Origin of the sequence: Variovorax paradoxus (assembly GCF_009755665.1) — a bacterium.
GTDB lineage: Bacteria > Pseudomonadota > Gammaproteobacteria > Burkholderiales > Burkholderiaceae_C > Variovorax > Variovorax paradoxus_G.
Genome location: NZ_CP046622.1, coordinates 3,883,220 through 3,937,555, shown reverse-complemented (window position 1 = coordinate 3,937,555; position 54,336 = coordinate 3,883,220). Strand labels below are relative to the sequence as shown.

The 54,336-nt window shown below is 65.3% G+C and carries 55 protein-coding genes (2 of these 55 only partly in view); 26 read left to right on the top strand and 29 right to left on the bottom strand.

Annotated elements, in window-relative coordinates:
* Positions 1 to 757, top strand: the 3' portion of a protein-coding gene (gene corA, locus GOQ09_RS18325) for a magnesium/cobalt transporter CorA (protein WP_157614816.1). The gene continues 221 nt to the left of window position 1, outside the view; the window shows 757 of its 978 coding nt (coding positions 222–978); the start codon falls outside the window, past its left edge; it ends in the stop codon at positions 755 to 757.
* Between the two features lie 8 nt (positions 758 to 765).
* On the opposite strand, the gene GOQ09_RS18320 is transcribed toward corA, so the two are convergent.
* From GOQ09_RS18320 to GOQ09_RS18310, 3 genes are all read right to left on the bottom strand, one after another.
* On the bottom strand, positions 766 to 1,611 hold the full coding sequence (locus tag GOQ09_RS18320) for a siderophore-interacting protein (RefSeq protein WP_157614815.1): 846 nt from the start codon (positions 1,609 to 1,611) through the stop codon (positions 766 to 768).
* Between the two features lie 15 nt (positions 1,612 to 1,626).
* Positions 1,627 to 2,196: a PadR family transcriptional regulator gene (locus GOQ09_RS18315; protein ID WP_157614814.1), complete on the bottom strand. Its 570-nt coding sequence runs from the start codon at positions 2,194 to 2,196 to the stop codon at positions 1,627 to 1,629.
* A 187-nt stretch (positions 2,197 to 2,383) separates the two neighbouring features.
* On the bottom strand, positions 2,384 to 3,211 hold the full coding sequence (locus GOQ09_RS18310; protein ID WP_157614813.1) for an HDOD domain-containing protein: 828 nt from the start codon (positions 3,209 to 3,211) through the stop codon (positions 2,384 to 2,386).
* 404 nt (positions 3,212 to 3,615) lie between these two features.
* On the opposite strand from GOQ09_RS18310, the gene GOQ09_RS18305 reads away from it, so the two are divergent.
* The 4 genes from GOQ09_RS18305 to GOQ09_RS18290 all read left to right on the top strand — a co-directional run bounded on the left by GOQ09_RS18305 (position 3,616) and on the right by GOQ09_RS18290 (position 8,274).
* Positions 3,616 to 6,933 carry a bifunctional diguanylate cyclase/phosphodiesterase gene (locus tag GOQ09_RS18305; RefSeq protein ID WP_157614812.1) on the top strand — a complete coding sequence of 1,106 codons (3,318 nt, stop codon included), beginning with the start codon at positions 3,616 to 3,618 and terminating at the stop codon, positions 6,931 to 6,933.
* A gap of 72 nt (positions 6,934 to 7,005) precedes the next feature.
* Positions 7,006 to 7,686, top strand: coding sequence for a glycine-rich domain-containing protein (locus tag GOQ09_RS18300; protein ID WP_242630876.1), 681 nt, complete (start codon positions 7,006 to 7,008; stop codon positions 7,684 to 7,686).
* A 139-nt stretch (positions 7,687 to 7,825) separates the two neighbouring features.
* Positions 7,826 to 8,098 carry a hypothetical protein gene (locus GOQ09_RS18295; protein WP_157614811.1) on the top strand — a complete coding sequence of 91 codons (273 nt, stop codon included), beginning with the start codon at positions 7,826 to 7,828 and terminating at the stop codon, positions 8,096 to 8,098.
* An 8-nt stretch (positions 8,099 to 8,106) separates the two neighbouring features.
* A complete protein-coding gene (locus GOQ09_RS18290) occupies positions 8,107 to 8,274 on the top strand; it encodes a hypothetical protein (protein WP_157614810.1) in 168 nt (55 codons plus the stop codon).
* A gap of 144 nt (positions 8,275 to 8,418) precedes the next feature.
* Here the strand turns inward: GOQ09_RS18290 and GOQ09_RS18285 are convergent, their stop codons facing one another.
* The gene (locus GOQ09_RS18285; protein ID WP_157614809.1) at positions 8,419 to 9,387 is read right to left on the bottom strand and encodes a Bug family tripartite tricarboxylate transporter substrate binding protein; all 969 of its coding nucleotides are present in this window, start codon (positions 9,385 to 9,387) and stop codon (positions 8,419 to 8,421) included.
* Positions 9,384 to 10,577, bottom strand: a complete 1,194-nt coding sequence (locus tag GOQ09_RS18280) for a CaiB/BaiF CoA transferase family protein (protein WP_157616758.1) — start codon at positions 10,575 to 10,577, stop codon at positions 9,384 to 9,386. Before GOQ09_RS18280 ends, GOQ09_RS18285 begins: the two co-directional genes overlap by 4 nt.
* Before the next feature lie 129 nt (positions 10,578 to 10,706).
* Between GOQ09_RS18280 and GOQ09_RS18275 the strand changes: the two genes are divergently transcribed.
* The gene (locus GOQ09_RS18275) at positions 10,707 to 11,483 is read left to right on the top strand and encodes an enoyl-CoA hydratase/isomerase family protein (RefSeq protein WP_157614808.1); all 777 of its coding nucleotides are present in this window, start codon (positions 10,707 to 10,709) and stop codon (positions 11,481 to 11,483) included.
* A gap of 219 nt (positions 11,484 to 11,702) precedes the next feature.
* Positions 11,703 to 12,365 carry a GntR family transcriptional regulator gene (locus tag GOQ09_RS18270; protein WP_157614807.1) on the top strand — a complete coding sequence of 221 codons (663 nt, stop codon included), beginning with the start codon at positions 11,703 to 11,705 and terminating at the stop codon, positions 12,363 to 12,365.
* A gap of 213 nt (positions 12,366 to 12,578) precedes the next feature.
* On the opposite strand, the gene GOQ09_RS18265 is transcribed toward GOQ09_RS18270, so the two are convergent.
* From GOQ09_RS18265 to GOQ09_RS18255, 3 genes are all read right to left on the bottom strand, one after another.
* Complete coding sequence (locus tag GOQ09_RS18265) at positions 12,579 to 13,922, bottom strand: sulfatase family protein (protein ID WP_157614806.1); 1,344 nt, start codon at positions 13,920 to 13,922, stop codon at positions 12,579 to 12,581.
* A 38-nt stretch (positions 13,923 to 13,960) separates the two neighbouring features.
* Entirely contained in the window at positions 13,961 to 14,965 is a 1,005-nt protein-coding gene (locus GOQ09_RS18260; protein ID WP_157614805.1) for a Bug family tripartite tricarboxylate transporter substrate binding protein, read from the bottom strand.
* A gap of 85 nt (positions 14,966 to 15,050) precedes the next feature.
* Positions 15,051 to 16,043 carry a Bug family tripartite tricarboxylate transporter substrate binding protein gene (locus GOQ09_RS18255; RefSeq protein ID WP_157614804.1) on the bottom strand — a complete coding sequence of 331 codons (993 nt, stop codon included), beginning with the start codon at positions 16,041 to 16,043 and terminating at the stop codon, positions 15,051 to 15,053.
* A gap of 118 nt (positions 16,044 to 16,161) precedes the next feature.
* Between GOQ09_RS18255 and GOQ09_RS18250 the strand changes: the two genes are divergently transcribed.
* Complete coding sequence (locus tag GOQ09_RS18250; RefSeq protein WP_157614803.1) at positions 16,162 to 16,695, top strand: MarR family winged helix-turn-helix transcriptional regulator; 534 nt, start codon at positions 16,162 to 16,164, stop codon at positions 16,693 to 16,695.
* Positions 16,692 to 17,912 carry a DUF418 domain-containing protein gene (locus GOQ09_RS18245; protein ID WP_157614802.1) on the top strand — a complete coding sequence of 407 codons (1,221 nt, stop codon included), beginning with the start codon at positions 16,692 to 16,694 and terminating at the stop codon, positions 17,910 to 17,912. The genes GOQ09_RS18250 and GOQ09_RS18245 overlap by 4 nt, the downstream gene beginning before the upstream one ends.
* Before the next feature lies 1 nt (position 17,913).
* Here the strand turns inward: GOQ09_RS18245 and GOQ09_RS18240 are convergent, their stop codons facing one another.
* Genes GOQ09_RS18240 through GOQ09_RS18230 form a run of 3 tightly spaced genes read right to left on the bottom strand, consistent with a single transcriptional unit; the run spans position 17,914 to position 22,303 of the window.
* On the bottom strand, positions 17,914 to 19,011 hold the full coding sequence (locus tag GOQ09_RS18240) for a mechanosensitive ion channel family protein (protein ID WP_157614801.1): 1,098 nt from the start codon (positions 19,009 to 19,011) through the stop codon (positions 17,914 to 17,916).
* Complete coding sequence (locus tag GOQ09_RS18235) at positions 19,008 to 21,242, bottom strand: FUSC family protein (RefSeq protein WP_157614800.1); 2,235 nt, start codon at positions 21,240 to 21,242, stop codon at positions 19,008 to 19,010. Before GOQ09_RS18235 ends, GOQ09_RS18240 begins: the two co-directional genes overlap by 4 nt.
* On the bottom strand, positions 21,242 to 22,303 hold the full coding sequence (locus tag GOQ09_RS18230) for an inositol monophosphatase family protein (protein ID WP_157614799.1): 1,062 nt from the start codon (positions 22,301 to 22,303) through the stop codon (positions 21,242 to 21,244). The genes GOQ09_RS18235 and GOQ09_RS18230 overlap by 1 nt, the downstream gene beginning before the upstream one ends.
* Positions 22,304 to 22,424: 121 nt before the next feature.
* Between GOQ09_RS18230 and GOQ09_RS18225 the strand changes: the two genes are divergently transcribed.
* From GOQ09_RS18225 to GOQ09_RS18215, 3 genes are all read left to right on the top strand, one after another.
* Entirely contained in the window at positions 22,425 to 23,156 is a 732-nt protein-coding gene (locus GOQ09_RS18225) for an RNA methyltransferase (protein WP_157614798.1), read from the top strand.
* A 79-nt stretch (positions 23,157 to 23,235) separates the two neighbouring features.
* A complete protein-coding gene (gene cysE, locus GOQ09_RS18220; RefSeq protein WP_157614797.1) occupies positions 23,236 to 24,006 on the top strand; it encodes a serine O-acetyltransferase in 771 nt (256 codons plus the stop codon).
* 7 nt (positions 24,007 to 24,013) lie between these two features.
* Positions 24,014 to 24,550: a DUF4256 domain-containing protein gene (locus tag GOQ09_RS18215; RefSeq protein WP_157614796.1), complete on the top strand. Its 537-nt coding sequence runs from the start codon at positions 24,014 to 24,016 to the stop codon at positions 24,548 to 24,550.
* Between the two features lie 44 nt (positions 24,551 to 24,594).
* Here the strand turns inward: GOQ09_RS18215 and cadR are convergent, their stop codons facing one another.
* Positions 24,595 to 25,068, bottom strand: a complete 474-nt coding sequence (gene cadR, locus GOQ09_RS18210) for a Cd(II)/Pb(II)-responsive transcriptional regulator (RefSeq protein ID WP_157614795.1) — start codon at positions 25,066 to 25,068, stop codon at positions 24,595 to 24,597.
* Positions 25,069 to 25,140: 72 nt separating this feature from the next.
* Here cadR and GOQ09_RS18205 point away from each other — a divergent pair, with 72 nt between their 5' ends.
* Entirely contained in the window at positions 25,141 to 27,408 is a 2,268-nt protein-coding gene (locus tag GOQ09_RS18205; RefSeq protein WP_157614794.1) for a heavy metal translocating P-type ATPase, read from the top strand.
* A 34-nt stretch (positions 27,409 to 27,442) separates the two neighbouring features.
* Here GOQ09_RS18205 and GOQ09_RS18200 read toward each other — a convergent pair whose 3' ends face one another.
* Complete coding sequence (locus GOQ09_RS18200; protein ID WP_157614793.1) at positions 27,443 to 28,021, bottom strand: carboxymuconolactone decarboxylase family protein; 579 nt, start codon at positions 28,019 to 28,021, stop codon at positions 27,443 to 27,445.
* Positions 28,022 to 28,142: 121 nt separating this feature from the next.
* Here GOQ09_RS18200 and GOQ09_RS18195 point away from each other — a divergent pair, with 121 nt between their 5' ends.
* Entirely contained in the window at positions 28,143 to 28,481 is a 339-nt protein-coding gene (locus GOQ09_RS18195; RefSeq protein ID WP_157614792.1) for a winged helix-turn-helix transcriptional regulator, read from the top strand.
* A 34-nt stretch (positions 28,482 to 28,515) separates the two neighbouring features.
* A complete protein-coding gene (locus GOQ09_RS18190) occupies positions 28,516 to 29,781 on the top strand; it encodes a cation:proton antiporter (RefSeq protein WP_157614791.1) in 1,266 nt (421 codons plus the stop codon).
* A 30-nt stretch (positions 29,782 to 29,811) separates the two neighbouring features.
* Here GOQ09_RS18190 and GOQ09_RS18185 read toward each other — a convergent pair whose 3' ends face one another.
* On the bottom strand, positions 29,812 to 30,489 hold the full coding sequence (locus GOQ09_RS18185) for a heavy metal response regulator transcription factor (RefSeq protein ID WP_157614790.1): 678 nt from the start codon (positions 30,487 to 30,489) through the stop codon (positions 29,812 to 29,814).
* A gap of 308 nt (positions 30,490 to 30,797) precedes the next feature.
* On the opposite strand from GOQ09_RS18185, the gene GOQ09_RS18180 reads away from it, so the two are divergent.
* Complete coding sequence (locus GOQ09_RS18180) at positions 30,798 to 31,550, top strand: SDR family oxidoreductase (protein WP_157614789.1); 753 nt, start codon at positions 30,798 to 30,800, stop codon at positions 31,548 to 31,550.
* Between the two features lie 17 nt (positions 31,551 to 31,567).
* On the opposite strand, the gene mog is transcribed toward GOQ09_RS18180, so the two are convergent.
* Positions 31,568 to 32,158: a molybdopterin adenylyltransferase gene (gene mog / locus GOQ09_RS18175; protein ID WP_157614788.1), complete on the bottom strand. Its 591-nt coding sequence runs from the start codon at positions 32,156 to 32,158 to the stop codon at positions 31,568 to 31,570.
* A gap of 121 nt (positions 32,159 to 32,279) precedes the next feature.
* Positions 32,280 to 32,936 carry a ribosome biogenesis factor YjgA gene (gene yjgA, locus GOQ09_RS18170; protein ID WP_157614787.1) on the bottom strand — a complete coding sequence of 219 codons (657 nt, stop codon included), beginning with the start codon at positions 32,934 to 32,936 and terminating at the stop codon, positions 32,280 to 32,282.
* Between the two features lie 104 nt (positions 32,937 to 33,040).
* On the opposite strand from yjgA, the gene pmbA reads away from it, so the two are divergent.
* Positions 33,041 to 34,411 carry a metalloprotease PmbA gene (pmbA, locus tag GOQ09_RS18165; protein WP_157614786.1) on the top strand — a complete coding sequence of 457 codons (1,371 nt, stop codon included), beginning with the start codon at positions 33,041 to 33,043 and terminating at the stop codon, positions 34,409 to 34,411.
* 22 nt (positions 34,412 to 34,433) lie between these two features.
* Here pmbA and GOQ09_RS18160 read toward each other — a convergent pair whose 3' ends face one another.
* Positions 34,434 to 35,225 carry a fumarylacetoacetate hydrolase family protein gene (locus GOQ09_RS18160; protein ID WP_157614785.1) on the bottom strand — a complete coding sequence of 264 codons (792 nt, stop codon included), beginning with the start codon at positions 35,223 to 35,225 and terminating at the stop codon, positions 34,434 to 34,436.
* 203 nt (positions 35,226 to 35,428) lie between these two features.
* Here GOQ09_RS18160 and GOQ09_RS18155 point away from each other — a divergent pair, with 203 nt between their 5' ends.
* The 8 genes from GOQ09_RS18155 (at position 35,429) to GOQ09_RS18120 (ending at position 43,226) form a co-directional block, all read left to right on the top strand.
* Complete coding sequence (locus GOQ09_RS18155) at positions 35,429 to 36,352, top strand: helix-turn-helix transcriptional regulator (RefSeq protein ID WP_157616757.1); 924 nt, start codon at positions 35,429 to 35,431, stop codon at positions 36,350 to 36,352.
* Entirely contained in the window at positions 36,349 to 37,302 is a 954-nt protein-coding gene (locus GOQ09_RS18150) for a helix-turn-helix domain-containing protein (RefSeq protein WP_157614784.1), read from the top strand. Before GOQ09_RS18155 ends, GOQ09_RS18150 begins: the two co-directional genes overlap by 4 nt.
* A 13-nt stretch (positions 37,303 to 37,315) precedes the next feature.
* Positions 37,316 to 37,846: a nucleoside 2-deoxyribosyltransferase gene (locus GOQ09_RS18145; RefSeq protein WP_157614783.1), complete on the top strand. Its 531-nt coding sequence runs from the start codon at positions 37,316 to 37,318 to the stop codon at positions 37,844 to 37,846.
* A gap of 175 nt (positions 37,847 to 38,021) precedes the next feature.
* Positions 38,022 to 39,299 (top strand): ABC transporter substrate-binding protein, encoded by a 1,278-nt coding sequence (locus GOQ09_RS18140; protein WP_157614782.1) that lies wholly within the window; start codon positions 38,022 to 38,024, stop codon positions 39,297 to 39,299.
* Positions 39,296 to 40,174, top strand: coding sequence for a carbohydrate ABC transporter permease (locus GOQ09_RS18135; protein ID WP_157614781.1), 879 nt, complete (start codon positions 39,296 to 39,298; stop codon positions 40,172 to 40,174). Before GOQ09_RS18140 ends, GOQ09_RS18135 begins: the two co-directional genes overlap by 4 nt.
* Complete coding sequence (locus GOQ09_RS18130) at positions 40,156 to 41,007, top strand: carbohydrate ABC transporter permease (RefSeq protein ID WP_157614780.1); 852 nt, start codon at positions 40,156 to 40,158, stop codon at positions 41,005 to 41,007. The genes GOQ09_RS18135 and GOQ09_RS18130 overlap by 19 nt, the downstream gene beginning before the upstream one ends.
* 32 nt (positions 41,008 to 41,039) lie before the next feature.
* Positions 41,040 to 42,143 (top strand): ABC transporter ATP-binding protein, encoded by a 1,104-nt coding sequence (locus GOQ09_RS18125; protein WP_157614779.1) that lies wholly within the window; start codon positions 41,040 to 41,042, stop codon positions 42,141 to 42,143.
* Positions 42,144 to 42,176: 33 nt separating this feature from the next.
* Positions 42,177 to 43,226 (top strand): NAD(P)-dependent alcohol dehydrogenase, encoded by a 1,050-nt coding sequence (locus GOQ09_RS18120; RefSeq protein ID WP_157614778.1) that lies wholly within the window; start codon positions 42,177 to 42,179, stop codon positions 43,224 to 43,226.
* A 45-nt stretch (positions 43,227 to 43,271) separates the two neighbouring features.
* On the opposite strand, the gene GOQ09_RS18115 is transcribed toward GOQ09_RS18120, so the two are convergent.
* Positions 43,272 to 44,177, bottom strand: coding sequence for a LysR family transcriptional regulator (locus GOQ09_RS18115; protein WP_157614777.1), 906 nt, complete (start codon positions 44,175 to 44,177; stop codon positions 43,272 to 43,274).
* A gap of 102 nt (positions 44,178 to 44,279) precedes the next feature.
* On the opposite strand from GOQ09_RS18115, the gene GOQ09_RS18110 reads away from it, so the two are divergent.
* The gene (locus tag GOQ09_RS18110; RefSeq protein WP_157614776.1) at positions 44,280 to 45,035 is read left to right on the top strand and encodes a sulfite exporter TauE/SafE family protein; all 756 of its coding nucleotides are present in this window, start codon (positions 44,280 to 44,282) and stop codon (positions 45,033 to 45,035) included.
* A 36-nt stretch (positions 45,036 to 45,071) separates the two neighbouring features.
* Here the strand turns inward: GOQ09_RS18110 and GOQ09_RS18105 are convergent, their stop codons facing one another.
* From GOQ09_RS18105 to cobA, 11 genes are all read right to left on the bottom strand, one after another.
* On the bottom strand, positions 45,072 to 45,539 hold the full coding sequence (locus tag GOQ09_RS18105) for an NUDIX domain-containing protein (protein WP_157614775.1): 468 nt from the start codon (positions 45,537 to 45,539) through the stop codon (positions 45,072 to 45,074).
* Positions 45,539 to 45,988: a GatB/YqeY domain-containing protein gene (locus GOQ09_RS18100; protein WP_157614774.1), complete on the bottom strand. Its 450-nt coding sequence runs from the start codon at positions 45,986 to 45,988 to the stop codon at positions 45,539 to 45,541. Before GOQ09_RS18100 ends, GOQ09_RS18105 begins: the two co-directional genes overlap by 1 nt.
* 123 nt (positions 45,989 to 46,111) lie before the next feature.
* Positions 46,112 to 46,324, bottom strand: coding sequence for a 30S ribosomal protein S21 (rpsU, locus tag GOQ09_RS18095; RefSeq protein ID WP_007833691.1), 213 nt, complete (start codon positions 46,322 to 46,324; stop codon positions 46,112 to 46,114).
* Positions 46,325 to 46,433: 109 nt separating this feature from the next.
* A complete protein-coding gene (locus GOQ09_RS18090; protein WP_157614773.1) occupies positions 46,434 to 47,693 on the bottom strand; it encodes an NAD(P)/FAD-dependent oxidoreductase in 1,260 nt (419 codons plus the stop codon).
* Entirely contained in the window at positions 47,683 to 48,462 is a 780-nt protein-coding gene (locus tag GOQ09_RS18085; protein WP_157614772.1) for a YaeF family permuted papain-like enzyme, read from the bottom strand. The genes GOQ09_RS18090 and GOQ09_RS18085 overlap by 11 nt, the downstream gene beginning before the upstream one ends.
* Entirely contained in the window at positions 48,459 to 49,589 is a 1,131-nt protein-coding gene (locus tag GOQ09_RS18080; protein WP_157614771.1) for a sterol desaturase family protein, read from the bottom strand. The genes GOQ09_RS18085 and GOQ09_RS18080 overlap by 4 nt, the downstream gene beginning before the upstream one ends.
* A gap of 109 nt (positions 49,590 to 49,698) precedes the next feature.
* Positions 49,699 to 50,589, bottom strand: coding sequence for an ABC transporter permease (locus GOQ09_RS18075; protein ID WP_157614770.1), 891 nt, complete (start codon positions 50,587 to 50,589; stop codon positions 49,699 to 49,701).
* A 182-nt stretch (positions 50,590 to 50,771) separates the two neighbouring features.
* Entirely contained in the window at positions 50,772 to 51,689 is a 918-nt protein-coding gene (locus GOQ09_RS18070; RefSeq protein ID WP_157614769.1) for an ABC transporter permease, read from the bottom strand.
* Positions 51,690 to 51,693: 4 nt separating this feature from the next.
* Entirely contained in the window at positions 51,694 to 52,962 is a 1,269-nt protein-coding gene (locus tag GOQ09_RS18065; RefSeq protein WP_157614768.1) for an ABC transporter substrate-binding protein, read from the bottom strand.
* Positions 52,963 to 53,014: 52 nt separating this feature from the next.
* Positions 53,015 to 54,040, bottom strand: coding sequence for an ABC transporter ATP-binding protein (locus GOQ09_RS18060; protein WP_157614767.1), 1,026 nt, complete (start codon positions 54,038 to 54,040; stop codon positions 53,015 to 53,017).
* A gap of 167 nt (positions 54,041 to 54,207) precedes the next feature.
* Positions 54,208 to 54,336, bottom strand: the 3' end of a protein-coding gene (gene cobA / locus GOQ09_RS18055; RefSeq protein WP_157614766.1) for a uroporphyrinogen-III C-methyltransferase. Its footprint extends 684 nt past the window's final position; the window shows 129 of its 813 coding nt (coding positions 685–813); the start codon falls outside the window, past its right edge — the gene reads right to left on this strand; the stop codon is at positions 54,208 to 54,210.

The following is a 54,336-nucleotide window of genomic DNA, read 5'->3' as shown; positions in this document are numbered from 1 at the left end:
CGGCGACTCGCTCTTCGTGGTGATGCACCTGGTCGAACCCTCTACCGAAGGCGAGCACACCTTGAACGTGGGCGAGGTCGACGTGTTCGTCGGCAAGAACTACGTGCTTTCGGTGCGCAACCGCAGCCAGCAGGGCTTTCTGGGTGTGCGCGAACGCTGCGAGCGCGAGCCCGACTTGCTGCGCAACGGTGCGGGCTTTGTGCTGTATGCGCTGATGGATGCGGTGGTCGATCGATACTTTCCGGTGATCGACGCGCTCGAGGTGGAGCTTGAATCCATCGAGCAGCAGATCTTTACGCAGGGCGGCGCGGCGCGCGACAAGATCAAGCAGCTTTACGACCTGAAGCGGCGCAGCATGATCCTCAAGCGCGCGGTGGCGCCGCTGACCGAGGCGGCCGGCAAGCTGCACGGCGGGCGAGTGCCGCAGATCTGCGTGAGCTCGCAGGAGTACTTTCGCGACGTGGCCGACCACCTGGTTCGCATCAACGGTTCCATCGACGCCATGCGCGACACCATTGGCACGGCCATTTCGGTGAACCTGTCGATGGTCACCATCGAAGAGAGCGAAGTGACCAAGCGGCTTGCTGCCTGGGCCAGCATTTTTGCGGTGTGCACTGCGTTTGCCGGCATCTGGGGCATGAACTTCGAGCACATGCCGGAGCTGAAACTTCGCTACGGCTATGCGGCCGCGCTGGCGCTGATGGGCGGCACCTGCAGCTATCTTTACTACCGCTTCAGGCGCGCCGGCTGGCTTTGAATAGAAGGCTACTCGTCGTGCGTGTCGTGCGTGGCCACGGCACCGCGGCGCCAGTAGCCTGACGCGCGAACCCACTTCGGATTGGCGCCGCGCTCGCCCACCAGGTGCGCGCGCAGGGCCTTTGCAATGGCCGATTCGCATCCCACCCAGGCGTGAAAGTCACCCGCCGGCAGCTTCATTGCCTTGAGCGCATCGAGCAGCACCGGGCTCAACCCCGGTTCCGCGCCCTTGCGGTGCACCCACTGCAGCGTGAGCTCAGCCTGCGTTTCGAACGGCACCTGGTCCGCCTCGCTGTCGACCTCGGCCATCACCACCACGCGCGCACCGGCCGGCAGCTCGGCCAGGCGCCGTGCGATGGCGGGCAGGGCGGTGTCGTCGCCGATCAGCAGGTGCCAGTCGAAATCGGTCGGCACGATGAACGAGCCGCGCGGCCCGCCCACGCCGATCACGCTGCCGGGCTTGGCCTGTTCGGCCCACTGGGTGGCGGGGCCGGCTTCGTGCAGCGCGAAGTCGAGCTCCAGCGTGTTGGCCTGTGCGTCATACCGGCGCGGCGTGTAGTCGCGCATGGTCGGCCGGCCGCTTGCGGGCCACACCGGGCCGTCGGGCCCCATGGTCGGCAGCGTGAGCTCGCCTGTCGTGGCATCGGGAAAAAAGACCTTCGAGTGGTCGTCGAAGCCCGGGCTCGTGAAGCCCGCGAGGTCGTCGCCCGTGAGCGTGACGCGGATCAGGTGCGGCGTGATGCGCTGCACTGCTTTTACCGTGAGCCGGCGAAAGCGAAGCTCGTGCCGCACGCGGCGCGGCGTGCGGTCGGGCAAGGAGGATGCGGTAGATGTGTCGGTCGAGAAGTCGGTCATTTCAGAAAGAACTTTCTAGATGCGTTCCAGTTGCTGGGCGGCGCTGTCGAGCACCGCGGCGAAATCGTGGGCTTGTTGTTCTGTAAGGGGCGGGCCCGAGAGGCGCATGCGCATGGCGAGCTTCAGGTTTTCGATGGCGCGCGTTACCTGCGGCGGGCGCCCGCCGCGCGGGCCGGCGCCGTCGACGCCGCCGTTCATGCGGGCCATCATCGCGTCGGCCGTGTCGCTGTTGGCGGCCAGAAACTCCTGGCCGCTGGCCGTGATGCTGTAGCGCTTGCGCCCGCCTGTGTCGGCGGTTTCCACGCTCAGGTATCCCATTTCTTCGAGCAGCGTGAGCGTGGGGTACACCACGCCGGGGCTCGGCGCATAGCTGCCGCCCAGGCGGTCTTCAATGGCCTTGATGAGCTCGTAGCCGTGGGCCGGCTTGTCAGCAATGAGCCGCAGCAGCACAAAACGCAGGCCGCCATGGCCGAACACCCGCCCGCCGCCGCGCCCGCCACGGCCACCTGAAAGGCCGTCTTCGTGCTCGCCACGGGGCGTGTGGCAGTGGTGGTGATGGTGTTGGCCGAAGTGGGGGTGTCGCATATCGATGTCCTCTCGAAGTATGTCGAAATTATTTTCGATATATCTAAAAAAGTCAAACGACTGTGCCCGCCGCATCTTCGTGCGGCACCGTTCAAGGCTCGATCAGAGGGGAGGGAAAGAAGGAGGCGCTGGCCGAAGCCAGGCAAAACAGGGCGGCACGCACCGCCCTCAACGGGCTGTCAAACGATCAGGCGATCATCGATTCCAGGTCGGACGCCAGCTCGCGAGGCGCCGGCATCTCCTGCATCACGTCTTCAGAAAGCCCGATGGCATCGGCCGGTTGCGCCGGCCACACGTGCTGCGCGTCACCAATGCGCAGGCCTTCGCGCTCCAGCGCAACGCGCCAGACGGCAAGGTGCAGCACATTGGCCAGCGGGTCGACCTGCTCGGCTTCCATCGGGTTGGCAAAGCAAGAAAGGGCGCTGATGAACTCGGGCGCAAACTCCCAGCGGGCAGCCAGCCGGGCGCCCACTTCGCCGTAGTGAAAGCCGAACTTCTGCCGCTCGACCTCGAGCCGCCCCATCATGTCGAAAGGATGCACGGCGTTGAGCCTGGCCATTTGCTCCTTCATGGCGCCGGCCATGATCAGGTGGCCGATGGCGTGCATGCTGCCCACGGTGAACGCAAGGCTCTGGTCCACGCTGCGGGTCTTGCCGGCAAGGTAGCGGGCCACCGCCGCCACGCGCAGGCTGTGCGACCAGAAAGACGGCAGATGCACCCCGTCGACCTTGCGGAACGTGCCCGTAAGGCCAGAGCTCACCACCAGCGAGCGGATGGACGAGAAACCCAGCAACTGGATCGCGTCCTGAATCGAGAGGATCTTGCGGCGCAGCCCGAAATACGGCGAGTTGGCCATGCGCAGCACCCGGGCCGTCAGCACCTGGTCGAGCTCGATCTTGCGTGCAACCACGGGAATGGAGGCGTCCTCGTTGCGCAAGAGCTCGATCAAGTCGAACACCACCTTGGGCACCGTGGGAAGCAAATGGCTTTCGGCAAACAGTTCGTCCAGGGTCATGGCGATCTCAGGCTGTAGTTTTCGCTGCCAGGAATTGTGCTGCAACTATAGTGTTACATGTTGATGTCTTCAGGCATCGGACCCTTTCCTGCGGCCCGTTTGCAGACTTCCAGCAACACCAGTGCATTTGCGGGGCAATCGTCTTTTGATGGGGCCGACTTTGCCGTCGGCGCTTTCGCTTTGCCATACCGCATTTGGGGGATGTGCTTCGCTGCGGGGCTGCTACATCGGGATGCAAGGCGCTATTTGCTCGTCGCCCCAGCGCCGAACCGCAATACAAATTGCGTGACGCTCTCGGTGCGGATGTATATATTGCGACAAAAGATACAACCCGCTGCGTTCTCTGCGGGCCGCGCTGCGGCCTCCAGAGCCAATTGGCCAGTACAACGACAGGGTCCTATCCAATGTCATTGTCCGTCTGGGTCAGGATTCGCTTGCCGCTGATGATTTTCGTGGCGGGCGCGGCGCTCTCGATCGCCCTCGGTGTCTCCGCCCGCCAGGAGATCGGGCGCAGCGCTCAAGCGCGCTTCGATGCAGCCGCCTTCGATCTCGCACGCAAGGTCGAAGCCCGCTTCGACGACTACATTGCCGTCCTGATCGGACTGCGTGCCCGGTTCAACACCTCCGAGGCCGTCACGCGGAGCGATTTCACGGACTACGTCGCGGGCCTGAACCTGGCACGCGCCTACCCGGGTTTCCAGGCCGTGAACTACGCGCCCCGTGTTGCGGCCGACGAGAAGCAGGCCTTCGAGCAAAGGGTCCGCGGCGATGCCGGGCTCGATGCTGGCGTTGCGTCGAGCTTTGCCATCAAGCCGCCGGGCGAGCGGGAAACATACTATCCGCTGGTCTACGTCGAACCGCACGCCGGAAACGAGAGGCTGCTCGGCAATGACCTGGGCGCGATGCCCAACAGGGGAGACTCGCTCGAGCAGGGGCGCGACACCGGCGGGCTCGTCATGTCCGGCCGCAAGGTCCGCCTCGCGGGCCGCGAGTCCGACATCGGACTGGCAATGCGGCTGCCGGTCTATCGCCCAAGACAACCGCTCGATACGCTCGAACGGCGGCGCAGTGCCTATGTGGGTTCGGTCGGCGCGGGCTTCAGCGTTGCAGGAATGTTGAGCGACGTGGTTGGCGCCGACAGGACGGTCCGGTTGCGGTTGATCACTGCCGGGCCGGGCCAGGGAGCAATCGGAACGCGCCTCGAAACCAGGTCCGTAGCGCCCACCTCATTCGACGAGCAGCAACTGCTGTTCGACAGCGCGGCCTTGGGTAAGCCCGGTGCCGAGCCGGCGCGCAGCCTCGAGCGCATGTTCGGCTTCGAGTTGGGCGGCCACTCCTGGCTTGTGGAAGTCAGTCAAGATGAAAACCAGGTCTTCGGGCCGCTCGACAAGGCCATTCCGTGGTTCATCGTCTTTGCAGGGCTGGCCACCAGCATGCTGCTTGCCGGCATCGTCTTTTCGTTGACCACCTCGCGCAGCCGCGCCCAGGTCCTGGCCAACGAGATGACCATCCACCTGCGCACCAGCGAGCGGCAGTTGGAGGAGGCCCAGCACCTGGCAAGCCTGGGCAGCTGGATGCTCGACCGCGAAACCGGAGCCCTGCAATGCTCCGAAGAGGCTCGGCGCATCCTCGGCTTCGATGCCGGCTCCTTGCTGCCGGACCTGCCCGCTCTGCTCTTGCGTGTTCCGGCCGAAGAACGCGCCCTGGTCGAACAGCAGATCGCAGCGGTTTCCACGTCTGTGGAACGCAGCGAATTCGAGCATCGCCTGTGCCTGCCAGATGGCACCGAACGTTGGCTCCACGTCATTGCACAGTCGATCGAAGACAACGGAAAGACGCTGGTGCGCGGCACCGTGCGCGACGCCACGCGTCCGCGCAAGGACGCGCTGCGCCAGAAGCTCGAGTACAAGATCGCACGCATGCTTGCCGGCGATGGCGGGGCCGAGACGGTAATCACGCAAGCCCTGGAGGCCGTATGCACCGACCTGCGCTGGGACTGCGGTGCACTGTGGAGCGTTGGGGAAGACGGCGCGGTTCGCTGCGCCGCCGCCTGGCACGCCGACGGCGTGTCCCCGGCGGTGCGGCAGTTCGTCTCCGAGAGCCGGCTGCTCGAATACCGGCCTGAGGAAGGTTCGCTGGGCCGCGCCTTTGCAACCGGCGGCATCGTGCAAATCGACCTGCCAGCGGCTCCGAGCGAGTTTGCGCGCGACGTGCTCGCCGGCCGGGCCGGGCTGACTGTGGGCGTCATCGTGCCGATGGTCATCACCGGTTCGACCACGGCGCTGGAGCTTCTTGGCTCCAATACGTACGCGGTCGACCCCGAGACGCAGGAGTCGCTGCGCGTAATCGCCTTGCAGGTCGCCCAGTACAAGCAACGCAAGATGGCTGAGAGAAGCCTTCGTTTCATGGCCAGTCACGACGAACTGACCGGCTTGTTCAACCGGGCCGCGCTCCAGCACGAGCTTGCCCGCGCCATCAAGCGCAGCAACCGCCAGCAGAAGCAGTTCGCAGTGTTGTTCGTCGACCTGGACCGGTTCAAGCACATCAACGACACGCTGGGCCATGGCGTGGGCGACGAGATGATCAAGATCTGCGGCGAACGGCTCACCGCACTGCTGCGTGAAGCCGATGTCGTGGCGCGTTTCGGCGGCGACGAGTTCGTGCTGTTGCTGGAGAACCTGTCCAGCGCGAACGATGCCGCGGTGCTTACCGAAAAAGTACTGGCCTGTTGCGCCGAGCCTTTCGCCATTGCCGGGCGCGAGCTGCACGTTACCGCCAGCGTCGGCGTGAGCATCTACCCGGACGACGGCGGCGACGCCGAAGCGCTGTTGAAGAACGCCGACACGGCGATGTACCGGGCCAAGGAAAGAGGCCGCAACACCTTCCGGTTCTACGCTGCGAAGATGAACGCGCAGAGTACCGAACAGCTGATGCTGGAAAGCGCGCTGCGCCATGCCCTGGAGCGCGGCGAGCTGGAGATGCACTACCAGCCCAAGATGAACCTGCAGACCCGGCGCATCGTCGGCGTCGAGGCGCTCATGCGCTGGCACCATCCGGTTCTGGGCATGATTCCGCCGATGCAGTTCATTCCGATCGCCGAAGAAATCGGCCTGATCGTCTCCTTGGGCAAGTGGGCGCTGCAGAAGGCCTGCGCCGATTCGCGTTCGTGGCAGGAATTCGGTTTGCCGGATGTGTTGATGAGCGTCAATCTGTCGCCGCGCCAGTTCGAGAGCCGCACGCTCGTTGCAGACATACGCTCCGTTCTGGACGCCTCCGGCCTAAAGCCGTCGCTGCTGGAGCTGGAAGTTACCGAAGGCGCGGTAATGGCGAACCCCGAGCATGCCGCGCAATTGCTGCGGACGATCCGGGACATGGGCGTGGGGCTTGCCATCGACGATTTCGGAACCGGCTATTCCTCGCTTTCTTACCTGAAGCACTTTCCGCTCTCGTCGGTCAAGATCGACCGTTCCTTCATCAACGACCTTTCGCAAGACGCCGACGCACGAGCGCTCATCGACGGCATCATCACCCTGGCCCATGGACTGCGAATGAAGGTAGTGGCCGAAGGGATCGAAACCTCGGACCAGTTCGACTACCTGCGCGCCCGAGGATGCGACGAGGCCCAGGGCTACTGGCTGTGCAAGCCGGTGCCTGCCGACGAGGTGCGAAATTTCATGGCGCGTCACCTGCGCAACCAGTTTGCTCCATCGGTAGCGGCCTGACGGCCGGGCCCTTGAAGCAATCGTCGCCGGGCACGTTCGCCCGGGCATTGCAGCAACTTCACAGGAGCATTCATGATTCATTCCACGCAGGGCAAGACACTGGAGCAGACCATTGCCGCGATCGAGGGACTCGACCTCGCACCCATCAAGTTCAAAGCCTGCCGCAAGGAGGACGGCTACGGCTGGTCGGCAGGCTATGCCGATCAGATGGAGGTGGCCTACAAGCGCTATTTGATACTGCACGCCAAGCACCCCGATCTGACGCTCGCTCCCGAGCAGGACGTCGACCGCTTCTGGCACATGCACATCCTCGACACGAGAAAGTACGCAGCCGATTGCGAAACCACGTTCGGCTATTTTCTGCACCACTTTCCCTACCTGGGCCTGCGCGGCGAAGACGACGCCAAGGCACTGCAAGCGGCCTTCCTGGAGATGCAGCGCTTGTCGGCCGAGGAATTCGGCGAGCCTACTCTTGTGGCCGAGCAAGGGCAGGCGAAAGACGCAGCCTGGTGCTCTCTCGAAGGGGGCAAAGCCGCAGCCGCATGGTGTTCGCTCGAGGCGGACAAGCCCGCGGCCGCATGGTGCTCTCTCGAGGCGGAGAAACCAGCGGCGGCATGGTGCTCGCTTGAAACGGACAAAGCTTCAGCAGCATGGTGTTCGCTGGAAAAGGGTGCTGCGGCCGGTGCCGCCTTGGCGGCGGGGCTTGCGGCGAAGGCCGGTGCGTCTGAGCTGGCGGCTTCGCGCCTAGGCTGAGTTTGGTTCGAATGGGTGAAGGGCCGCCGGAGGGACTGCAGCACTACACCGGCACCGCAGATAACAAGTTTCCGAAAACGGCACCCCCGCCTACGATGACATAGTGGCCAAGGCGCGAGACACCTTCAGGTCAGACATCATGAAGTCTTGCCACCACGGCTCCGAAAAGGTGACCGATGCCTTTCTGGACGCCGTCAACCCGGCGGCCTTCATCATTTCGTCAGGAGACGAAGAGGGCCACATCCACCCCAGGCCCGACCTGCTCGGCCGCGGCGGCCTACCAGTCATTCTTTCGACCGAGCTCCAGCGCTCTTCGCGCGCCATGGAGAACAAGAACTCCGTCGACGCGCTGATGGCCGGCATCGACAACTGGCGGCCGGCACGCTCTCGCAAGTCAAGGTCGCGCAGCTGAAGGCCGATGTGAAGCAGCTCGCGCGCAGCAACGTGGAGGTGTATGGCGCGATCTATTTGAAGACTGATGGGAAGCGGCTGATTACTGCTTTTCGGATCGAGGCTAAGTCGGAGATTGAGAAGTGGTTTTATTTTCGGTATCGGTTTGATGGAGGTGTGCTGGTTCGGGAAGATTGAGGGTGTTGTGCATGTGCATCGAACAATGTGGCCGCAATCGAAGTCCGCTTTGCAGCGGAAGCGAACGCACTGGTAAGCGTCAATACTTCCAGAGGCGCCCTTCGTCCGCATCGGCGATGCGACTGTGCGATTCGCGCAAACGCGTCAATCGAGCTTAGCCCCAGACTGAACCGTGAGTTCCGTTGAGAGCTTTGCTTCTGCCTGGGTCCAAGCAGCAAACTCTGCAGCGTTCTTCGAGGGAGACGCCTCATTGCCGCCTGCGGCCAGCTTTGCTCGCATCGCAGGATCACCAAGCACCTTCGCACTGGCTTCGGCCAATCGGTTGACGATCTCAGGTGGCATTTTGGCAGGCCCAAACAGGCCGAACCAGAAGGTGTAGTCGTAGTCCTTAACGCCTGCCTCAGCGATGCTTGGAAGCTCCGGGAAGCTGCCGCTGCGATTCGCGGACGTGACCGCGATCATTTTCACTTTGCCCGTTTGGGCGAGTGGGATGATGGATGGCGGCGTTCCGAACGTGAGTTGAGCATCACCTGCGGCCACCGCTTGCACCGCAGGTGCACCTCCCTTGAACGGTAGATGTGTCATCTTGGCGCCGGTGGCGTTCATGAACTGCAATGCGGCCAGATGCGGCGCGCCACCCGCTCCCGAAGATGTGTAGAACAAGCCTTCCGGATTCGCCTTGGCTTTGTCGATCAGATCTTTGGTGCTGTGGATGCCGGATGCACTGCTCACAGCCAGAATCAGCGGCGTTCGAGTCCAGCGGGCGATGGACGTGAAGCTGGAAGCGCTATAGGTTGTGTTCTTGTAGAGAACCTTGTCCGGTCCCATGTGCGAAACGCCCGCCATATAGATGGTGTAGCCATCCGGTGCTGCGCGCGCTACGAAGGTAGACGCGATGGTGGTTCCGGCGCCGGGCTTGTTCTCCACGATCACCGCTTGACCCAGCTCTCGGCCAAGAGCCTCCGCCAAAGGACGAGCAACCGCGTCAGCGCCGCCTCCGGGTGGGAACCCCAAGACCAAAGTAATGGGCTTGGTCGGATAGCTGGCCTGAGCCGACGCCGCGCCGTGCGCCAATAAGAATGCGCCGACGGCAACAAGCTGAAGTGCTTTCATTTTTGTCTCCTAGAGGTTTGAATGGCATTGATTTCGTTCAGCAGCTGCTGACGATGCTGGTCAAGTGCTGGAGCCGGCCGGTGATCTGGCGCGGCGTCACCGGCAAACTTGATGGGATTGCCAGCGGTGCGAAGCGTCGAGCCCGAGGGCAAGGGGAGTTCCACAAGCATTTCGCGGGCGGCGATCTGCGGGTCCCGCATGAGCTGCGAAACGTCGTACAAAGGGCCGCAAGGCACTCCTGCGCGTTTGAAAATCGCCATCCATTGCTTCGCCGTTTTGTCGGCCAGGGCTTCCTCGATGTCGGCCTTCAGGGCGGCATGGTTTTCGCAGCGCAACGGATTGGTTGTGTATCGAGGGTCCTGCGCCAACTCCGCGCGACCAAGCTGTTCGCAGAGGACCGCGAACTTAGCGTCCCTTCCTGCTGCCAATACGAACGGGTCGTCTTTGGCCTTGAAGACACCAAAGGGCGTGATGGAAGGGTGACGCGATCCGATTGGCCCCGGAACCTTGCCTTCGACTTGATAGCGCACCAGTGCGTTCTCGAGCAGCGCAACTTGCGTGTCCAACATCGCAACATCGATATGCTTGCCGCGATTGGTGCGATGGCGCTCAAGCAGTGCGGCCTGGATGCCCATGACGCCGAACATGCCGGCAGCGATGTCTCCGATCGACACTCCCACTCGCGTGGGTGGGCCATTCTCTTCGCCTGTGAGGCTCATGATCCCGCCCATGGCTTGGACCACCATGTCGTACGCGGGCAGCTCGCGGTACGGCCCGGTTTGCCCGAAGCCGGAAATCGACGCCATCACCAACTCGGGCCATCGTGCGTGCACAGTGTCCCAGTCGTAGCCCAGCTTGTGCATCGTGCCGGGCGAGAAGTTCTCGACCAGCACGTCTGCCTCTTCGACCAGCGCTTCAAAGATCTCCCGGTCTTCGGGACTCTTCAAGTTCAGGGCAATCGATTCCTTGTTGCGATTGACGGAGAAGAAATAGCCGGAAACCGGGCCCTGACCCTCCTGATCGATGAACGGGCCGGAATGCCTCGCGTCATCCCCGAGCACGGGCAGTTCCACCTTGATCACTCTGGCGCCCAGGTCGGCCAGCACCATCGTGCAATAGGGTCCGGCCAGAACTCGGGTGAGATCGACTACCACGATGCCCCGAAGTGGACCTTCAGCTTTGGACGTCAACACAATGATGCTCCTAAAAATACGCAACAGATCTAAATGTATTCACGATAGCTCATGAGGATAGATGATGAATACCCCGATTGGATTGGCGTATACATTAGTTGACCATTCGTGTATTTAAGGAGAACCATGACCACTGCTACAGAAAATGCATCAAGCGGCCCCCCCGTGCTCACCGTCGAAGGAAATGTCGGCACCATCACCCTGCGTCGTCCGGAAGTCGCCAACCGCTTGGCGCCCGAAGATCTGGAGGCTCTGCGCGCCCACATCGATTCCGTTAACCAAAGCGAGGTTCTGGTGCTGCGGGTTCGCGGCACCGGCAAGCATTTCTGCAGCGGCTTCGACATTGGTCAGATCGATCCCTCCCGCAAGGGAGGCTCGGGCTTCGAAGAAATGGTCGATGCGCTGGAAGACTGCCGACCCATCACGATCGCAGCCATCAACGGAGGTGTGTATGGCGGGGCCACGGACCTGGCCCTGGCCTGCGACTTCCGTGTGGGCGTGGAAGGAACGGAGATGTTCATGCCGGCAGCGCGACTGGGACTTCATTTCTACCGGCGAGGCCTGGAACGCTTTCAGACGCGGCTTGGTTTGGATATGGCCAAGCGCCTCTTCCTCACAGCCCAGACCTTGAAAGCCGACGAAATGCACCGCTGCGGATTCCTGACCGACCTGGTCCCGTCGGCTGAGTTCGACGACGCTGTGGACAAACTGACAAACACGGTTGCCTCTATGGCCCCGCTGGCCAGTACCGGCATGAAACGTCACTTGAACCGGATGGCTCGCGGCGCGCTTGTGTTCGACGACTTGCAAGCCGACATCCTCAAGGCAGCGATGTCGGCGGACCTCAAGGAAGGCGGCTTGGCGTGGAAGGAAAAGCGCCGGCCAGTGTTCACCGGCCGCTAAGCAGACTCTGAAGCTAGACCTTCAATGAACCACAAGGGGAGCAGCCACGATGGTGATCGAACTAAACAATGACGCTGCATGCGGGGCGATCATGGACTGGCTCTCAATCACGTTGAAATGTCGGGCTCGCCTTCCGTTTCGGTCACGCCGAGCCGCATGCGTGCGGAACTCTCCACGCCTCGACGTCTACAATCCGCGCAGATCGGTATACACACAGGCATGGCTGACGAATCAGAAAAGCGCAGTCTCTCGGAAGTGATCCGAGCGGAGATCGAGCAAGAGATCATGTCTGGGAGACTGGAGGCGGGCTCGCAACTCGACGAGCAGACACTTTCAGAACGCTACGGTGTCTCTCGCACACCTGCGCGCGAAGCGCTTATCCAACTCGCGGCGGTAGGCCTTGTCACGATGCGCCCGCGTCAGGGCGCCGTGGTGACCTCCGTATCGCTCAAGGATTACGTCAGTCTTCACGAGATCCTTGTTCAGTTGGAAGCGCTCGCAACCAGGCTGGCCACGCGCCGTATGACGTCGACAGAGCGAGCTCTCCTTGAAGAAAGCTACAACCAATGCGCCACCGCGGCGCAGGCTCAAGACGCCGAGATGTACCGCGCGGCGAACCACGCGTTCCATGAAACGCTCTATGCCGCCAGCCGCAACCCTATTCTGAGTAACCAGATTCGGACCACACGTGCGCGCATGCGAGGCTTGCGGGACATGCGCTTCGAACACCCGGCGCGATTGCGAGCATCACTTCAGGAGCACCACGCCATTTTGCAGGCGATCCTAACGGGCGACGAGGAAGCAGCAAGCCTAGCAATGGCGGCTCACATCTCATCTGGTGGACACGTCTATGCCGACATGATTGCTCACATGAAGCAATAAACGGTGCTCCTGCGGTCATAGCGACCGGCGCGTGCGGACGTACGAGTTGAAGTTGTCGACATACGCTGTCGACGAGATCCAATCCACGGGCCTACTATGTTGTCATGCGCGATCAAAGGTCGGGCCTTGGTCGAATGCACCCATTCAATCCAAAGCACGCGAGCGACGGCAACCAGTCTAAAGCAGCCAGCCATCGACCCACGTTGCACAGGCCTACCTCTGCGGCATATCCCTAACCGAATACCCCAAGCTAACAGTCGCATCCTCCGGAATCCCAGGCATCGTCGCATTCCACGCCGCCCAGTCTTCCCGCATCGCGGCCAGCCTCTCCGGCTCCTTCTTCCCCAGGTTCGCCCGCTCGCGTTCGTCGGCCGGAATGTTGAACAGGTACTCGTTCCCGTCCACCTTCAGGTACTTCCAATCCCCATCGCGCATAGCTTCCTGCCCGCGATGGTTCATACGCCAATGCAGTGGACGACGGAAGCTGTGTTTGGCATCGCGCAGCACGGGCATCAGCGACACGCCATCGAGCGGGTAGGCCGCATCGGCCTTTACGCCGGCCGCGTCGAGCATGGTGGCTGACCAGTCCATGGTCATGCACAGCTGCTTGCTCTCGCCGCCCTTGGCGATCACTGCGGGCCAGTGCGCGATCCATGGCACGCGAATGCCGCCTTCGGTCAGGTCCATCTTGCCGCCGACGAGGGGCCAGTTGTCTGAAAAACGTTCGCCGCCGTTGTCGCTGGTAAACACCACCAGGGTGTTGTCGGCCATGCCGTGCTTTTGCAGCGCGGCCATGATCCAGCCGATGCCTTCGTCCATGTGATGGATCATGCGGCGGTACACGTGAATGTTGCCGCCGGCCAGGTCGAACAGGTTGTCTTTGACGGTGGGCGCTTTGTCCGCGTCGTCGCGGGTTTCCCACGGCCAGTGGGGGGCGGTGTAGTGCAGGCTCAAGAAGAAGGGGGCTTGTTCTTCTTCTTTTTGCTGCTGCTTCTGTTTGGCGGCCATGCGCTCGACGTAGTCGACTGCGCGTTTCGAAAGAATGTCGGTCAGGTAGCCGTCTTCTTTCTTGTCTTCTTCGCCAAACCACAGGTCGTGCTGGCCGGTCGAATCGCAGTGCGTGAAGTAGTCGACGCCGCCCGACATGGGGCCGAAGAATTCGTCGTACCCCGAGCGCAGCGGGCCGAAGTGGGGCGGGTAGCCCAGGTGCCATTTGCCGATAAGGGCGGTCTGGTAGCCGCCGGCCTTCAGCAGTGACGGCAGGGTGGGGTGGTCGGTGGGCAGGCCGAGCGTGGTGCTGCCGCGGCTGCTGCTCCTGATGGGCTCTTCGGCCGCGCCGCGCAGGCGGTATTGGTAGCGCGCGGTAATCATGGCAAAGCGGGTGGGCGAGCACACGGGCGAGTTCGAGTAGCCCTGGGTGAGCTTCAAACCGTTGGCCGCCAGGCCGTCGAGCACGGGCGACACGGGGCCGAATGCGGCGTCGCGGCCGCCATAGCAGCCAAGGTCGGCATAGCCGAGGTCGTCGGCCACTATGAAGATGATGTTGGGTCTTTTCATGTGTCTGTCTGTCGGTCTGTCCGAAGCGAAGCGGTTGTTCAGGGCTGGTAGCCAGACTTTTGAACGACGGGCGCCCACTGCGCCTTGTAGGCCTTGAGCATTGCGGCGGTTTGCGCCTGGGTGCTCACCACGGGGGTCATGCCGGCGTCCTTGAACTTGCGCTGGGTGTCGGGGTCTTGCATCACTTCGCGGATCATGTTGGACAGGCGTTCGACCTTGTCCTTGGGCATGGTGACGGGGGCAAAGAAGGTGTTCCAACCAGTGGCGGCCAAGTCGAGGCCGGCTTCCTTGAAGGTGGGGATGTCGGGCGCGAAAGGCGAGCGCTTGTTGCCGGAGAGCGCGAGGATGCGCAGCTTGCCTGCGTTGTGCTGCGGCAGCACCACGTCTTCGGTGTCGACCGAAATCGGCACTTGGCCGCCGATGAGGTCGTTCAGCAGCGGGGCCGAGCCGCGGTAGCCGATGATCTGCGTCTGCACCTTGGCCTTTTCGCCCACCATCAGGCCAAAGAAGTGCGGCAGGCTGCCGGTGGCGGGCACGCCCACGTTGGCCTGGTTGGGGTTGGCGCGCATCCAGGCGAGCAGGTGGTTCAGTTCGCGCACCGGCAGGTGGGGCGACACGGACAGCGCAAAGTCGTAGGCGTTGACGTGCGACACGGGCACGAAGTCGCGCTCGGGGTCGTAGTTGTTGTCCTTGAAGACCAGCGGCGCCACCACCATCACGGCGGGGTTGGCAAGCATCAGCACGTTCTGGCTGGCGGGTGTGTTCTTGACCTGCTGGGCCGCAAGGCGGCCACCGGCGCCGGGCTTGTTGTCGACGACGACCGGCACGCCCAGACGCGTTGCCAGCTTGTCGCCGACGATGCGCGCCACGCGGTCGGTGGCACCGCCCGGCGCGTAGCCGACCACGATGCGCAGTGGGCTGTCGAGCGTCTGGGCGCTCGCCTGGGGCGCTACGGCGGCCATCGAGGCCATGAGGCCGGCTGCGGCAAGCAGCGCGGCAAGGCGTCGGGTAATGGGCGTGTGGGTGGGGGTGTTGTTCAGCATGTCGGGTTCCTCCTCGTTCGGTCTATCGGTCGTTTGGTTGTTCAGTCGTTCAGTCGTTCAGTCGTTCAGTCGTTCAGTCGTTCAGTCAGTCGTTGGCCTGAAAGTTCACGGCCTTCATGATGCCTGCCCAGCGTGCCGTGTCTTCGCGCATGGTCTTCACAAGCGCCTCGCTGTTGTCGCCCACGGGGTACATGCCGTTCTGCAGCAGTTGCTGGCGCACTTCGCGCGTGTTGATGGCGCGGGTGAATTCGGTGCGCAGCTTGTCGACGATGGGCTGCGGCGTTTTAAGGGGCGCGTAGTAGGCAAACCAGGCGGTGGCCACCACGTCCTTGTAGCCGCCCTCGACAAAGCAGGGCAGGTTGGGCATCAGCGGAGAACGCTTTTCGCCGCTGGTGGCCAGCACCTTCACGCGGCCTGAAGGCAGCAGCTGCTGCGCGCCGCCAATGGTGTCGAAGTACACGGGCACCGAGCCACCCATCACGTCTTGCCGTGCCGGCGTAGAGCCGCGGTACGGCACATGAACCATCTTGAGCCCGGCCGCGCGGTTGAGCATTTCACCCAAGAAGTGCGAAGGCGTTCCGGCGCCGTAAGAGGCAAAGCTCAGCTTGTCGCCCTGCGCCTTGGCCCAGGCGATGAATTCGGCCAGCGTGTTGGCCGGCACGTCCTTGTGCACGACCAGCGCCAGCTCGAAGCGCGCCGCATTGATGATCGGCACAAAGTCCTTGATCGGGTCGTAAGAAAGCTGGCGGTAGGCGCTCGGAAACATGGTCATCATGCTGGCGGTGCCCAGCAGCAGGGTGCGGCCGTCGGGGGCCGCGGTTTTTACCGCTTCCACCGCAATGCGGCCCGCCGCGCCCGAGCGGTTGTCCACGATGAGCGGGCCCAGCGTGTCGCGCACCTGCTCCGCAATGGCGCGGGTCAGCACGTCTTGCGTGCCGCCGGCGGGCACGCCAATCAGCACCTTGATGGGCTGGCCGGGCGTGAAAGCCTGCGCGTTGGCCAATGGTGCAAGGGGAGCCAGCGCAAGGCCGCCCAGTGCGGCAACGATCTGGCGGCGGTCGAAATCAGTGCAGGGCATGTCGATGTCTCCGGTTCTCGTTCGGTGGCGCCGCTCGGGCCAGGTGCCGCGGCTTTGAACGACTTTAGAGACGCTACATTCGATTGATCTAATCAACCATCCCCCGGACTAACCCCCAATGACCGCGCCGCGACGCCCGCTGGACGATTTGCTGCTGTACCGGCTGTCGCGCCTGCTGTCGGTGGCGGGCAGCATGGTCATCCGGCTGTGCGAGGGCCGCTTTGGCATTACCCGGCGCGAATGGCGGCTGGTTGCGGTGCTCGCAAGCCGCGGCGAGCTCAGTTCTTCCGAGCTGGCCGAGCATGCGCAGCTGGACCGGGCCCGCACCTCCAAGGCGGTCGGCTCGCTGGTTGCCAAGCAGCTGGTGTCGCGCGTGGTGCGGCCGGGCGACCGGCGGCAGGTGCGGCTGGGGCTCACCGAAAGCGGGCAGGCGCTCTATGAAGAGCTGTTTCCGCTGGTCACGCAAATCAACACCGAGCTGCTGGGCGCATTGAGCGACGACGACGCGGCGCGGCTCGACGAGTCGCTGCGCCGCCTGCACGCCCGGGCCGAGCGCATGGTCGAAGAAGCGGTGCTGCCCAAGGCAGACCGCGGCCGCCGCGGCGCTGGCGGCGCCAATGCAACAACCCTGAAGCCCCGCAAACCTGAATGACGCCTGCCCCTGAAGAGACTTTGCCGAACGAGCGGCAGCACATGGTCGATGCGCTGCGCGGCTTTGCGCTGCTGGGCATCCTCGTCGTAAACATCGCAAGCTTTGCATCGACCTACTACGGCCTGGGCATTCCCGATCCGCTGGCCGTTTCGCTGGCCGACCGCAGTGCCTCGTTCGTGCGGGCCTTTGTGTTCGAGACCAAGTTCTACCTGCTGTTCTCGTTCTTGTTCGGCTACAGCTTCACGCTGCAAATGCGCGCGGCAGAGCGCGACGGCAAGCGCTTTGTGCCGCGCATGGTGCGGCGGCTCGTGGGGCTGTGGGTCATCGGCGTGCTGCATGCCGTGGTGCTTTACTACGGCGACATTCTCACCACGTATGCGGTGCTGGGCGGGGTGCTGCTCTTGCTGCGGCGGCGCGGAGACGTGTTCATGGCCTGCGCGGCCATGGCGCTGGTGCTGGTTGTTTCTCTGGCGTGGGCCGGCGTCGGCCACATGTATTCGCAGATGGACATGCAAATGGCAGCGCGAGCGGCCTACGCCGAGGCCGAAGCGGCGCTGGTTGCCTATCGCGCAACACCCGCCCTGGTGGTTGTGCAGCATCTGCGCGATCTCTCGCAGGTCTGGTGGGTCACCGGGCTGGTGCAGGCGCCGGAGGCGCTGGCCATGTTTTTTGCAGGGTTTGTTGCCGGGCGGCGCGGGCTGCTGGCGCATGTAGAGGCGCACGGCAAGCTGCTGCGCCAGGTGGTGATGTGGGGCCTGGCCATCGGCTTGCCCGGTGCGCTGGCGTACGGCCTTCCGGCCCTGCGGCTGAACGATGCCGTGCGCGAGCTCATGGGCCTTGCAGTCACGCTGCTGACGGCGCCATTCCTGACTGCCGCCTATGCGGCCGGCATGCTGCTGGTGTTCCAGGCCGGGCCCGGCCGGGTGCTGGCGCAATGGCTCGCGCCGGCGGGCCGCATGGCGCTGTCGAACTACCTGCTGCAATCGCTGGTCTGCGCGTGGATTTTTCTGGCCTACGGGCTGCGATGGATCGGAACCGTCGGGCCGCTGGCCAGCTTTGCAATTGCGCTGGCCATCTTCGCGGGCAACCTGCTGCTGAGCCGGTGGTGGATGCACCACTTCACCTACGGGCCGGCGGAGTGGCTGCTGCGCGCCTTTACCAACCTGCAGCTGCCGCCGCTGCTGCGCCGCCGTGCTCGCGCCGTGCCGGCGCCATGAGTCAGCGCGGCAGCGGCACCGCGTGAAGCTGGTTTTCTTGCTTGTGTTGCCTGTCTTGCATGCCGCCGCTCTCGATGCGCATGCGGGGCAAGAACTGCGGGTACTCGCGCTGCATGAAGTCGATGAGCCCTTCGCGCACCTTGCAACGCAAATCGAAAGCCAGGCTTGAATTGCCGGCGGTGCAAAGCACGCGAATCTGCATGGTGCGCTCGGTGGTGTCGGTGACCTGCAGGTTGAAAAAGCGGCCGTCCCACTCGGGCGCCGACTTCACGATGCGCTCGACCTCTGCGCGCAGCGGCTGCAGCGGCATGCCGTAGTCGGCATAGACAAAAACCGCGCCCAGCAGCTGCGACGAGTTGCGCGTCCAGTTCTGGAAAGGCTTCTCGATGAAGTAGCTGAGCGGCAAGATCAAACGCCGGTCGTCCCAGATCTTCATCACCACAAAGGTGCCGGTAATCTCTTCGACCCGGCCCCATTCGCCCTCGACCACCAGCACGTCGTCGATGCGTATGGGTTGGGCCAGCGCAATCTGCAGCCCGGCAATCAGGTTGCTGAACACCGGCTTGGCGGCCAGGCCGGCCACGATGCCGATCACACCCGCCGAGGCCAGCAGGCTGGCCCCCACCTGCCGCGCGCCCGGAAAGGTCATCAGCATCATCGCGCCGCCGGCCACCAGCACCATCGACATGGCGGTGCGCGCAAGCACGCGGGTTTGGGTGAGCACGCGGCGCGCCTGAAGGTTGTCTTCCACGTCGTACGGGTGCTGCACGAGCACGCCGTCGGCGAAGCCGCTGATGGCCTTTACCGCAAGCCATGTGGTGGCGGCAATCAGCAGCAGGCCGTTGAAGTGCCGCACGCTGCCTATGAAACGAAGGTCGCTCGGCGCGGCCTGGAACACCAGCAGCAGCGCCACAAGGGGCAGCACCACCCGGGCTACGGGTTTGCAGTTGATCACCATCGAATGCAGCGCGGGCGCCGGACGGGTGATTCGCATCAGCACAAGGCCGCCGATACGGTGAACAAGCAGCGCGAGCGGAACGGCAATCAGGGCTGCGAGCCAGGTGCCGAACCAGGGGTGGGCAAGTATCTCTTCAGTCATTGGGCGGTGGTCGTGGCTTGTGTCTCCAGGGGTTGAAGAATGCGCGCCGCATCGTCGCGCAGCTGCGTGGCGAGTGCCGTGGCCAGATCGAGACGGCGCAGCAGCCAGGGGCTGATGTCGTTGTCGAACGGGTCGGGCAGGGGAATCGGGCCGCCCACGGCAGTGGAACCGGGGCTTTCGGGCAGCGTGGGACCGGTGGTGGGCGCGGTGCCGATGGCCGCTTCGATGCGCTGTGCAGTGCGCGCGAGCGGGCCTTCGATTTCGCCCGGGGTGAGCCGGTCGCGCCGCAGCACGAGCATCGATTTTACGGCGCTGAGCTGCGCGAGCAACTGGTAGCTGTGCGCCTGCAGGTGCTCCAGCGGCTCGAGCGGCGGCTGCACCGCGCGCGGCTCTGAAAGCGAACGCTGCGTGGCCTGCACCAGCGCCGAAAGGCTGTCATAGGCCTCGCGGCGCGCAAGCCGCCATTCGAGCTCGGGGCTGCTGTCGACCGCCTGCAGCTGGCCGAGGCCCAGCGCCAGGCGTGCGTGGCGCGCCTGCGCGGTGAGCGTGCGCGCCACCAGGGCGGGAATCTGCCCGCGCTCCCATGACGGCAGTACATAGCAGAAGCCCCAGGCCAGCGCGGCGCCGATGAGCGTGTCGGCAACGCGCTCGAACAGCGCAAAGATGGGCGCGGCGCCCGTGTTGAGCATGTGCGCTTGCAACAGGCCCAGCACCGTGGCCGCCACCGCCGTAATCAGGTAGCGGCGCACCGCAAAGCTGTGGGCAATGGCCTGCGACACGGTCACAAAGGCCAGCAGCAACAGCGGCGACGGATGCGCGGAGAGCAGGCCCACCGCCAGCACGCAGCCCAGCAGCGTGCCGGCCACGCGGCTGTTGCGCCGCTCCAGCGTTTGCGAAAGGCTGCCGCGCAGCACCACCACAATGGTCAGCAAGATCCAATAGTCGTGCGAACCCCAGGGCAGCGACACCGCAATGCCGTAGCCAGCCGCGATGGCCAGCGCGGCGCGAATGGCATGCCGCAGCGGCGGTGCGTCCCAGCTCCAGAGCGTGAGAAAGGGCCGCAGCGACCAGTCGGTCGGGCTCACGAACATCTGCCAGTTGGCCCGCACCACGGCCAGGTTGGGCTCGGCATCGCCGCGCGCCATGGCAGACAGGCGCAGCACCTCGTCGTTGATGTGCCCGATGCGGCTTGCCAGGCCGCGCGCGAGCATGGCGGCGTTGGGGCCGAGCATGCCGTGGCTTGCGACGTGCTCTTCGGCGGGAAGGTGAATGGATGCAAGGCGCGGCCGCCGGTCGGCCACCGTCTCGGGTTGGCGGCCCATGAGCAATGAGTCGCCGAGCGCGGTGGTTTCGTCGGCCAACTCTTCGAGCACGCGGCGCATTTGGATGAGCGCCTCGGCATGCGCGGGGTGGCTCTTGAGCGCGTCGAGGTCGAGCTCGCTCGCAAGCAACTGATCGCGCATTTCGAGCACGATCACCAGCATGGCGGCCAGCCGCTGCCGGCGCGGCGTGCGCGGCGACTCGAGCACGATGTCGCGCGTGGCCTGAAGCTGGTCGGCCAGCGCGGCCTGTTCGCGCAGCAGGCGGCCGAGCAAGGGGGCAGGGGTTTCGCGGATGTCGCTGGTGTCGTCGCGCGGCGTGAACTGCGTGGCCTCGGTGCGCATCAGCGCGGCCAGCGAATACAGCAGGTCTGACACCGACTGCACGCGATAACGCGTATTGAGCGCATGGTTGGCCAGGTTGGCCCAGATCACGTAGAGCCCGGCGCCCAAGCCAAAGTGCCAGGTGCGCTCCAACGCCTCGGCCATGCCGCTGGGCGCGGGCGTAGCCATCGAGAAAATCATCGAGAACATCACCGCAATGGCGATGGGAATGCCCCGCTTGCCCCACGCCATGGCCAGAAAGGCGACGAAGGTGGCGGGCACCAGCACCAGGCCCAGGCGAATGGGCGCTGTGTGCAGCAGCTGCACCAGAAAGAAGAGCGGCAGCCCGATCAGTGGGGCCGGCAGCATCTGAAAGAACTTGCCGCGGCGCGGGCCGGGCAGGTCGGGCGGCGCCGTGACGATCACGCCCACCGCGGCTGCGGAAGCCGCGATGGTGCCGAGCCACAGGTGCGCGCCGGCCGAGATGACCAGCAGGCCGAGCGCAACGCTGAAGCCGTTGGCGACGTACTGGCTCAGCGCGACACGCAGCGCCGCACGAAAGCGAAGGGCGGCACCGGGCCCCTGCATCACTTGGCGGAAGCGTCGCCTTCGGAAGGGCTGCCGTCGGCAGGCGCGTCGCGGCGAATGCGCGTGAGCTTGCGCGACACCGGGGCTGCCGGCGCGGCCGCGGGAGCGGGCGCTTCGCCGTCGAGCGATGCGGCGGGCAGGTCAGGCACCGTGCTGCGCGCATACAGGTCGACCGATTCGTCGGCGTTGGGCCGCGCTGCGGCCGACACGGCGCGTACGCGATCGCTGGCGCGCATCTTGTCGTCGATGCCGGCAAACTTGGAATACTTGGCGAGCAGCGGCACCAGCTGGCCGTAGATGCGCGGGGCGCCGGCCAGGCATTCGCGCTGTTCCAGAAAGTCGGGCTCGCCCGTGAAATTGCCGATCAGGCCGCCGGCCTCGGTTACCAGCAGCGAACCCGCGGCCACGTCCCAGGGGTTGAGGCCGGTTTCGAAGAAGGCTTCGGTAAAGCCGGCGGCCACGTAGGCCAGGTCGAGAGCGGCTGCGCCAGGGCGGCGCAGGCCCGCCATGCGCGGCATCATGTCGGCCATGATGGCCAGGTACTGCTTGAAGTTGTCGCCCGTGCGAAACGGAAAGCCGGTGGAAACCAGGCATTCGCTGAGCTTGGTGCGCTTCGAAACGCGAATGCGGCGCTCGTTCATGTAGGCGCCGCGGCCCTTGGTGGCGGTAAACAGGTCGTTGCGGCTCGGGTCGTAAATGACCGCCTGCTCGATCTTGCCGCGTACCGACAGCGCAATGGAAACGCAGTAGACCGGAAAGCCGTGGATGAAGTTGGTGGTGCCGTCGAGCGGATCGATGATCCAGACGTAGTCGGAATCTTTTGCACCGTGCTCGGTGCCCGATTCTTCGGCCAGGATGCCGTGCCCCGGGTATGCGCCAAGCAGCGTTTCAATAATGGCTTGCTCGCTGGCGTGGTCGACTTCGGTGACGAAGTCGTTGACCTGCTTTTGCGAAATGCGCACGGCCTCGACGTCGAGGGCGGCGCGATTGATGATGGCGCCGGCGGCGCGTGCGGCCTTGACGGCCACATTGAGCATGGGATGCAGGTTGGGGGACGACATTCTGGATTGTGAGAAGAACGGTGGAGGAGGTCCCCTGTAGGCGACCCTGCGGCCCGGCGATGCGGGCGGCGAGAATCGGTCATTTTACCGGCTCCGCCCGTTTCGTGCCTCCAAACCCTCCATGCGCACCCGTTTTATCCTGATCCAGACCAGCCACGCAGGCAATGTGGGCGCCGCCGCCCGCGCCATGAAGACCATGGGTTTCGACGACCTGGTGCTGGTAACGCCCCGGTGGGCCAACGTGCTGCGGCGGGAAGAAACCATACAGCGGGCAAGCGGCGCGCTGGACGTGCTGAACAACGCCCGCATCGTCGAAACGCTGGACGAGGCGCTCGACGGCGTGACCCACCTGTGCGCCACCGCCATGGTGCCGCGAGACTTCGGCCCGCCTACGCGCACCCCGCGGGAGCACCTGGAGCCGCTGGCCCAGCAGGGCGACCAGCACGTGGCCTTTCTCTTCGGCTCCGAGCGTTTTGGCATGCGCAACGAAGACGTCTACCGCTGCAACGTGGCCCTGAGCATTCCGACCGACCCGAAGTTCGGCTCTCTCAACCTGGGGGCGGCCATCCAGGTGATTGCCTATGAATGGCGCCTTGCGCTGGGCGGCTACGCGGTGCGCGACGCTACGGCGCCGGTGCAGGCGGCCGATGCGAAGGCGGTGGCCGGCATGCTCGAGCACTGGGAGCGCTCGCTGGTGGACATCGGCTTTCTGGACCCCCAGGCGCCGAAGAAGCTGATGCCCCGGCTGCAGCAGCTTTTCAACCGCGCCCAGCCCACCCCGGAAGAGATCCACATCCTGCGCGGCATCGCCAAGGCCATGGCCGACGCCGCAAACGCCCCGCGCAAGGGCTAAAACCCCATCGCGCGTGCGCGAAAGACCGCCGGCTTTAGACTGCGCGGCCCCTATCGATATAACGACAACAAAGGCAGCGATGTTCTCTCGTTTGCGCGCCGACATCCGGTGCATCCTCGAACGCGACCCGGCCGCGCGCAGCGCCTGGGAAGTGATCACGGTCTATCCCGGCTTTCATGCCGTGGTGCTGCATCGCTGGGCGCACGCTTGTTGGACGCACGGTTTCAAGTGGCCGGCCCGCTTTATCGCGCACGTGGCGCGCTGGCTCACGGGCATCGAGATTCACCCGGCCGCCAAGATTGGCGAGCGGGTGTTCTTCGACCATGCCATGGGTGTGGTGGTGGGCGAAACCGCTGAAATCGGCGACGGCTGCACCATCTACCAGGGCGTGACGCTGGGCGGCACCTCGCTCTACAAGGGCGCCAAGCGCCACCCGACGCTGGGGCGCAACGTGGTGGTGAGCGCGGGGGCCAAGGTGCTGGGCGGCTTCGAGGTTGGCGACGGCGCCAAGATCGGCAGCAACGCGGTGGTCATCAAGCCTGTGCCTGCGGGGGCGACGGCGGTGGGCATTCCCGCGCGCATCATTCCGTCGAAAGCGGGTGAGAGCGCCGATGTGGCCGCGCCGCAGAAGTTCTCCGCCTACGGCATCACGCAGGAGGACGACCCGCTCAGCCAGGCCATGCGCGGGCTGATCGACAGCGCCGCTGGGCAGGAGCACCAGATCGCGCTGCTGTGGCAGGCCATCGAGAAGCTGTCTGCGCACCCCGGCACCAAGGACTGCGTGCCCTGCGACGCGGCGCGCGACGAGAGCTTCGAAGCGGAGAAGCTCACCCAGCTCATAGGCAAATAGCAGAACCATGAAGACGCAAGAACTGCTTCAGACATTGCAAGCGCGCTTCGAGAAAAGCATGCAACGCCACAAGGGCATCGCATGGGCCGACGTCCAGGCAAGGCTCGAAGGCAACCCCGCTGCGCTGAAGTCGATTGGTGCCATGGAAGAAACCGGCGGCGAGCCGGACGTGATCGGCCAGGACAAGAAAACCGGGCAAATCACGTTCTGCGATTGCGCCCCCGAGAGCCCGGCAGGCCGCAGGAGCCTTTGCTATGACCGTGAAGCGCTGGACGCGCGCAAGGAAAACAAGCCGCAGGACAGTGCTCTTGGCATGGCGGCCGCCATGGGCATCGAACTGTTGACGGAAGAACAGTACCGGGAGCTGCAGAAGCTCGGCAAGTTCGATGCGAAGACTTCCAGCTGGATCGAGACGCCGCCTGACGTTCGCTCACTTGGCGGAGCGCTCTTCGGCGACCACCGCTATGGCAAGGTGTTCGTGTATCACAACGGTGCCCAGTCTTACTACGCGGCAAGGGGCTTTCGCGGGTTGCTTCGCGTGTGAGCACGCGGTCGATGTGATCGCGCACTGGATCACATCAGGGCATATCAGGACGAGCGTTTGGCGGATGTGTTGTGCAGCGAGCCGTGCACATGCCCCGCGTGCTGGCCGAAGGGGTCTGTTGCGAGCGTGGCGGTGTCCAGCTCCTGCAGGATGCCGCAGTTCTGCGCCGACTCGGCCCCGCAGCATTGCTGGCGCAGCGCCTTCAGCTGTTTCTCCAGCAGCTTGAGCTCCGAAATGCGGGCCGCCACGTGGCCGATGTGGTCGTCCAGCAGCTGGTTGACCTGGCCACAGTCTTCTCCCGGCGCATCGCGGAACCGCAGCAGGCTGCGGATTTCATCGAGCGTCATGTCCAGTGAACGGCAGCGGCGGATAAAGCCCAAGCGTTGCGCGTGCTCGTCGTCGTAGATGCGGTAGTTGCCCTCGGTGCGCGCCGGCTCGGGCAGCAGCTGTTCGCGCTCGTAGTAGCGAATGGTTTCGACCGGTGTGTTCGCGACCTTGGCCAGCTCTCCGATTTTCATGATGCGGCAAGAACGAAGTGAAGGAATTTGTCGTTTGACTCTACACCTGCTTCAGGGTTTCCAATGGCTTTCATGACGAACCAGAATGCCCTGAAACCCCTGGCGCCGCGCGCTCACGCCCCTGCCGAAACGGCGTGCTGCGGCAACTCCGCCTGCGGGTCGGCGTCCGCTCCCATCCAGATGGCCGACGTTCCGAAAGGCGCCTTGCTCTTTCGCATTCCCACGATGGACTGCGCCGTGGAAGAGTCTGAGATCCGGCGCGCGCTCGAGCCCGTTCGCGGCATCAGCGGGCTGCGCTTCCGGCTCGGCGAACGCACCATGGCCATCACGGCCGATGACGCCGCATTGCCTGATGCGCTGGCAGCCATTCGCAAGGCGGGGTTCAAGCCCGAGCCGCTGAACGACGTGGCGGGCGCGCAGCCCGTTGCCGGCGGCGCGGCGGGTGCCGGCTTCATGACGCCCGAACTCCTGCGGCTGGTTGCAGCGCTGGTGCTGGCCATTGCGGCCGAGACAGTTTCCTTTCTCGCGCCCAAGGGGGCCGGGTTCACCGCGTTGGAAATGGCGCTTGCGCTCGGTGCCATCGGCCTGGCCGGGCTCGACACCTACAAGAAGGGCTTCGCGGCACTGGTGCGCGGGCGGTTGAACATCAACGCGCTGATGGCCGTGGCTGTGACGGGGGCTTTCCTGATCGGGCAATGGCCCGAGGCCGCGATGGTGATGGCGCTCTATGCCATTGCCGAAATGATCGAAGCCCGCGCAGTCGATCGCGCGCGCAATGCCATCCAGGGGCTGCTGGCGCTGGCCCCCGAGCAGGCCGAGGTGCGGCAGCCCGACGGCAGCTGGAAGACGGCGAAGGCCGACACCGTGGCGTTGGGCGCCATGGTGCGCATCCGCCCCGGCGAGCGCGTACCACTCGACGGCGTCGTCACCCAAGGAACCAGCGCCATCGACCAGGCACCCGTCACCGGCGAGAGCATTCCGGTCGACAAGGCGGCCGGCGATGCGGTGTTCGCGGGCACCGTCAACCAGACGGGCGCGCTTGAATTCCGTGTGACGGCGGTGGCAGCCAACACCACGCTCGCCCGCATCATCCATGCGGTCGAAGAGGCGCAAGGTTCGCGCGCGCCCACGCAGCGCTTCGTCGACAAGTTCGCCTCGGTCTACACGCCCGCTGTCTTCGCGGTGGCCATTGCAGTGGCGGTGCTCACGCCCTGGCTCATGGGGTGGACCTGGCTGCAGGCCATCTACAAGGCTCTGGTGCTGCTGGTCATCGCGTGCCCTTGCGCGCTGGTCATCTCGACGCCTGTCACCGTGGTGAGCGCGCTGGCCTCGGCGGCGCGGCGCGGCATTCTCATCAAGGGCGGCATCTATCTTGAAGAGGCGCGCAAGCTGAAGGCAGTGGCGCTCGACAAGACGGGCACCATCACCGAAGGCAAGCCGCGGCTGGTCGAATCGGGCCTGCTTGGTGCCGCGACGGACAAGGACGCGGTCTTTGCGATTGCGGCAAGCATCGCAAGCCGGTCGGACCACCCCGTGTCCAAGGCCATTGCCGAGGGCCTGGAGATCGAAGCGCTGGAGGTCGGAGACTTCACTGCCCTGCCAGGGCGCGGCGTGCAGGCCACGCATGAAGGCCGGGCCTATGTGCTCGGCAACCACCGGCTGATCGAGGAGCGGGGGCTGTGCACCCCGGCGCTCGAGGCCGAGCTGAAGCGCCATGAAGAAGCAGGGCGCACGGTCACGCTGCTGGCCTCCGGCCAGGAGGTGCTCGCGCTGTTTGCGGTGGCCGACACCATCAAGCCGTCTTCGCGGGCTGCAATGGCCGAGCTGCGCGCGCTCGGCGTCACGCCGGTGATGTTGACCGGCGACAACGCCGCCACGGCCAGGGCAATCGGCGCGCATGCGGGCATCGAAGACGTGCGCGGCAACCTGCTGCCCGAAGAGAAGCTCGACGCCGTCAAGGCGCTCCAGCAGCGCCACGGCGTTGCAGGCATGGTGGGCGATGGCATCAACGACGCGCCAGCGTTGGCTCAGGCAACCATCGGCTTTGCAATGGGCGGCGCCGGTACCGACACGGCCATGGAGGCGGCGGACGTGGTCATCATGAACGACGACCTGCGGCGCCTGCCCGAGACCATTCGCCTGTCGCGCCGGGCGCACGCGGTGCTGTGGCAGAACATCACGCTGGCGCTGGGCATCAAGGGCGCGTTCTTCGTGCTTGCGGTGTTCGGCAGCGCCACCATGTGGATGGCCGTGTTTGCCGACATGGGCGCGAGCCTGCTGGTGGTGGCCAACGGGTTGCGGCTGATGCGCATGCCGAAGACCGCGGGCGACCGCGGCTGAGCCGGCCGGGGAGCCGTTGGTCGAAGCTCCGGTGTCACCAGCGCGCGGCCCATTTTTCAAGCGGCACGCGCGCCCCGTTGCACACGTAACTCACGGCGTGGTACCAGCCCGCGAGCATCATCAGTTCGATGAGCTGCGGTGGGCTCCAGTGGGTGCACATCGCCTGCCAGAGCTCGTCGTCCACATGGCTGGTGTCGTGCAGCTGATCGACCAGCCGGACCAGCAGGCGGTCCCGGGGTGCGAGCAGCTCGAGATCTTCGGTGGCCGACGCCATCACGCGCCTGTCGGTAGCGCTGAGGCCCGCGGCATCGCCGAAGGCCGCGATGTGCACCCCCCATTCGTACTCCGCGCCGCAGCGCGCGCACACGCGCGTGATCACCACCTCGCGATCATGCAGGTCGATAGCCGCTTTGCGGCCGAGAAGATAGCGGCCGAGGTCCAGCGTGCGCTCGGCCAGCTCGGGGTTGATGGCCAGCACGCGAAAGAGCGCCAGGATTTCCGGTCTTCCGGGCGGGTTCATTCGCGCCAGCAAGTCGGCAGTCGGTTCGGGGTAGGGCGCTTCGAGCGGCTGGATACGGGGAGCGCGGTTGTCTGTTGCAGCGAGGGGTGTCATGGTCGAATCCTTCGTAGAATGCGGTTCAAATCGCTACGAAAAGCGTAGCGACCTGTGCAGTCTATCGCTACGAAATGCGTAGCGCAATGGCGGCCGGACAACTATCTTGAGAACTACATCCATGAGCAAAGCCGAATCACCGCAAGAGTCATCGGCCCCTGCCGCATCACGCCGGCCCGTCATGCGGCTGCTGGAGCAACTGGGCCGCAAGGGCACGCTGCGCATCTTGTGGGAGCTGCGCGATGGCCTGCCGCAGAGCTTCAGGGCCTTGCGTGTGAGCACGGGGGACATGTCGCCTTCGGTGCTGAACGACCGGCTCAAGGAACTGCGCGCGGGCGGCATCGTCGCGCTGGCCGATGCGGGCTACGTGCTCACCGAATCGGGCGGTGAACTCGTCAAGCGGCTCAAGCCGCTGAACCAATGGGCCGACCGTTGGTTCGAGGCGCCCGAACAAAACTAACATCGCGTATTCACGTCCACCAGCGCTTCGGTCCATGTCCGCTACGTCTCTCCTGCTGCAACTCATCGTCATCCTGAGCACCGCGCGCATCTGCGGCTGGGTGCTCCGCCACGTGGGCCAGCCGAGTGTGGTCGGGGAAATGGCGGCCGGCCTCATGCTGGGGCCGGTGGTCATGGGGGCGCTGTTCCCTTCGTTGCATGCGCAGCTTTTCTCCAAGAGCCACCTCGAGGGGCTCTCGTCGCTCTCGACGGTGGGGCTGGTGCTGTTCATGTTCGTGGTCGGGCTCGAACTGCGGGCCGCGCAAGGCGTGCGCGCGCAGCTGAAGGCCGCCGGCTATGTGGGTGCGCTCAGCATTGCGGTGCCAATGGTGCTGGGCATTGCGATCTCGCCGGCCTTGCATCCGTCGCTGGCGCCCGCGGGCGTGGGCTTCTGGCCGTTTGCGTTGTTCATGGCGGCGGCGCTTTCGATCACTGCTTTTCCCGTCATGGCGCGCATCCTGAAAGATCGCGGCCTCACGCGCACGCCGTTCGGCCAGCTCTCGTTGAGCGCGGCGGCCGTGGTCGATGTGTTCGCGTGGATCTTGCTGGCGCTGGTGGTGGCGCTGGCCGGCGCGGGGGAGGGCTACACCGGCCTGCTCAAGACCACCGCCGGTGTGGTGGTGCTGCTGGCCGTGCTGTTCTTCGGCATGAAGCCGGCCTTTGCGTGGCTGCTGCGCACGCGCGCACCCAACGGCGAGCCTTCGACCACCATGATGGCCTCGCTGATGATCGGCCTGCTGGTGTGCGCACTGGCAACCGAGTGGCTGCACCTGCACGCCGTGTTCGGCGCTTTCCTGTTCGGCGCCTGCCTGCCGCGTGACGACCGTTTGCTGAACTCGCTCACCGAGCGCATCGAGCCGATTTCCATCGTGGTGCTGATGCCGCTGTTCTTCGCGCTGGCGGGGCTGGGCACCACCGCCAATGCCTTTACGGGAGCTAGCGTGGGCGCGATGCTGCTGATCGTCGGCGTCGCCACCATCGGCAAGCTGGCCGGTGGCGCCATCGGCGCGCGCATGGCGGGCTACGGATGGCGCGACAGCCTTGCCACCGGTTCGCTCATGAATGCGCGCGGGCTGATGGAGCTCATCGTGATGAAGATCGGCCTGGACGCCGGCCTGATCGGCCCCGAGCTCTTCACCATGCTGCTGGTGATGGCGCTGGTGACCACCGCGATGACGGGGCCGCTGATCAACGTGGTGATGGGCCGCACCAAGGCGCCTGCCGCCGCATCGGACGAAACACCGGCTCGCGCAAAGCCCTAGTCAACAGCGGGTGCGGCCCAGCAGGCGGGCTCAAGGCCAGGAACGGTCTTCGAGCACGTAGCCGCTGCCGCGCACCGTGTGCAGCAGCTTCGGGTCGAAAGGGTCGTCGATCTTGGCGCGCAGCCTGCGAATGGCGACTTCGAGCACGTTGGTGTCGCTGTCGAGCGTGCTGTCCCACACCTCTTCGGCGAGCGTGCTGCGCGAGACGATATGCCCCCTGTTGCGCAGCAGCACCGCCAGCAGCGTGAACTCCTTTGCCGTGAGCTCGATGCGCTGGTGGTTGCGAGCGCATTTGCGGCTGGCGAGGTCGAGCTCCAGATCGGCCAGGCGGAATGTGGTGGACTCGTTCGGCTTGCCGCGTTGCAGCAGGGCTCGCACGCGCGCCAGCAGCTCCGGCAGCGTGAAGGGCTTCACCAGGTAATCGTCTGCGCCTTGCCGCAGGCCGTTCACGCGGTCTTCGACCTTGTCGCGCGCCGTGAGCACCAGCACGGGCACGGTGCCGGTACGCCGTATGGCGCGCAGCACCGCAAAGCCGTCGGCGCCGGGAAGCACCGCGTCGAGAAGGATCAGCGCGTAGTCGTGCTCCGCGGAGAGGTAGCGGCCCTTGGCGCCATCGCGCGCAATGTCGACTGCGTACCCGTTCTGCTCCAGGCCCTTCTTCAGTTGATCGCCGAGCTGGGGCTCGCCCTCAATGACCAGAATTCGCATCGACCGATGTTAGTTGGGAGGTGAGTGGGGGCGGAGTGCGAAGCTGTCCTTCGAACGACGAACTGGGCGCCGGCCCCGTGTCACACATTGCGCTGTGGGCCTGCGGTTCGAAGGGGCAATGCAGGAGCCGTGCCACTTGGCGCGCTTACGCGGTTGCAGGCCGTTGTCTTGTCGCCTCGCCCACCGGCGGGACGTCGATTCCACCTGGTTTTTCGGCCCCGGTGTCACAAACCATTCCCGCCGGACGTCTTGCTTGAAAGGACGTCCAAGGGGGCGTTCCCTGGACTGCCTTTCACAAGGAATCAACCATGAAGATCGTCATCATCGGGGGCTCCGGCCTCATCGGCTCCAAGCTCGCCGCGCGGCTGCGCGACGCCGGCCACCAAGTCGTCGCCGCCTCGCCCTCCACGGGCGTCGACACGCTCACCGGCGAGGGGCTGAAAGAGGCCCTGGCGGGTGCACAGGTTGTGGTCGACGTGGCGAACTCGCCTTCGTTCGAGGACGAGGCTGTGCTGCGCTTCTTCGAGACCTCGGGCCGCAACCTGCTCGCGGCCGAGGCCGAAGCCGGCGTGGCCCACCACATCGCGCTCTCGGTCGTCGGCACAGATCGGCTGCTGGCCAGCGGCTATTTCCGCGCCAAGCAAGCGCAGGAGGACTTGATCGAAGCCTCGCCCGTGCCCTACACGATCGTGCAGGCGACGCAGTTCTTCGAGTTCCTGGGCGGCATTGCCAATGCGGGCGGCGCGGGCGGTGAAATTCGCTTGTCGCACGCGCTGGTGCAGCCGATTGCGGCGGAAGACGTGGCTGCCGCGCTGGCCGACATCGTGAACGAGCCGCCAGCCGGTGGTCGCGTGGAGATCGCAGGGCCCGAGGCCGTGCCGCTCGACGACCTGGTGCGGCGTTTTCTTGCAGCGACGGGTGACGCCCGGCAGGTCGTGACCGATGCCGAGGCGGCTTACTTCGGCGTGCGCCTCGATGACCGCTCTCTTACGCCGGCTGCCGGTGCTCGTCTGGCGCCGACCGGCTTCGAGGCCTGGGTCCGGCAGCGCCGGAAGGCTTGACCCAGTTCGCTCGGCGCCTAGCCCGCGGGCCGGATGGCCGACTTCGGCCGAAAGGCCTTGCACACCGTATCGTCCGTTTCCAGATACGGGCCGCCGATCAGGTCGATGCAGTAGGGCACCGCGGCAAAGATGCCCGGCACGAGCTGCTTGCCGTCGGCATCCTTCAGCCCTTCGAGCGTTTCCGAAATCGACTTCGGCTGCCCCGGCAGATTGATGATCAGGCTCTTGTCGCGAATGACCGCCACCTGCCGCGACAGGATGGCCGTGGGCACGAAGCGCAGGCTGATCTGGCGCATTTGCTCGCCGAAGCCGGGCATTTCCTTGTGGGCCACGGCCAGCGTGGCTTCAGGCGTGACGTCGCGCAAGGCCGGGCCCGTGCCGCCGGTGGTCAGCACCAGCGAGCAGCCGGCGTCCACCAGCTCGATGAGCGTGGCGCTGATGAGGGCGGCTTCGTCGGGAATGAGCCGCGCTTCGAAATCGATCGGGTTCTTCAACGCACGGCCGAGCCATTCCTTCAGCGAAGGCAGGCCCTTGTCTTCGTAGGTGCCGCTGGAGGCGCGGTCGCTGATGGAGACGATGCCGATGCGGATGGAATCAGGTGTGCTCATGGTGTTGCTCCTTCCCCTTCCGGGGGAAGGTTGGGATGGGGGCAGCCAGGGTGCCCGATGGATGCGCCGCTTGCCCCCACCCCGGCCCTCCCCCGGGAGGGGAGGGAGAAATACAGGTGGTTCACGCGTCGTCTTCCCGGTCTTGCGCCGCCGCGGCGGCTGCGTGGTCGCTACCGCCATGCACCGCCAGCTGCGCGCGCACCAGCTGAAAGATCTCGCGGTACGCCTTGCCCTGTCGCGGCGCTTCGCCCGGCGGGCCGGCTTTCAGGTCCTTGCGGGCCTGGCGCACCAGCGCGCGCAGCTGCTGCGAATCGGTGCCGGGGTGGGTTTCGATCCACCCGCCCAGTGCGTCGTCGTCGGCAATCAGCCGGTCGCGCCAGCGCTCGGCCTCGTGCAGGGCGGCGGCTTCGGCTGCGGGCACGGTGTTCTGTTCGGCCAGGGCCTGCTTCACGGCTTCCAGCACTTCGGGTTCGAGCTTGCGCATCAGCTTGCCGATGAACTGCATCTGGCGGCGCTTGCCTTCGAAATTGGTGATGCGCTTGGCTTCGGCCACGGCATCGATCAGCTTTTCGTCCAGCGGCAGCGCGTCGAACAGGCCGGCGCGCAGGCCGAGCAGTTCGGTGCCGAGCTTTTGCAGTTCGTCGCTTTCGCGCTTCAGGTCGGTGCGGCTGGCTTCGTCGGTGCCCTTGAGCTCGCGCTTGAGCTCCAGGTCGAGCTCGCTGCCTTCGGCAACGAACTGGCCACGGACGAAATAGCCTTTTTTGGGTTTGCGGGACATGGGGTGGATTCTGGGCCGCGCCGTGCGGCCTTGCAACGCGTGCAATGCACAGGGGCGAGCCGGGGGAAACGGAAAATAGGGGGCGCAAGTATCATAGCCACCACATGACGACATCTTCCTCGCGCGCCGATTCCGGCTTCGCCTACAGCCGCTCCTTCTTCGAAAACCTGGTCGACACGGCCCTGGCCCACGCCAAAAAGCTCGGTGCAACCGATGCCGGCGCCGAGGCCTCCGAGGGCTGCGGCCTCAGTGTCTCGGTCCGCAAGGGCGAGCTCGAAAACGTCGAGCGCAACCGCGACAAGTCGCTGGGCATCACGGTGTACGTGGGCCACCGCCGCGGCAACGCCAGCACTTCCGATTTTTCGGAGGCGGCCATTGCCCAGACGGTGCAGGCGGCCTACGACATTGCCCGCTTCACGGCCGAAGACCCGGTGAGCGGCCTTCCCGACGAGGAAGACATTGCCAAGGACCACCCCGAGCTCGACCTGTTCCATCCCTGGGACGTGACGAGCGAGCAGGCCGCCAGGCTGGCGCTCGAATGCGAAGAGGCGGCGCTTTCGACCGACAAGCGCATTACCAACAGCGAAGGCGCGGGCGTTTCGGCGCAGCAGAGCCACTTCTTCAGCGCCCACACGCACGGCTTCCGCGGCGGCTACGCCAGCTCGCGGCATTCGATTTCGGTTGCACCCATCGCCGGCAAGGGCGACGACATGCAGCGCGACTCCTGGTACAGCTCCATGCGCTCGGCCGACGAGCTGGCCAGTCCGCAAGCCGTGGGCCGCTACGCCGCCGAGCGGGCGCTGAGCCGGCTCAAGTCGCGCAAGATCAAGACCACCGAATGCCCGGTGCTGTTCGAGTCGCCTCTGGCCGTGGGCCTTTTGGGCGGGCTGGTGCAGGCCGTGAGCGGCGGAGCGCTGTACCGCAAGAGCACCTTCCTGCTCGACTCGCTCGGCAAGCCGGTGCTGCCCAAGCATGTCGACGTGGCCGAAGACCCGCACATTCCGCGCGGCAAGGGCAGCTCGCCGTTCGACGACGAAGGCGTGATTACCCGTGCGCGCAAGGTGGTGGATGCCGGCCGGCTCGAAGGCTACTTCCTGTCGACCTATTCGGCCCGCAAGCTCGGCATGAAGACCACCGGCAACGCCGGCGGCTCGCACAACCTCACGTTGAGCTCGCGCCTCACCAAGGCTGGCGACGACCTCGACGCCATGCTCGCCAAACTCGGCACCGGCCTCTTCGTGATCGAGCTGATGGGGCAGGGCGTGAACTACGTGACCGGCGACTACTCGCGCGGCGCCAGCGGCTTCTGGGTCGAGAAGGGCCGCATCGCCTTTCCGGTGCAGGAGATCACGATTGCCGGCAACCTGAAGGACATGCTGATGGGCATCGAGGCCATTGGCGCCGACGCCTACACCTTCGGTGCCAAGACCACGGGTTCCGTCCTGGTCAACCGCATGAAGGTGGCCGGCAGCTGAGGCTGGCGGCCGCCTTTCTCGCTCAGACGATCCGGACCGAAAGGTTCGGCAGCCCGTCGATGTGGATCTCGATCACGTCGCCGCGCACCACCGGGCCCACGTTCTCCGGCGTGCCCGAATAGATGATGTCGCCGGGCATCAGCTCGAAAGCCTGCGAAAGGCGGCTGATCTGCTCGGCCACCGACCAGATCATGTGCTTGAGCGTGGCGTTCTGCTTGGTCTGCCCGTTGACCTTGAGCCAGATCGCCCCGTCGGTGTAGTGCCCCACCTTGGCCACCGGATGGATCGGGCCGATGGGCGCCGAATGGTCGAAGCTCTTGCCGATTTCCCAGGGCTTTTTCTGGTCGCCCATTTCGCGCTGCAGGTCGCGGCGGGTCATGTCCAGGCCGAGCGAGTAGCCATAGACCAGGCCTAGCGCATCCGCGGGCGCGACGTTGCGGCCGCCCTTGGCAAGTGCCACGACCAGCTCCACCTCGTAGTGATAGTTCTTGGTGAGCGTCGGGTACGGATGGTCGGCCACGGTGCCGGGCATCACGACCTGGATCGCATCCGCCGGCTTCTGGAAGAAGAACGGCGGCTCGCGGGTCGGGTCGGAACCCATTTCTCGCGCGTGGGCCGCATAGTTGCGGCCGATGCAGTAGATGCGCCGCACCGGAAACGCCTGCTCGCTGCCGACGATCGGAACCGTGGTCTGTGCGACGGTGAAGGGCGTTTGCGGCGCGCGCGATGCGCCGGCCGGCAGGGCGCAACCGGCAACTGCGCCGGCCGCCATGGCGGCAGAGCCGGCCAGCAGGCCGCGTCGTGAACTGGACATGATCTTTGTCTCCTGGATCTTTTGGTGAGCGATGAAAGCCGGCCGGGCCGGCTGGATCATTCTGGAACGCGCTGCCGCCGCGCTACCGCACGCATCTACGCAAAAACAGGACGCAAGCAACACCGCCGCCGCTCGGCGGCCCCGGGGCAAAGGCTTACCATCGCGCCATGTCGGCCCTTCAATCCAGCCTTCGCCTCTACGGCATGCAGGAGCGCGCGAACCACCTCGACTTCGACATCCGCTTCGAAGGCGCGCGGGACGTGCTGGCACGGCCGCACCGGCATGAGTATTTCCAGATTCAGGTGAGCATCCACGGCGGCTCGCAGCAGGTGGTGGGCGGCGCGGTGCGCCCGTTTACTGCCGGGCACCTGAGCTTTGTGCTGCCTTACCGTGTGCACGTGGTGCCGCACCCGCCCGGCGCCCGCTACGCCATCGTGAACTTCGACCAGGGGTTCCTCTGGCCCGAGCTGCCGGTCGAGGCGCTCGATCTTGAAGAGGTGCCCGTGTCGCGCCAGCCCGAGCTCGCGCCCTTCCTGTTCCAGGAGTACATGGACTTTCATTTCGGCGACGCCGATTTCGCGCGCATCCTCGGCTGGCTCGAAGAGCTTGCCGTGCTCAACCGCGAGCGGCGCTTCGGCAGCGTGGGCGCGATCCGCGGCATTCTGCTGCAGCTGATGGGGCTCGCCTGCGACCGGCACGAGGCCCAGCTGCTCGCGCAGGCCGCGCTGCAGAGCGGCCGCAGCTCGACCGGCGATGCGCTGCAGCGCGTGATGCGCTATGTGCGCGAGCACCTGGCCGAGGAAATGTCGCTCAACGATGCCGCCGCGGCGGCCATGCTGTCCCCCAACTACCTTGCACACCTGCTCAAGAAGCAGACCCACCGCACCTTCACCGAACTGGTGACCGAGCGCCGGCTGGAGCGCGCGAAGGAATTGCTGCTGACCTCGAACGCCCGCATCGCCGACGTCGCGCGGCAATGCGGCTTTGGCGATGCGGTTTACTTCAGCCGCCGGTTCAGGCTGCGCAACGGCGTTACGCCGCGGCAGTTTCGCAGCCAGGCCGATGCCGGGCTGGCCAAGGCGCCAGGGCCGGACAGGCAAGCAAGCCACCCCCGAGAGACGCCATGAGCAGACACCACACCACGCGAAAGCCAGAACTCGAACATGAACTGATGCGCGATCCGCGGCTCGGATTCGAGCCGGCGGGCGGGAGCTCCGTGCGCTGCCTGCAGCACGGCGTGCCGTGGCCATTCGACTGCTGGCATTACCACGACGAGTACGAGCTGCAGATCATCAATTGCAGCAGCGGCGATGCCTATGTCGGCAACCACATCGGACGCTTCGAGCCCGGCTACGTGGCGCTTGTGGGCGGGCGCCTGCCGCACACCTGGATTTCGGACGGCGTGCCGCCCGAGGGCATTGCCGACCGCAGCATGGTCATTCATTTTCGCGACGAGCCGTTGCGCAAGGGCGTGGGATTGTTCCCCGAGCTGGAAGCGGTGCTGCCGATGCTCGAGCGCGCGAAGCTCGGCGTCGAGTTCTTCGGTATGGGCGAGCGTGTGCGGGAGCGCTTTGCGCGTGTTCAGGCGCAGGAGGGCCTGGCCCGGCTCTCGGAGTTCATCGGCCTGCTGCACGAGCTCGCGAACTGGGAGGACTACCGCCAGATTTCGAGTGCCGCCGGCCCGCTGGGCGAAGACCCGAGCGCAAACTCGCGCATGCGCCGCGTGCTCGATTACCTCGACCAACACCTCACCGAAGACCTTTCGCTGCCGGCCGTGTGTGCGGTGGCCAACATGGCCGAAAGCAGCTTCTCGCGCTACTTTCACAAGCACATGGGCAGCACCTTCACCGACTTCGTCACCCGTCTGCGCATTTCGAAGGCCTGCGAGATGCTGCAAGTGTCGGACCGGCTGGTGAGCGACATCTGTTATGAGGTGGGTTTTTCGAACCTCGCCAATTTCAACCGGCGTTTTCTTCAGCTCAAGGGCATGACACCCTCCGCCTACCGGCAGCAGGCGCAAGACCGGTTCGGACTTCGTACGGCGCAGAACACGCCGGTTGCTGCTGCGGCGGCTTGAAAATGCGGTGTCCATGAAAGAAGACCCTCAGCCCCCGCCACGCCCGCGCATCTACCTCGCTGGGCCGGACGTCTTTCGCCCCGACGCCCGTGACCACTTTGTGCGGCTTGCGGCGGCATGCGAGGCACTGGGGCTTGCGGCGCTGCTGCCGGCCGACGGCAATGAGGAGCTGAGTGCCGAAGCACCCGAGAAGCGCATCTACGAGGCGAACATGCTGCGTCTTCGCTGTGCCGACGGCGTGGTGGCCAATCTGGCGAGCTTTCGTGGCCTGGAGCCTGATTCGGGCACGGTGTTCGAAGTCGGCGCCGCGGTGGCGCTCGGCATTCCCGTCGTGGCCTATGGCGTTCCGGAAGGCAGCTATGCGGACCGCGCCAGGTCCGCCTTGCCGTGCGCGCTCGATTCGGCCGGCGTGCTGCGCGAAAACGGCAGCGGCATTGCGGTGGAGGACTTCGGACAGCCGCTGAACCTCATGCTGGCCTGCTCGATCCACATTGCGCCGACGCCCGAGGCGGCGTTGTCGAAGATGGCGGAACTGCTCGCCTGATACAACCCTGACCCCCGGCAAAACCCCGAGCCGGCTGGTCATAAAAATACCAGTCAACCGGTCTGCGTGTACGCGGCGCCGGGCATCGGCTGCATACGCTTCGTCCCTCCTGCTTCTGCCGTCCACTCGCCGGCAAGTTGCCGGCAATCCACAACAAGCCACTAGGAGACGAACGATGTCGACTCGAACCACACGCCGCATCACGGCCGGCGCCATGCTGCTGGCAGCGCTGGCCACCTGGGGCCAGGCACAGGCCCAGGTCTGCAAGGAAGACGTGCGCGTGCTGTCGCAGCCCCGCGACGGCCTGACCCTGCTCGAAAAGTACAAGGACGAGTTCAAGAGCCTGAGCGGCGCCTCCTTCAGCATCGACAACCTCAACGAAAACGACCGCCGCACCAAGACGCGCGCCGATGCTTCCACTGTCGGCAAGTACAACGTGTACTACGTCGACGAGGCCAACGTGCCGCTGTTCGCGCAGTCGAAATGGATCGCGCCGCTCGCCAGGTACTACCCTGCCGACTACGACTACGCGGACTTCGACCCCGGCCGGCAGAAGGTGGCCACCTTCGGCGGCGAGGTCTGGTTTGCGCCGCTCACCGGCGGCGGCGACCTGCTGGTGTACCGCAAGGACCTGCTCGAAAAGGCCGGCATCAAGCCACCGGCCACGCTGGAGGAGTTCGTCGCCGCCGCGAAGAAGCTCAACGACCCCGCCAGCGGGATCTACGGCGTGGCCTTGCGGGGCCAGCGCGGCTCGGGCGCCAACGTGTGGCGCTGGATGCCGTTCTTCCGCGGCAACGGCGGCCAGTGGTTCGACGGCGACAAGCCGGTGTTCAACTCGCCTGCGGCGGTGAAGGCCACGCAGACGTATCTCGAACTGTTCAAGTATTCGGCGCCGGGCACAAAGACCGGCGGATGGGACGAGTCCACGGGCGCATTCCTGGCCGGCAAGGTGGCGATGCTGATCGAATCGACACCGCTGGCGGGCAATGCGCTCGACCCGAAGATGTCCACCGTGATCGGCAAGGTTGCCTACCTGCCGCCGCCTTCGCCGCTGACGGGCGGCGGCTACGGCCACGGGCTGGCCATCGGCACCAAGGCCAACAAGACCGAAGAGGCGAAGAAGTGCGCGGGCCTGTTCATCGCCTGGGCCACCTCCAAGAAGAACGAGCAGCGTCGGCTTGCCGAAGGCCAGTTCGGCGAGCTGAACCGCACCAGCGTGCTCGGCAGCCCCGAGTTCGCCAAGCGCTATGGCGCCGACCTGGGCAAGGCGCTGGCGGACACCGGCAAGCTCACGGCGGTGAACTTCTGGCAGGACGCGGCCTGGCCCGACCTGGGCGACCGCTGGGGAATCATTCTCGAAGAGCTGATCACCGGCTCGCGCAGCGACATCAAGGGCGGGCTGGATGAACTCGACGCCTACGCCAAGCAGCTGATCGCGCGACGCAAGAAGTGAAGAAGACAAGGCGCAACAAGACAAGGCTTCCGGCCGTCTTCATCGGGCCGGGGCTGCTGGTGCTGGCCGTTCTGGCGCTGGTGCCCACGCTGTTTGCCATCGTCATCTCGCTGCAGGACCGTGAGCTGGGGCAGGCCGATTCGAGCTGGGTGTGGTTGTCGAACTATGTCCAGCTGTTTTCCGACCGGCGCTTCCTGAACTCGGTGGGGGTGTCGCTGACGTGGGAAGTGCTGACCGTCAGCGCCACCATGGGCTTGGCCGTGCTGCTTGGCGTGCTGCTCTTTCAATGCGCGACACCGCGCTGGCGCAACGTGCTCTCGATGCTGTTCATCGTGCCGGTGCTGCTGCCGCGCGTGTCGGCCGCCTTCGTATGGAAGTTTGCCTTCCATCCGTTGTTCGGCCTTTTGACCTGGCCGTACAAGGCCATTACCGGCGAGCCGCTGGACCTGCTTGCCAGCCCGGTGACGGCGCTGCTGACCGTGGCTTTCGTGGACGTGTGGCAGTGGGGGCTGTTCTTTGCCGTCATCGTGCTCAAGCTGCTCGAAACGCTGCCGCCGCAGCCTTTCGAGGCCGCGCGCATGGACCACGCGAAGACGTGGGAGGTCTACGCCTACGTGGCGTTGCCGATGCTGAAGGCGCCGCTCATCAGCCTGGCCTTCGTGAAGATGGTCGAGTCGCTGCGCGCGTTCGATCTGATCTACGTGATGACGCGCGGCGGCCCCGGCATCTCCACCGAAACGCTGGACATGTATGCCTTCTCGCAGGGCTTCATCGAGTCGGGCCGCATTTCGTACGCGTCGAGCATGGCGGTGCTGATGATGGTCGCCTCGACCGTGGCATTCACCTACATCTGGAAATGGACACGACCCTCGTGAACAAGAAGAAGCCGTTCTCCCTTGGCACGCTGCTTGCGCGCCTGGTGCTGGTGGGCGCGGGGCTCTCCGCACTGGTGCCGGTGCTGTGGACGTTCATCAACTCGTTCAAGAACCGGGTGGACATCGTCTCGGCGGTACCCAAGTTCATTTTCACGCCGACACTCGAAAACTACCTCTACGTGCTCGGCCGCGATTCCGTGGCCAGCGGGTTGGTCAACTCGCTGGTGGTGGTCGGCTCGGCTGTGGTCATTGGCGCGGTGCTGGGGCTGCCTGCCGCCTATGCGCTGGCGCGCTACCCGCTGCGCTGGGCCAACGACATCCAGTTCTTCGTGTTGTCGATGCGGTTCCTGCCGCCGGTTGCCGTCGCCATTCCGCTGATGGTGATCTGGCTGCAGCTGGAGCTGTACGACACCCGCATTGCGCTCATCGTGACCTACACGCTGCTCACGCTCTCGACCGTGATCTGGCTCGCAATCCCGGCCTTCAAGGCGGTGCCCAAGGAGGTGGAGGAGGCCGGCAGGGTCGACGGCTACGGGCCTTACGCCATCTTCTTTCGCGTGTCGCTGCCGATTGCCGCTCGCTCGCTGATCGGCGCCATCGCCTTCGGCTTCGTGCTGGTGTGGAACGAGTTTCTCATTGCGCTGATGCTCACCACCTCGGACGCCAAGACACTGCCCATCGTCGCCTCGGAGCTCAGCCAACTGGGGCGCGACGTGCCCTGGGGCATTCTGAATGCCTCCGTCATCCTGCTGTCGCTGCCGCCGCTGTTGATGGTCGGGGTGCTCAGCGGCTTTCTCAACGCCGCGTTCAAGCGCAAGCGGGACGGCGCATGAGCCGGGCCGATCAACTTTCCGGAAGGCAGACCATGTCCGCGATCAGCTGCAACAACATCATCAAGCGCTACGGCGACACGCAGGTCGTGCACCAGTTCGACCTGGAAGTGTCGGACAACGAGTTCGTCGTGTTCCTCGGGCCTTCGGGCTGCGGCAAGTCGACCATCCTGCGCATGCTGGCGGGGCTGGAAGAAATCAGCGATGGCGACCTGCTGATCGGCGGCCGGCGCGTGAACGACCTGCCGCCGCAGGAGCGCGGCATTGCCATGGTGTTCCAGAACTACGCGCTCTATCCGCACATGACGGTGCGCGACAACATCGCCTTCGGCCTCAAGCGCCTGAAGGTGCCCAAGGCCGAGATCGACAGCCGCATCAAGGAGGTGTCCGACACGCTGGGGCTGGAGCGCTACCTGCAGCGCAAGCCGGCGGAACTTTCGGGCGGCCAGCAGCAACGCGTGGCAATTGCGCGCGCCATGATCAAGACGCCCAAGGTCTTCCTGTTCGACGAGCCGCTGTCGAACCTCGATGCCAAGCTGCGCAACCACATGCGCATCGAAATCGCCCGGCTGCACCAGGCATTGAAGACCACCACCGTGTACGTGACGCATGACCAGCACGAGGCGATGACGCTCGCCGACCGCATCGTGCTGCTTCGCGACGGAAGCATCGAGCAGGTGGGCTCGCCCAAGGAGATTTTCGAACGCCCGCGCTCGGCCTTCGTGGCCGGCTTCATCGGCACACCGCCAATGAACCTCGTCGAGGTGTCGGTCAGGGACCTTGGCGGGCGCTGCGAACTGAGCGGCCGGGGCGGCAGCGTGCAGGTGGATGCGCGCCGCTTCGCGCTCGAAGGCCGCGAGCGCGTGACCCTGGGGGTGCGCCCCGCGCACCTGCAGGTGGACACGAACGGCGGGCGCAATGGCTGTTTTTCCGGCGAGGTACAGCTCATCGAATATCTCGGCAACGAAGTGCTGGTGAGCTTTGGCGCGGATGGCGGCGAAATTTCCGCCCTGATGCCCTCGGCCCAGGGGCCGCGGCTGCGCGAGCGCGTCAGCTTCGTGCCCGACCCGTTGCAGGTGCACCTGTTCGATGTTGAAACCGGCGCCTCGCTGCTGCGCGCCGACACGCCCTTGCACTGAAACCCTCAAGCACACCCTTAGCGAAAGATCGACATGAGAGCACTTGTTCTGGAAAAGGCGCGCGAACTCACGCTGCGCGACGTCGAGGTTCCCCTGCACGTGGGGCCGCGCGACGTAAAGATCCGCATGCACACCGTGGGCGTCTGCGGCAGCGATGTTCATTACTACCAGCACGGAGGCATCGGCCCCTACACGGTCGATGAGCCGATGATCCTCGGCCACGAAGCCTCAGGCGTGGTGGCCGAAGTGGGGGCCGAAGTCACGCACCTGAAGCCCGGCGACCGCGTGTGCATGGAGCCCGGCATTCCGCAGATGGACTCGCGCGCAACGCGCGAAGGCATCTACAACCTCGATCCGGCCGTGCGCTTCTGGGCCACGCCGCCCATCCACGGTTGTCTCACGCCGTTCGTCGTGCATCCGGCCGCATTCACCTTTCGCCTGCCGGACAACGTGAGCTTTGGCGAAGGTGCCATCGTCGAGCCGCTGGCCATCGGCCTGCAGGCCGCGAAAAAGGCGGTGCTCAAGCCCGGCGACGTGGCGGTTGTCGTCGGTGCCGGCACCATCGGCGCCATGACGGCGCTGGCCGCGCTCGCGGGTGGTGCGGCGCGCGTGATCCTTGCCGATCTGGTTCCTGAGAAGCTGGCGCTGTTTGCCGGCAATCCCGCAGTGACCACGGTCAATGTGCGCGACACCGATCTTGCGGAAACCGTGAAGACGCTCACCGACGGCTGGGGCGCCAACGTGGTGTTCGAAGCCAGCGGCAGCACGCGCGCCTTCGACGGCATCTTCGACCTGCTGTGCCCCGGCGGGTGCCTGGTGCTGGTGGGCATTCCGCCCGCCAAGGTGGCCTTCGACATCGTCGCCATCCAGGCGAAGGAAGTGCGCATCGAATCTGTCTTTCGCTACGCCAACATCTTTCCGCGCGCGCTCGCGCTGATCGCCTCGGGGCAGGTGAACGTGAAACCGTTCATCTCGCGCACCTTCGTGTTCGAAGACGGTATCAAGGCCTTCGAGGAAGCCGCGGCGGGCAAGGCGACCGACGTGAAGATACAGATCGAGTTTCCCGAACCTGCTGCGGCGTGAGCCTGCGTCGGCCGCAAGTGAGGCAGCGATGCCGGTAGGGCGCGGTTACTTTGCCGCCGCGTTCTCGGGCGGTGCCAGCAAATGCTCCAGCATTCGACGCGCGTTGAGCGGCAGGTCTTCCGACGAGCGTACGCAGGCCATCAGCGTGCGCTCGGCCCACGCATCGCTCAGCCCGGCGCGCGCGATCTTCATCGAGCGGGAGCAGCGCACGGCGGCGGTCTGCGGCACGATGCCCACGCCGATGCCGTGCTCGACCATGCCGCACACTGCCTCGAAGTTGCGCACGCGCACGCGGTAGGCCAACTGCTTGCCCATGGCGCGGGCATGCTGGGTTACCAGCCGCTGCAGCGCGCTGTCCTCCGTCAGGCCGACGAATTCGCTGTCGGCCACCTCGGCGAGGTGCACGCGTCGCCGTCCGGCCAGCGCGTGCCCGCGCGGCATCACGAGCACGAGGTCGTCACGGCGGAACGCGTGGCACTCGAGGCCTTCGGTGCTGACCGCGTCGGAAACGATGCCGATGTCGCAGAGGCCCGCACGCAGCGCCTCCACAGAGTCGGGGCTGGGGCGCTCTTCCAGGTCGACCGAGATGCGCGGGTGCTGTGCGAGAAAGCGGCTCAGCACCTCGGGCAGGTGCTCGTTCAGCGCCGAGGTGCCGCACATGAACCGCACGTGGCCCTTGAGGCCCTGTCCGTACTCGCCAAGCTCGCCGCGCATGCGCTCCATCTGCTGCAGCACGACGCGCGCATGGTGCAGCAGCGTGCGGCCCGCCTCGGTGGGGCGCACGCCTTGCGCGTGCCGTGTGAGCAGCGGGCTGCCGAGCGCGTCTTCCATGCCGCGCACGCGTTGGCTGGCCGAAGCGAGCGTCATGTGCGAACGCTGTGCGCCGGCGGTGAGGCTGCCGGCTTCCACAACGTGAAGAAACAGCCGAAGGTCTGTGAGGTCGAATCGCATGGTGAGCCCGCAAGGTAGCACGGGAGCCTCAGTCTGTGCCTGAGGCCGGCTGCGCCAAAGCCGCATTTGCAGGCGCAGGCCCGGCCGGCAGACTGGGTATCGATGGAAATATCGAACCAACTGGCAGGCCAATGGCTTGCTGCCGCCGCTGTGTTTCTGCTGGCTGGCACGGTCAAGGGGGTGATCGGGCTGGGCCTGCCGACCGTGGCGATGGCGCTGCTCGCGCTCTGGATGCCGCCGGCCCAGGCGGCCGCCTTGCTGATAGTGCCGTCGCTCGTCACCAATATCTGGCAGACCGGGCCGCGTGCGACTTTCAAGCCGGTGCTGCGCCGCATCGGCGGCATGCAGGCCGGCATCGTGGCGGGCACCCTGGGTGGCGCGTTGTGGCTCGGCGTGCCCGGCGGCGCATGGGCGTCGGTGGCGCTCGGTGTGGCGCTGGTGGCCTATGCGCTATGGGGGCTCACGGGCCGGCAACTGCATGTGCCGCAGGGGCGTGAGCGCTGGCTCGGCCCTGTCGTGGGCGCGGCGACGGGCCTGGTCACCGCGGTGACGGGGGTGTTCGCGATGCCGGCCGTGCCTTACATGCAGGGGTTGGGGTTCCAGCGCGATGCGCTCATCCAGGCGATGGGCATTTCATTCACCACGTCGACCGTGGTGCTCGCCGTCGGGCTCGTGGGGAACGGGGAGTATCCGGTGTCGGCGCTCGGCGGGTCCATCGCGATGCTGCTGCCTGCCATTGGCGGCATGGCGCTGGGCACGTGGTTGCGCAAGCGGCTGCCGGTGGCGGTGTTCCGGCGCTGCTTTCTGGCCGGGCTGGCGCTGCTGGGGCTCTATATGGTGGCGCGCGCGCTGGGGTGAAGCTATTGCCGCCGCCGCCGCCGCGGCAGCGCAGCCTCAGGCCGCGAGCAGGGCTTCGCGGACGCGCTCGATGGCTTGCCGGTAGGGCAGGGTGAAGTTCTCGACGTCGTCGCCTTGCGCCAGCCAGCTGAACGAGAACACCAGGCCGTCTTCCTCCGGGCTGCCCATGGCCACGTGGTCGAAGGTTTCGGGCAGCGGGGCTTCGGCGCGCATCAGGAACAGGTGCCACAGCTGCGGATGGCGCAGCGTGTTGCCCTCGGTGCCGGCCTCGCAGTCGCGGTGCAACGTGCCGAGCGATTGCAGTTCGCCGACGTGGTCGATGCCCGATTCCTCGAGCAGTTCGCGGCGCACCGCCACCTCGGGCGACTCGCCGGGCTCGATGGTGCCCTTGGGCAACTGCATGTTCCCGTCGCCGGGATGGCGGAACACCAGCAGCCGGCCCCGTGCGTCGACAAGGCAGGCGCAGGCCTTCAGGACGGTGGTGGCGCAGCCGCCGTCGTTCATCAGGCGCCCGCGAGAGCGGCCTTGACCGCCGCGCTCACCTGGCCCATGTCGGCCTTGCCGGCGAGGCGGGTCTTGACCGCGCCCATCACCTTGCCCATGTCGCCGGGGCCCTTGGCGCCCAGCTCGGCCACGATGGCCTTGACCTCGGTGGCCACTTCGTCGGCGCTCATGCGCTGCGGCAGGTAGACCTCGAGCACCTTGATCTCGGCCGATTCCTTGTCGGCCAGGTCGGCGCGGCCGCCGGTGGTGAAGGCGGCAATCGAGTCCTTGCGCTGCTTGACCATCTTGTCGACGATGGCAACGATCATGGCGTCGTCGAGCTCCACGCGCTCGTCCACTTCCTTCTGCTTCAGGGCGGCCATCAGCAGGCGGATGGTGCCAAGGCGCTCCGAGTCCTTGGCGCGCATCGCGGTCTTCATGTCTTCGGTGATCTGTTCCTTGAGGCTCATGCTCGGGGCTCCTGGTTCGGAAAAAACAAAAGCCGCGGCAGGTTTCCCTGGCGCGGCTGAGGCAGCAATCGGGTCGCTGGGCCGACTTGCGTCAAAGGCCGGCGACCCTGTTGCCAACGGGCATCAGTACAGCTTCTTGGGGAGCTGCATGCTGCGCACGCGCTTGTAGTGGCGCTTGACGGCAGCTGCCTTCTTGCGCTTGCGCTCGGCGGTCGGCTTTTCGTAGAACTCGCGGGCACGCAGATCGGTCAGCAGGCCGAGCTTTTCGATGGTGCGCTTGAAGCGGCGCAGGGCGACGTCGAAAGGCTCGTTTTCTTTAACGCGGATGGTGGTCATTGATGATTCGTTGAACTGAATTTGGCTCGGGGAGATCGAGGCCCCAAGCCGGGGTTCCTCAACTGAAAAATTTTGCGGCCGTTGAGGGAAGGCCAAAGTTAGCCCGCGATTATAGCGCGGTTGCGCACGCATGTGCGCTCGCCCAGGCCCATTGAAAGTTGTATCCGCCCAACCAACCGGTGACATCGACCACTTCGCCGATGAAATAAAGGCCCGGCTGCTTCGATTCCATGGTCTGGGAAGACAAATCGCGGGTGTCGACACCGCCCGCCGTGACCTCGGCCTTTTTGTAGCCCTCGGTGCCGCTGGGGGTGATCTGCCAGCGGGCAATGCGCTCGGCCAGCGCTGTCAGCGCCTTGTCGGCGGCTTCGTTGACCGGGCGCTGCAGGGAGGGGTCTTGCCCGACCCAGGCGTCCGCCAGCCGGGAGGGCACCAGCGCCGCCAGTTCGTTGGCAATGCGCTTCTTCGAGCGGAGCTTGGCTTCGCCCAGGGCTTCGGCCACGTTCACCCCTGGCGCAAAGTCGAGCGTCAGCGGCGTTCCGGGCTTCCAGTAGCTCGAAATCTGCAGCACGGCCGGCCCCGAAAGCCCGCGGTGCGTGAACAGCAGGTCTTCGAGGAACGCCATCTTTTCCTTCTTGGCCCCGGTTTCGATGCGCACCGGCAGCGCCAGCCCGGCCAGTTCGGCGTACGGCGCCCAGGCCTCGCCGCCGAAGGTCAGCGGCACCAGGGCCGGGCGGGGGGTGACTACGCGCAGGCCGAACTGCTCGGCCAGGCGGTAGCCGAAATCGCTGGCACCGATCTGCGGAATCGACAGGCCACCGGTGGCGACCACCAGCTTGGGCGTTTCGATCGGGCCTTTGCTGCTATCGATTCGGTAGCTACCCGGGCCCACCGTACCGTCTTCAGCCGCCGAGAACGTGATTTTTCCGAGCTTGCAAGGCTGCCAGCGGGTGACATGGCCCGCATCGCACTCGGCCAGCAGCATGTCGACGATCTGCTGCGACGAACCGTCGCAGAACAGCTGCCCCTTGTGCTTCTCGTGAAAGGCAATGCCGTGCTTCTGCACCAGTTCGATGAACTGCTGCGGGGCATAGCGCGACAGCGCCGAGCGGCAGAAATTCGGGTTGTCGCCGATGAAGTGGCGCTGCGGGGCGCGTACGTCGAGGTCGCGGTTGGTGAAGTTGGCGCGGCCACCGCCCGAGATGCGGATCTTCTCGCCGACCTTCTCGCTGTGGTCGACCAGCAGCACCCTGAGCCCGCGCTGGCCCGCCAGCCCGGCGCAGAAGAGCCCGGCCGCACCCGCGCCGACCACGACGACATCGAACTGGAAAGGAGCGCTCAAATCGGTGCGAGGGAAATCAGGGGCCATCGGCCGCAAGAAGCGGCGGCGCGTTGTACTTCAGGTGCCCGACGTAGCGCAGCGGCTGCGTGGCGGCAATCGAGGGCACGTCGCCTTCGCGCATGTGCAGCAGGTCGGCCGGGCTCACCCAGCGCGGGTCGGCGTCGGTGATCGGCATGCCGGCCTGGCGGTAGGCTTCGAGCACAAATTGGGAGCAGAAGAACTGGTCGTCGCGGCTCGCGCCCAGCTGCACCATGGCCATGCCGCTGATGCAGTAGTGGCTCACGGCCGAAGGAATCAGCGGCAGCTCGCACAGGCGCCGGTTCAGCACGAACGGCGCGTTCAGCAGCACGCCGGTGGTGTTGTAGCGGGTGCCGACCTGCGAGTTGGCCCAGGCGCGGAGTTTTTCGACGCCCGTGGCTTCAAGTCCGGGCACGCGAAAGGCGACCACCATCTGTTCTTCGTCCACCACGTCGGCCACGGGCCGCGCACGCACGCCGGTGCCCACGGCTTCGGCAATCAGGCCGTCGCCCAGGTAAAGCACTGCATGGCTCACCGGCGAGAAGGTGCCCAGGCGAATGCCGAAGGAATTGACCGTTGCAATGGAGGTCAGCAGGATGTCGCCTGGCTGCAGCGCATCGGCGGCGATGAGCTCGCCCCCGTTGCCGGGCGCAATGACCGAGCTTTGCACGCGCAGGCGCAAGCTGGTGTCCTTGGAGGGCAGGTCGACCCGCGTGGCGCAGGCCGTAAGAAGCAGCGCCGCGGTGGCCGCCGCCATGAGAAGGGCGGTACGCATCATCCCTTCCAGACGAACGGGAACTTCAGCTGCTTGAAGAAGCCGTTGGGCACGTAGTCGCCCAGCACGCCGTATTTCTCGGGCCAGAGCTTGGTGCTCTTCACCGCGGTGCCGAAGATGTAGTCAAGAAAGGCGTAGTGCGCCGAATAGTTCTTGTCGAGCGCCTCCACGTCCTGGCTGTGGTGCCAGTGATGGAAGTTGGGCGTCACGATGATGTAGCGCAGCGGGCCCAGCCGAACGCTCACGTTGCAGTGGTTGAACACCGCCTGAAAGCCCACCACCACGATGTATGCGTCGATCACTTCCTTCGAAAAGCCGAACACGTAGATCGGCGCGAGCACCAGCGTGCGGGTGATCAGCAGCTCGAGAATGTGCTGGCGCGAGCCGGCCATCCAGTCCATGCTCTTCACGCTGTGGTGCACCGCGTGCAGGCGCCAGAGCACCGGCACCTCGTGGTAGGCGCGGTGGGTCCAGTACTGCACCAGGTCCGCCACCAGAATGATCAGCAGCAGCCCGGCCCAGAACGGCAGGTTGCCCACCCAGCCGCGAATGCCGTCGTTGGCGGCCCAGCCGAAGAACTTGTGCACCATCAGGTTGGTGGCCAGCAGCACGAAGCCCACGATCATGTGGTTCACCACAAAGTGATGAAAGTCGGTTTGCCATTCGGCGCGAAACACCGGCTGGTCCTTGCGCAACGCGAACAGCTTCTCGATGAAGATGAAGATCAGCGACGAGCCCAGCAGGTCGAGAATGAACCAGTCGAGGCCGATGTACGGGGTGTTGTCGGCAAAGTCGTTCACCGGCACCTTGTGCCCGCCCAGCAGCGCGGCCGCGGCCACCAGCAAAAACGCGGCCGACGAGAGCCAGCGCGAGCGGTTGAAGATGATGTTCACCAGCGCCAGCCCGCCCGAGATGACCATGGCTGCCAGCAGAATGAAGCGCATCACATCGACGTTGTAGCTGCGGCGCAACTCCGGCGTCGTGAGGTACTGCGGAAAGTGGAACGCCAGCACCCCCAGGAAGCACAGGATGCCCAGGCTCAGGGCGATGGTTCCCGTGACCAGGCCACGGCCGCGCTGCAGCTCGCCATGGTTCTGGGTGAATTCGTTGAGTTTGTCGATGTCGAGCATTCCCGCCTCTCTCTCGTTGTTTGCGCTTTTGTTGGAGCGCGATTTTAGGCGGCTGTAGGAAAAGGCCCACGTCCGCCAAAAGGTCTAGACGCGGTGCCGGTCTTCGGCGCTAGCGCGGCCGAACGGCACGCCGGCGCAGCAGCGCCGCCGCGCCCAGCGCCACGGCCATCACCAGCAGGGACACGACGGTGGTCACCGTGCCCAGCGCATAGATCGACGGCGTAGTGACGGTCGAGGTCAGGCCCTGCAGTTCGAGCGGCAGCGTGTTGACGTCGCCGATGGCCTGGGAGGTGCGTGCAATCTCGTCCCACGACAGGGTGAAGCCGAACATGCCGATGCCGACGATGGAAGGGCCGATCAGCGGCAGCACCACGTGGCGGAAGGTCTGCCAGGGCGTGGCACCGAGGTCGCGCGCGGCTTCTTCGTAGGCCGGGTTGAAGCGGTTGAACACCGCGAACATGATGAGCAGGCCGAAGGGCAGGGTCCAGGTCAGGTGGGCGCCAAGCGCGGAACTGAACAGGCCGAGCGCGGTGCCGTACCCTTCGAGCAGCGTGGTTGCGTCCATGGCCTCGAGCAGGCTCTTGACGCCAGTGTCGATGAGCCGGAACTGCAGGCCGATGCCGAGCGAAATGATGATCGACGGCATGATGAGGCTCGCCACCGTCACGAAGAAGAGGGCGTTGCTGCCGGCGAGCTTCTTGCGGAATGCGAGGCCGGCCAGCACCGAGAGCACCACGGTGAACGCCATCACCACCGCGCCCAGTGCGAGCGAGCGCCTGAACGCGGCGCCGATGTCGACGGTGCCCAGGCCCTCGGCCAGTTTGTAGAACCAGTGCAGAGAAACGCCGCGCAGGGGAAAGGTGAGGCCGCCTTCGGGGCCCTGGAAGCTCAGGATGAAGATCGTGATCATCGGGCCGTAGAGGAACAGCACGAAGAGGGCGAACACGATTGCCAGGGGCCAGAAGCCTGGGCTGCGTTGTTCTCCTATGCGTTGGCTCATTTGTGTTTTTCCTTCAGGGCGTGTGCAAAGGCCACCGGGTACTCCCCTCCGCGAATGTCCCCCGGCCTTCGGCCTCCTCCTTTATTTCGCTGCGGGGAGCACCCGATGCCCTGTGCACTGGTGCGCGCCCCGAGCAAGGCTCCTCACGCACAACGGAAGTAACGGAGAAGCAAGGCTTCATCTCAGAGTTCCTTGCGAATGTCGACAAGCCGGGTGAGCCCCCAGATGATCATCAGCACCACTGCCAGCAGAATCATCGCGTTGGCCGCAGCCAGCGGAAACTGCAGGTACGAGGTCTGTACCTGGATGATCTTGCCGATCGAGGCAATCTGCTGGCCACCCATCACGCCAATGGTCACGAAGTCGCCCATCACGATGGTGATGACGAAGATCGAGCCGATCAGGATGCCGGTGCGCGACAGCGGCACCACCACGTTCCACAGCGTCTGCCAGCCCGAGGCGCCTGCATCGCTGGCGGCTTCGAGCAGCGAACGGTCGATGCGCATCATGCTGTTGAAGATCGGCACGATCATGAACATCGTGTAGAGGTGCACAAAGGCGAGCACCACTGAAAAATCGGAGAACAGCAGCCACTCGACCGGCTGCTCGACCAGTCCGAGCCCGGTCAGCATCTGGTTGACCAGCCCATTGCGGCCCAAGAGCGGCACCCACGAAATCATCCGGATCACGTTCGAGGTCCAGAACGGCACCGTGCACAGCACGAACAGCACCGTCTGCATCGTCGACGAGCGCACGTGGAACGCCAGGAAGTAAGCCACTGAAAAACCGATGAGCAGCGTGATGCCCCACACCAGCAGGCAGAACTTGAAAGTGCTCAGGTAGGTGTTGAGCGTGACGCACAGGTCGCCGTTGTCGGTGAGCTGCGAGCAGCCCTCGAACAGGCTTGCGTAGTTGCGCAGCGTCACCGCCGGAATCAGCTCGTACTCGTTGAAGTTCCACAGGCTGACCATTGCGATCAGCGCCAGTGGAATCAAGAAGAACAGCAAGAACACCAGCGCGAACGGCGCCGCCTGCCACCACGCCTTGACGGCGTGGACGGACGGGCTGGGCGCGTGTGCGCTGGTGGTGGGAGCGCTCACAGGATCAGGCCGCGACGAACTCGTTCCATTTGCGGACCATGTACTCGTTTTCGTCCATGACCGCGTTCCAGCAGGCGATGCCGCCCATGCGCTGCTCGTAGCTGCCGCCGTCGCGCACCGCGCCGGCCTTGGCCAGCAGGTCCCCGTTCGGGCCCGTGATGTCTTGCGTGGCGGCCTTGCCTTCCATCCAGTAGGCCCACTCATAGGCTTCCATCTTGCCCTTGGCGGTGTCGAGCACGGCGCTGTAGTAGCCCTGGCGGTTGAGGTACGCGCCGGCCCAGCCATCGAGGAACCAGTTGATGAATTCATAGGCGCCGCCGAGCTTCTTGCCCGAGAGCGTGGCGGGCAGGCCAAAGCCGGCGGCCCAGGCGCGGTAGCCTTCCTTCAGCGGCTGGAAGTTGCAGGGAATGCCCTTGGTGCGCACGGCAGTAACCGCCGGCGACCACATCGACTGGATCACCACCTCGCCCGAAGCCATCAGGTTGACCGACTCGTTGAAGTCCTTCCACAGCGCACGGAACTGGCCGGCCTTCTTGGCTTCGATCAGGGTCTTGATCGTCAGGTCGATCTCGGCCTTGGTCATGTTGCCCTTGTCCTTGTACTTGTGGATGCCCTTGGCCTCCACCACCATCGCCGCGTCCATGATGCCGATCGACGGAATGTTCAAGATGGCTGCCTTGCCCTTGAACTCAGGGTTCAGCAGCTCGGCCCAGGAGCCGATCGGCCGCTTGATGAGGTCGGGGCGAATTCCCAGCGTGTCGGCGTTGTAGACCGTGGGGATGAGCGACATGAACTGCGTGGGCGCAGCGGCGAATTTCTTCGACTTCTCTCCTTCGAGGTAAATCACCTTCTTGGGCGCGGTGCCCTGGTCGCCCACCGCCTTGCCCGCAACCTCGCCCTTGGTGAAGAGCGTGGTGATCTTGTCGGCGTTCTTGATCTTCCTGGTGTCGATGCCCTTCAGGTTGCCGGTGGGCACGATCTTCTTGAGCGAGAAGAACTCGGTGTCGATCAGGTCGAAGCTGTTGGGTGCAGTCACGGCGCGCTTGGTCACGTCGTCGGTGGTCACGGCCACGTACTGGATCTCGATGCCCGTGTCGGCCTTGAACTTCTCAGCAATCGCCTTGTCCTGGTTCACCGCCGTGCCCAGGTAGCGCAGCACGATCTTTTCCTGTGCATGCACGAAGGGCGCGATGCCGGTCGCCAAAATACCGGCGGTGCCTTGCAGCAGGGTGCGGCGCTGGAGGCCGGCGGACGAGTCGATGGGATCGGTCATGGAAGAGTCTCCGTGGAAAAAAGTGGCGGATGAACGGAACGGAAAGGGAGGACTACGCTGCTACGGCGAGCGCGCGCGCATCGGTCTCGGCCCATGCAAGACGCACCGCATCGCCCGGCGCGTAGGGGCTTGCAAGAAAGGCGGCTTCGCCCAGCAGCACCGACACGTTCTTGCGCGGGGGCGTCGCGGCGTCCAGCGCAAGGCCGAGCAGCACGTAGGTGCCCTGGTATTCGACATCGGTGATGGCCGCGGCAATGCCGCCGGAGCCAGAGGCCCGCTCAATGCGCATGTGGTCGTTGCGCACCGCAATCGGGCCGGCGGGCGTCTCGAATACGTTGTGGCCACCCATGAAGCGCGCCACGAATTCGTTCGCAGGGTGGTTGTAGATCTGGTGCGGCGAGCCGACCTGCTCGATCACGCCGTGGTTCATCACCACCATGGTGTCGGCCAGCGCCATCGCTTCTTCCTGCGAGTGCGTGACATGAACGAAAGTCAGCCCCAGCTCCTTCTGCCAGCGCCGCAACTCGGCGCGCATCTGGATGCGCAAGAAGGGGTCGAGCGCCGACAGCGGCTCGTCGAGCAGCAGCACGCGCGGCTCGGTAATAAGTGCGCGCGCCAGCGCCACGCGCTGCTGCTGGCCGCCGGAGAGTTCGCCGGGCTTGCGGTCGGCCAGGTGGCCCATCGCCACCCGCTCCAGCAGGTCGCGCGCACGCTTTTGGCGCTCGGCCTTGCCTGTGCCCTTCATCTTGAGGCTGAAGGCCACGTTGTCCACCGCCGAGAGGTGCGGGAACAGCGCAAAGCTCTGGAACATCATCGCCGTGCCGCGCGCGGCGGCTGGCAGGTTGGTGATGTTGCGGTTGTCCAGCAGGATGTCGCCGCTGGTGACCGATTCATGCCCCGCAATCATTCGCAGCGTGGTGCTCTTGCCGCAACCTGACGGGCCCAGCAGGCAGCAATAGCTGCCGCTCGCAATGCGCAGGTCGATCTGGTCGACCGCAGGTGGTGTGCCGGCGGCGTAGCGCTTGCTCAGGGCAATGATTTCAACGGCGGCGGGCGGAGGCGTGGCGACGGCGGTCATTGGCTGGCGCCGCACACGAAAAGCGATCGAAAAACGAGCATGCTGGCGTTAAGCACGCTCCATGCCACCTGGGTGCCAAAGCGCTCTTTGCGGGCCCATGCAAGAGGCCGGGCTCAGCAGCTTTCTTGGAGAACAGCCCGGGCTTCCGAGCTTTCTCTTCCGTTGTCTCAGGTGCCGAACCGGCCGGCGTCGGAGCCGAGCGGCAACGCCGCAGCAGCCAGCCCGCGCAGCACGTCGCCCACCACGATGACCGCCGGGCTCGCCATCCCGCCTTCGGCAATGCAGGCCTGCAGCCG

What these genes read in the sequence shown, in the direction of transcription:
- GOQ09_RS18320 (WP_157614815.1), bottom strand. Translation starts at nt 1,611, where the DNA reads ATGACCGACTTCTCGACCGACACATCTACCGCATCCTCCTTGCCCGAC.
- GOQ09_RS18315 (WP_157614814.1), bottom strand. Translation starts at nt 2,196, where the DNA reads ATGCGACACCCCCACTTCGGCCAACACCATCACCACCACTGCCACACG.
- GOQ09_RS18310 (WP_157614813.1), bottom strand. Translation starts at nt 3,211, where the DNA reads ATGACCCTGGACGAACTGTTTGCCGAAAGCCATTTGCTTCCCACGGTG.
- GOQ09_RS18305 (WP_157614812.1), top strand. Translation starts at nt 3,616, where the DNA reads ATGTCATTGTCCGTCTGGGTCAGGATTCGCTTGCCGCTGATGATTTTC.
- GOQ09_RS18300 (WP_242630876.1), top strand. Translation starts at nt 7,006, where the DNA reads ATGATTCATTCCACGCAGGGCAAGACACTGGAGCAGACCATTGCCGCG.
- GOQ09_RS18295 (WP_157614811.1), top strand. Translation starts at nt 7,826, where the DNA reads ATGAAGTCTTGCCACCACGGCTCCGAAAAGGTGACCGATGCCTTTCTG.
- GOQ09_RS18285 (WP_157614809.1), bottom strand. Translation starts at nt 9,387, where the DNA reads ATGAAAGCACTTCAGCTTGTTGCCGTCGGCGCATTCTTATTGGCGCAC.
- GOQ09_RS18275 (WP_157614808.1), top strand. Translation starts at nt 10,707, where the DNA reads ATGACCACTGCTACAGAAAATGCATCAAGCGGCCCCCCCGTGCTCACC.
- GOQ09_RS18270 (WP_157614807.1), top strand. Translation starts at nt 11,703, where the DNA reads ATGGCTGACGAATCAGAAAAGCGCAGTCTCTCGGAAGTGATCCGAGCG.
- GOQ09_RS18265 (WP_157614806.1), bottom strand. Translation starts at nt 13,922, where the DNA reads ATGAAAAGACCCAACATCATCTTCATAGTGGCCGACGACCTCGGCTAT.
- GOQ09_RS18260 (WP_157614805.1), bottom strand. Translation starts at nt 14,965, where the DNA reads ATGCTGAACAACACCCCCACCCACACGCCCATTACCCGACGCCTTGCC.
- GOQ09_RS18255 (WP_157614804.1), bottom strand. Translation starts at nt 16,043, where the DNA reads ATGCCCTGCACTGATTTCGACCGCCGCCAGATCGTTGCCGCACTGGGC.
- GOQ09_RS18250 (WP_157614803.1), top strand. Translation starts at nt 16,162, where the DNA reads ATGACCGCGCCGCGACGCCCGCTGGACGATTTGCTGCTGTACCGGCTG.
- GOQ09_RS18245 (WP_157614802.1), top strand. Translation starts at nt 16,692, where the DNA reads ATGACGCCTGCCCCTGAAGAGACTTTGCCGAACGAGCGGCAGCACATG.
- GOQ09_RS18240 (WP_157614801.1), bottom strand. Translation starts at nt 19,011, where the DNA reads ATGACTGAAGAGATACTTGCCCACCCCTGGTTCGGCACCTGGCTCGCA.
- GOQ09_RS18235 (WP_157614800.1), bottom strand. Translation starts at nt 21,242, where the DNA reads ATGCAGGGGCCCGGTGCCGCCCTTCGCTTTCGTGCGGCGCTGCGTGTC.
- GOQ09_RS18230 (WP_157614799.1), bottom strand. Translation starts at nt 22,303, where the DNA reads ATGTCGTCCCCCAACCTGCATCCCATGCTCAATGTGGCCGTCAAGGCC.
- GOQ09_RS18225 (WP_157614798.1), top strand. Translation starts at nt 22,425, where the DNA reads ATGCGCACCCGTTTTATCCTGATCCAGACCAGCCACGCAGGCAATGTG.
- cysE (WP_157614797.1), top strand. Translation starts at nt 23,236, where the DNA reads ATGTTCTCTCGTTTGCGCGCCGACATCCGGTGCATCCTCGAACGCGAC.
- GOQ09_RS18215 (WP_157614796.1), top strand. Translation starts at nt 24,014, where the DNA reads ATGAAGACGCAAGAACTGCTTCAGACATTGCAAGCGCGCTTCGAGAAA.
- cadR (WP_157614795.1), bottom strand. Translation starts at nt 25,068, where the DNA reads ATGAAAATCGGAGAGCTGGCCAAGGTCGCGAACACACCGGTCGAAACC.
- GOQ09_RS18205 (WP_157614794.1), top strand. Translation starts at nt 25,141, where the DNA reads ATGACGAACCAGAATGCCCTGAAACCCCTGGCGCCGCGCGCTCACGCC.
- GOQ09_RS18200 (WP_157614793.1), bottom strand. Translation starts at nt 28,021, where the DNA reads ATGACACCCCTCGCTGCAACAGACAACCGCGCTCCCCGTATCCAGCCG.
- GOQ09_RS18195 (WP_157614792.1), top strand. Translation starts at nt 28,143, where the DNA reads ATGAGCAAAGCCGAATCACCGCAAGAGTCATCGGCCCCTGCCGCATCA.
- GOQ09_RS18190 (WP_157614791.1), top strand. Translation starts at nt 28,516, where the DNA reads ATGTCCGCTACGTCTCTCCTGCTGCAACTCATCGTCATCCTGAGCACC.
- GOQ09_RS18185 (WP_157614790.1), bottom strand. Translation starts at nt 30,489, where the DNA reads ATGCGAATTCTGGTCATTGAGGGCGAGCCCCAGCTCGGCGATCAACTG.
- GOQ09_RS18180 (WP_157614789.1), top strand. Translation starts at nt 30,798, where the DNA reads ATGAAGATCGTCATCATCGGGGGCTCCGGCCTCATCGGCTCCAAGCTC.
- mog (WP_157614788.1), bottom strand. Translation starts at nt 32,158, where the DNA reads ATGAGCACACCTGATTCCATCCGCATCGGCATCGTCTCCATCAGCGAC.
- yjgA (WP_157614787.1), bottom strand. Translation starts at nt 32,936, where the DNA reads ATGTCCCGCAAACCCAAAAAAGGCTATTTCGTCCGTGGCCAGTTCGTT.
- pmbA (WP_157614786.1), top strand. Translation starts at nt 33,041, where the DNA reads ATGACGACATCTTCCTCGCGCGCCGATTCCGGCTTCGCCTACAGCCGC.
- GOQ09_RS18160 (WP_157614785.1), bottom strand. Translation starts at nt 35,225, where the DNA reads ATGTCCAGTTCACGACGCGGCCTGCTGGCCGGCTCTGCCGCCATGGCG.
- GOQ09_RS18155 (WP_157616757.1), top strand. Translation starts at nt 35,429, where the DNA reads ATGCAGGAGCGCGCGAACCACCTCGACTTCGACATCCGCTTCGAAGGC.
- GOQ09_RS18150 (WP_157614784.1), top strand. Translation starts at nt 36,349, where the DNA reads ATGAGCAGACACCACACCACGCGAAAGCCAGAACTCGAACATGAACTG.
- GOQ09_RS18145 (WP_157614783.1), top strand. Translation starts at nt 37,316, where the DNA reads ATGAAAGAAGACCCTCAGCCCCCGCCACGCCCGCGCATCTACCTCGCT.
- GOQ09_RS18140 (WP_157614782.1), top strand. Translation starts at nt 38,022, where the DNA reads ATGTCGACTCGAACCACACGCCGCATCACGGCCGGCGCCATGCTGCTG.
- GOQ09_RS18130 (WP_157614780.1), top strand. Translation starts at nt 40,156, where the DNA reads ATGGACACGACCCTCGTGAACAAGAAGAAGCCGTTCTCCCTTGGCACG.
- GOQ09_RS18125 (WP_157614779.1), top strand. Translation starts at nt 41,040, where the DNA reads ATGTCCGCGATCAGCTGCAACAACATCATCAAGCGCTACGGCGACACG.
- GOQ09_RS18120 (WP_157614778.1), top strand. Translation starts at nt 42,177, where the DNA reads ATGAGAGCACTTGTTCTGGAAAAGGCGCGCGAACTCACGCTGCGCGAC.
- GOQ09_RS18115 (WP_157614777.1), bottom strand. Translation starts at nt 44,177, where the DNA reads ATGCGATTCGACCTCACAGACCTTCGGCTGTTTCTTCACGTTGTGGAA.
- GOQ09_RS18110 (WP_157614776.1), top strand. Translation starts at nt 44,280, where the DNA reads ATGGAAATATCGAACCAACTGGCAGGCCAATGGCTTGCTGCCGCCGCT.
- GOQ09_RS18105 (WP_157614775.1), bottom strand. Translation starts at nt 45,539, where the DNA reads ATGAACGACGGCGGCTGCGCCACCACCGTCCTGAAGGCCTGCGCCTGC.
- GOQ09_RS18100 (WP_157614774.1), bottom strand. Translation starts at nt 45,988, where the DNA reads ATGAGCCTCAAGGAACAGATCACCGAAGACATGAAGACCGCGATGCGC.
- rpsU (WP_007833691.1), bottom strand. Translation starts at nt 46,324, where the DNA reads ATGACCACCATCCGCGTTAAAGAAAACGAGCCTTTCGACGTCGCCCTG.
- GOQ09_RS18090 (WP_157614773.1), bottom strand. Translation starts at nt 47,693, where the DNA reads ATGGCCCCTGATTTCCCTCGCACCGATTTGAGCGCTCCTTTCCAGTTC.
- GOQ09_RS18085 (WP_157614772.1), bottom strand. Translation starts at nt 48,462, where the DNA reads ATGATGCGTACCGCCCTTCTCATGGCGGCGGCCACCGCGGCGCTGCTT.
- GOQ09_RS18080 (WP_157614771.1), bottom strand. Translation starts at nt 49,589, where the DNA reads ATGCTCGACATCGACAAACTCAACGAATTCACCCAGAACCATGGCGAG.
- GOQ09_RS18075 (WP_157614770.1), bottom strand. Translation starts at nt 50,589, where the DNA reads ATGAGCCAACGCATAGGAGAACAACGCAGCCCAGGCTTCTGGCCCCTG.
- GOQ09_RS18065 (WP_157614768.1), bottom strand. Translation starts at nt 52,962, where the DNA reads ATGACCGATCCCATCGACTCGTCCGCCGGCCTCCAGCGCCGCACCCTG.
- GOQ09_RS18060 (WP_157614767.1), bottom strand. Translation starts at nt 54,040, where the DNA reads ATGACCGCCGTCGCCACGCCTCCGCCCGCCGCCGTTGAAATCATTGCC.